This is a genomic window from Thiomonas sp. X19 (assembly GCF_900089495.1).
GTDB lineage: Bacteria > Pseudomonadota > Gammaproteobacteria > Burkholderiales > Burkholderiaceae_C > Thiomonas_A.
The window spans coordinates 4,546,611-4,600,192 of record NZ_LT605203.1 but is presented as its reverse complement, the minus strand read 5'-3'; the positions used below and the strand labels follow the sequence as shown (position 1 = coordinate 4,600,192).

The following is a 53,582-nucleotide window of genomic DNA, read 5'->3' as shown; positions in this document are numbered from 1 at the left end:
CTTTGACCTCCCGCTCGAACTCGGCCTCTAATGGTCCAGCTTTCAGCTTCTTGACGTGTGGCAGCAACGACCTTATTTCGGAGCGCAGCATCGCCACTAATGCAACAGTCGCAATTGGCCACGCCGTGAACTCGATCAACTTCGCGACGAATGTCAGTATGTCCATATATTGATGCCTAACATTCAAGGTCACCTGCGCTGCGCGGCCTTGTCGCGCAGGCCCTGTGGGTCGCAGGCTTATATCTCGCGGCTATAGCCATGGTGGGTGATGAAACTCCGCAGATTCTGGATCACTAAGACGATTTAAATAGATTAGCGCTTGCTTATGAGCTGCCTCATGGATAGCGGAACCATTTCTGAGCAGATCGTTGAAGGCTGTAACATCTGAGATTTCATCTTTCGCGCCGAATACAAAGTACATGGGAACGCGGGCCGAGTTGCGCTGCGCATTTGTCATTAGCAGGTACTACAAGGGCTTCCCCTCGAGCGCCCAGTTAGGCACTGGTGGCCACATGATTAACTTCCTTGTTGACTGTGTTTTTCAGCCAGCTTCCTCGCCAGTTCTTCGATGCGCTTTGAGTTTCCCATAATAATTTCTGAAAGAACGTACTCGAGCACCTCGAATGTGTCAAGTAGATCGGTCTTTGAAATTCCTCCCCGGTGGCTGGCGGTATTACCAATCCACTTTATGGCCATTAGCTGCGCGCCCAACTTTGGCTCTGTCTTTGCGTATGATTCTATCCGGGTGTGAAGGTTATATTTGATTTGCTTGCCAGATTCATCAGTTTTTTCCCGCGGCACCCCCACGTGCGTAAGTAGGTGCTCAACCGCCACCCTTATTCGTCCTGCGCATGCCTCTGTACTTGCCCAATAAAGCTTAAATGCTTCGCTTAGTGCGTCTTTCACATCGGTGGGTGACTTTTTTGGTACATTGATGATTGGCAGAGTTGGATGAATAGATGTTGGTTCAAAGCAATCGAAGTAGTCCCAGTCATCCTCTGCTGTGTACCGTGGCTCCACGCCACCACTGCCTGAAATAGCATATTGCTGACCACATTTCTCGTTGTCGCATTTCGCCCAAGCTGTAAAAGAGTACTCAATCCAGCTTGCGTCGAATGCTTCATCCCCGCGAGATTGCTTAGATTCACGTGTCTCTTCGTACTTGAAAAGGTCTGATTGAAGCCTAAGGATTCCAGGGGCGCAAGCAATGCAATTCCATGCGGGGCATGATTTATCACTGAGCGAGGATTTCCAGAAGTGGCGTTTCATAAGAATTAGTTTAACGTAATTTTTCTCGCAGATCATGCCGGATAATCTGGACGGCTCGGAATATTCTTGCCACGCGAGTCTTCAGAAACCGCAAGTGCATCATAGGTTTGCCAGCTTGTCCCTCGTCTGCATGCAAAGATAAAAAACCAGGAAACCCGGTGGCACTTTTTGTCACGCCATAAACCCCGGCATCAAGAGTAAGTGGGGGCGCAACCCGTACCCGCACCATCGCTTTCAGATTGAAGGTGCCGTGTCGATCGATGCCTAGATTGTGAACCAGAATGCCTGTGTTTGGTGTGATCGGTTCGGAGGCTGAGGTCGAAAGTCTGCACCCCGTCGAAGGCGCAGGTTCGATGGTGCCGAAGGCGGGAGGTCACGAGTCCGATGCTCCCGGCGACCGCTGACCACACCGTTGCCGTCGCATCCACAGGCACCGCCCGGTGCCCGCTTTGGCCGAGTACCGGCCGCTGCGTGTCACATCCAGGTGAGTTTTGCATAGGGCTGCCGACACGTTGTGCCAGTGGCGGCTTTGGATCAAAACGACTGGTGGGTTTGTACTGGAATACGCCGGCATCACGCTGCGCGCTCGACGCGGAACCCGCCGATGTCCGACCAGCCGCGCACCGCCACAACCTCTTCGACGCGGCGTCCGTCGGCGGTGCGCTTGATGGACACGACCACATTCACCGCTTCGGCGATGAGTTCGGGGTTGGGTGGGACGCCTGCCTCCTGGATGAGCTGCCCGATGCGGATCAGCGCGGCGCTGGCGTCATTCGCATGCACCGTGCCGACGCCGCCAGGGTGACCGGTGTTCCAGGCTTTGAGCAAGGCCAGGGCGCTGCCGTCGCGCACTTCGCCGACGACGATCCTGTCTGGCCGCAGGCGCATGGTGGCGCGCAGCAACCGCGTCATGTCGGTGTTGTCGCTGGTGCGCAGGAAGACGACGTTTTCGGCATTGACCTGCAGTTCGCGGGTGTCTTCGATCACCACGATGCGGTGTTCGCCATCGAGCCGGGCCACGGCGTCGAGGATGGCGTTGGCTAGCGTCGTCTTGCCCGTGCCGGTGCCGCCGCACACCAGCACATTGTGTCGGTTCGCCACCGCCTGTTCGACGGCCTGCTTCTGCGCCGGGGTCATGATGCCTTTTTCTACATAGTCATCCAGGGTGAAGACCAGGGTCGCCTTCTTGCGCAGGGCGAAGCTGGCACGTTCGACCAGCGGCGGGATGAGCGCTTCGAAGCGGCTGCCGTCCAGCGGCAGTTCGCATTCGAGGATGGGCTGCTGCGGCGTCACCACGGTATCGAGCATGGCCGCCACGGTGTTGACGATGGTCAGCGCCCGCACGGCGTCGATGTGGCCGGTCTGGTGCATGCCCTCGCCCAGTCGATCCACCCAGAGTGTGCCGTCGGGGTTGAGCATGATTTCGACGACCTGGGGGTCTTCGAGCGGGGTGAGGATTTCCGCGCCCATGGCCCGGCGCAGGGCTTCGGACTGGCGGGCGTGGGTGAGCTGCTGCGCGCTCACTCCTGCTCCTCGGCACCGGGCTGATCTTCGGGCTCAGCAGCCGTCACGTCGATGGGGCGCACGCCGTTGCCGGCCAGTTCCAGGATGTCGTCCTGGCTGGCCGGGCGAGTGTGTTCAAGGGCGGAGTCGGTGAGGGATCGGATCAGACCTTTGGCCGCGCCGCGCTGGGTGAATGCGCGCACGAGATAGTCCTTTCCGCCAAAGCCGACGACGTAGAGTTTTCCGGGGATTGCCATGACTGCTCCAGGGTTGCGGCGCCAAACGTTGGCGCCCTGCCCTGACTCTGCGGGGTGGGGACGGAAGGGGTGAACCAGCGCGCGTGTTGCGAGTCCCTGCAAGGTCGCCTCCCAGCCAGGGTGGAGCAGCTCAGGAAGACTTTTCCCGCAGGCACGCCAGTGGGACCTCCATCAAACCCGGCGACTGTTCACTCGCGGTGTAGATGCTGCCCCAGAAAGTCTATGAATACGCGCAGCCTCGGAACCATGTGCCGATTCGTCGCCCAGAGAATCTGAAACATGCCTTGACGGGTGCTCGCACTCTCGAGCACAGGGAGCAACTTCCCCTCGGCCAGCGGTTCACGCGCGACGAAGTCTGGAACGTAGGCAATACCAAGTCCTTGCAGCGCGGCCGACAGCACGGCTTCAGTATTGTTAAAGACGAGCTGCTGCGATCGAACAGAGGCGCTCCGGCCTTGCAATACCGACACGCCATTGAGTAGCCACTCCTGGAGCTTGCCGCTCGACGGATACTTGAATCGCAAACACACGTGATTCGCTAGGTCACGGGCATCGCCAAGCGCCCCATATTGAACAAAGTAGGCGGGCGATGCGCACACGATGAACCGATAGGGGCAGAGAGGTTTCGCCGTAAGGGTGGAGTCGGACAAAGGGCCACTGCGGATCACAGCGTCGAAGCCCTCGTTGATCACATCGACCAAGCGGTCGCTGAAATCGAATTCCAGGTCAATTTCGGGGTATGCATGGCGAAATTGTGGGATGACGGGTAAGAGAAGGCGGTAACCAATGGTGGGCAAACTGATCTTCAGCCTGCCGCGCGGTGTCCCATTTGCCTTCGAAAGCTCTGCCTCGGCGTCCTCGATCTCTTGCAGTGCACTGCGGCAACGCACGAAAAACGTCATGCCCTCGTCGGTCAGGCTGATCTGACGTGTGGTGCGATGGAAAAGCCTGACACCCAAATGCTTTTCGAGGCGGGCGATGCTCTTGCCGACAGCTGAAGCGGAAAGCCCGAGATCGCGGCCTGCGGCAACGAAGCTCAGCGTTTCGGCAGCCCGCACGAAAGCGGCCAGCCCACTCAAATTGTCCATAGTGCAAATCGCGTAACGCGTCTTACCGGCATTGCGGAATTTTCATCCACATTGTTCGGATAGCAAAGCCATTTATCTCAAGACGCCCTCTGCCTAGCATCACCCTCAATGCGAAGTGTGGTACGCCTATTCGGGACCATGCCCTTCACCAGCATTTGACTAGAGGATTTCTGTATGAGCATGGACGAATGTGGAACTTACAACGGAACGCAGAAGCTGTTGGTCCTGGGTGCCATTTGCCTTTCCGGACTCTCGATGCCCGTCAGCTTCACTGGCCCGGCAGTTGCATTGCCTGCTATCGCGCAAGGTTTGGGCGGAACCCCCATCGAACTTAGCTGGGTGACGAACGCGTTCATGCTAGCGTTCGGTAGCAGTCTCATGATTGGCGGCTCTCTCGCCGATCGCTATGGACGCAAGCGGCTGTTCATGCTCGGAACGATGGGATTCGCAATCTTGTCACTGATCGCGATGCACGCCACTAGCATGCTCTGGCTGGATACTTTACGGGCGCTGCAAGGAGTCGCCAGCGCCGCGGCGCTGTCGTCGGGCGCCGCGGCATTGGCCCAGGAGTTCGAAGGCAACGCGCGCACCCGTGCGTTCAGTCTGCTGGGGACCACGTTTGGCGTCGGCCTGGCCTGCGGCCCGGTCGTCGCCGGATTTTTGATTGAGCATTTCGGCTGGCGTTCTGTCTTCCTGAGTGTGACGGCGATCACGCTGCTCGCCTTCGCGTTAGGTGGATGGTGCATCCGCGAAACGCGCGACCCAGGTGCGACAGGATTCGATTGGCTGGGCGCGGCAACATTCACCGGTGCTTTGACGTTTTTCACCGTTGCGGTCCTCCTCGTGCCGGAAAACGGATGGTTGAGCGCACCCGTGCTGGCCCTGCTCGCAACATCCAGTCTGATCATGGCCACCTTCGTGATTGTCGAGCGGCGATCCAAACGGCCGATGCTCGACTTGTCCCTGTTTCGCTACCCGCGTTTCATCGGCGTCCAGTTCCTGGCGGCAGCGCCTGCGTATGCCTACGTCGTCCTGCTGGTGCTTCTGCCTCAGCGCTTTATCGGGATTGAGGGGCTGGACGCGATGACAGCGGGGCAAATAATGTTCGCGCTGTCGGCACCGATGCTTGTCATTCCCTTCGTTGCCGGGATGCTGACTCGGTGGCTTTCGCCTGGTCTCATCTCCGGCGTCGGGCTTCTGCTGTGCGCCTGCGGCAATGTGTGGCTGGCCCAGTGTCCTCCTGGGCAACTGCCGGATCAGACCATCTTGGCCATGATCCTCATTGGCACCGGCGTGAGCCTGCCGTGGGGCTTGATGGATGGTCTTGCAGTCAGCGTCGTTCCCAAGGAGCGGGCGGGCATGGCGACCGGCATCTTCAACACAACGCGCGTTGCCGGAGAGGGCATTGCGCTCGCCATCGTGACGGCGCTGCTCGGCGGGATGGTCCAAGCGAGCTTGGCAAGCAGCGAACCTGCCAGCGTGAGCAGTGCCACATTGAGCGCCGCGGCCAATCGCCTAGCTATGGGCGACATGTCCCGCGCGCTGCAGTTGCTGCCAAACGCGACGCATATCGGGCTCATGCACAGTTACGCAGACGCATTTCATCTCCTGCTCTACGTGCTGGCCGCCATCAGCTTGCTTTCTGCTGCGATGGTCTTCGGATTCCTGAGCCACTCCAAACCCACATATGTCGAACTCAGTGAACTCCGTGGCGAGAGTGCCGGGTTGTAGGGATAGCCGTCATTTGGTAACTGCGGACTGACGGTTGCGCCGCAATCTGCGACCATCGCTGTAGAACGGTACCAATCACAACAGATGGTGCCTTTGCGCGTCATGAGCTTGGCTTGCGGAAGCGGCAAGGCAGTCAGCGGTTCACTTTGGGCGGGGCTCCTCTCGCATGAAGAAAAAGGTGAGGACGGCGCCAGCCAGAAAGACGGCGGCGATCATCGTCAACGCCAGACCGGCTTTCAGGGTGGCACCCTGCAGCAATGCTCCGAGGACGGCGATGCCCATGGCGCCCCCGCTCTGACGTGCGGCGTTCAATACTCCGGAGCCCACGCCGACTCGCTCGGGAGGCAGGCTCGAGAGGGCCGCCGCGACGATCAGGGGTAGCGTGCCGCCGCCCATGCCGATGAGCAATCCACCGACGCTCATGCTCGAGAACGTAAAGCCGAAGACTGCCAAAATCGCCGCGCCGAGCACGCCGGCCAGCATCCCTAACGCCGCCAGCGAGCGAGCACCGATGGCGTTGACGATCCAGCCCGAAGCCGTGGCGAACACGGCGGTGGATAGAGTCATCGGGATCAGCAGGACGCCCACCGATAGCGGCGAGTAGCCCTGCGCCTGCAGCGCCACGGGCAGGACGAACAGCGCGCCGTAATACGAGAGGTTGTAGAGAAACGCCGCGCCTACCGACGCGGAAAAGGTGCCCGACCGGAACAGGCTGAGTGGCAGCATCGGCTCCCGCCGACGATGTTCGACCGCAAGAAACAGCAAGCTTGCGGCCACACCGATGGCCAGCGCACCGACGATGGCGGGCGACGTCCAGCCGTATTGACGGACCTCGATGGCCGAGAAGGTGATGGTGAACAGAGCCATGACCGCAAGGACCTGACCAACAGGGTCGAAGGCGCGCCGATGGGTCGCTGGCTGACCGGCGGAGATGGCGGCGATGGAGAGGACCACCAGGCAGACCGGAACGTTCACGAAGAAGATGGACCGCCAGCCGAGGGTCTGGACCAGCAACCCGCCGATCAGTGGCCCCGCCACCAACGCGGTCGCCGAGATCCCGCTCCAGACGGCCACCGCCCGCGCCCGCTGACTGGCCTGCGGAAAGGCGTTGGTCAATAGAGCCATGGAGCTGGGCAGGATCGCCGCTGCGCCAAGGCCTTGCACGGCTCGGGCCGCGATCAGCTCGGTCACGCTATGGGCCAGGCCGCAGGCTGCCGACGCCAGGGTGAAGAACGTCAGGGCGCCCAGGAACACCGGGCGCGCGCCCCACCGGTCGCTGGAAGCGCCGGCACTGAGGAGCAGGCTGGCGAAGACCAGCGTGTAGGCACTGGCAACCCACTGCAGCGCGGATAGGGGAAGGCCAAACATGTCCCCGATGCTCGGCAAAGCCACGTTGACCGCCGTCACATCCAGCGTCACCATGAACGAACTGATGCCGACGGCAGTAAGAACGAATGCTGGCGACTGCATCCCACCGATGCGCTTCGGTGCAGCGAGGGTGGATTTGACTTCGATGGACATGACCAGCACCAAGTGGGGGGGCGATGAGTCCATTTTGCTCAGCGATTTAGCAGAAGTAAAATTAAACTTGTAGATCCATTGCATCAGTTGAGCTACTGAATATGATGAACCTCATGCACTGGCGACTGCTCATCGCGATCGCCGAGTCGGGCGGCATTTCCAAGGCGGCGGCGAATTTCGGTGTGACCCAATCGGGAGCGAGCCAGGCGATTGCGCGGCTGGAAGAGCTGCTCGGGGTTTCGCTGCTGGTTCGAGATCGCAGGCACACGGTGCCGACAGCCGTAGGCGAGCAGGTCATCGCGCGGGCACGCAAGATGCTGGCCGAGCTCGATGCGATCCAGGCCCTGGCCGACGAAGCGAAGGGCTTGCAGCGGGGGCGAATCACGCTGGCGAGTTTCCCGTCCGTGTTTGTCGCCCTGCTGCCGCCGTTGCTGCGGACTTTCCGCCGACTGCACCCAGGCATCAAGGTGGTTGCCTTGGAAGCCAGCGACGACGAGGTCGAAGCCTGGCTCACCAACAACACAATCGACCTGGGTGTCGTCATGAACCCCTTACCCGAGCGCAACGCCGTGCCGCTGGGGCATGATGAATGGGTGGCGGTTGTCCCTGTGCGGCATCCTCTGGCTTTGCGTAGTCCTGATAGCACTGTGAATCTCGGCGAGCTCGTTGAAGAACCTTTTGTGCTTGCGACGGGAGGATGCGTGATTCATGGGAAAAGCTTGGCGGAGTCCGCAGGCCTGTCGCTGGCCGACCAGCGCGTCACGGTTCAGGATTGGGCGAGTGCGTTTGCCTTGGTCCGTGAAGGGGTCGGCGTCACGCTCGTGCCGAGTCTGACCCTGCCTGAGAACCAAAAGGGATTGCGCGTGCTTTCATTGCAGTCACCGATTTATCGTCACTTCGGTTTGGTTTGTTCCGATGTCGGAAAAGCGTCGCATGCCGTCAGCGCTTTTCTGAATGTTGTTCAAGCGACTGGTCAGCCCAGTCGTTGAAGGAAATGCAACATGGACGCTGCATCCAGTCCTGCACGGGGTGATGTTTCAGGCAGTCCAAGATTGATTGCTGGGAACGCGCCTCAGTGCTGGCGAATCGATGAGAAGTACCTCGCAAGCACCCCCTAGCGCTATTGGAAAACACTCAACACCACGCGGCACAACGATGAACTCGCCCTCCTCTACGACCTCATCACGGTCACGGAGCTTCATGAGAAGGCACCCCTTGTGCACGAAGAATAGTTCGTCCTCGTGCTGGCGGAATGACCAAGCCGACTCGCCTTTCAAACGTACCAGCTTGATCTGCATGTTATTTGTCTTCCGCGCGATTTTTAGCTCTCCCGGCTCGGATAGTCCGCTGAATGCCCTAGTGAGGTTTTCCTTGTGGATGGGCGATAGGTGCTTGTTAAGCACCGCCACGTCGCGGATGATGGCCGCGAGCTGACTGGGTAGGTCATGGGCCTTAGCTGGGTACCTGCCGTCCAGTGCGGCGGTCCCGATCGTGAAGCCGACTGCGCCGGCATCTTTCACCACATTGATGCGCTCTGGCGCGTCGATGGAACCGGCCACTAGAACCGGCTTGGACACGGCCGCGCAGACGGCCTTCATCAATGCGGGAACGTCTTCCTTCGACCGGTAGGCCAGCAGGTCCAGGCCATGAACGCCCTCGCGTGCGGTGATGACCTTCGCACTCTGAACGATCTCCTCAATCGAGCCCTCCAGAACGCTGGGGTGACCGGAAATCTGCCCCGGGAAGGGGAAGTATTGAATGCCCGAACCTTGGAGGATGGGCAACACATCGTCGACGCGCGTGCCACCGAGAAGAACGTCGACGCCGATGTTGACCGCCGCCCTGGCCGAGACAATCTCACTGTCATGGTCGAGCGACACCACTTCGAGGTACGACATGACGCCGTGGGCCTGGATGGCCTTGTTCAGGGCCTTCAACTGGTCGATCGGCAGCCCGATGTCCTTGAACCCGATGTGGCGAACGCCCAGGCTGAGGGCGGTCTGCAGATGCTGTGCGGCATCGGTGACGGTTCGGTCGTTGCGCGTGAGCATAAAGATGAAGCGAAGTCCCATCACAGTGTCCTTTCAATGGCGTTTGCCTCTAGGGTCGCCACCAGCCGCCGCGCATACGCGAGTGCCGTTTGCAGGCTGGCAGGGTCGGCAATGCCCTGACCAGCGATGTCGAACGCCGTGCCGTGATCCGGGCTGGTTCTCACGAACGGAAGTCCGAGCGTGATGTTCACGCCCTTTTCCAGGCCGAGATACTTCACTGGGATCAGGCCCTGATCGTGGTACTGGGCCACGACGACATCGAAGCGTCCCTGGCGGGCCTGCATGAAGACCGTGTCGCCCGGGTAAGGGCCGCTCGCGGCGATGCCCTCGGCGCGAGCGGCTTCGATGGCGGGCGCGATGATCCGGATCTCTTCGTCGCCGAAGAGCCCGCCTTCGCCCGCATGCGGATTGAGCCCGGCCACCGCCACCCGCGGTGCCGCGAAACCCAAGGCCTTGCCGCCCTGATGCGCGAGGCGGATGGCACTCATCTGGGCCTCGAAGTCCGCCTGTTCGATGGCCTTGCGCAGCGAGGTGTGGATGGTGACGAGCACGGTTCGGATGTCGTCGTTGGCGAGCATCATCGCCACGCGCACGGCACCCCCGTGGTCGGCCAGGATCTCGGTGTGGCCGGGATAGCGTATCCCGGCACTGGCCATGGCTTCCTTGTTGATGGGCGCGGTCACGATCCCGGCAACCTTGCCGGACCGGGCCGCGTCAATCGCCGCCACGACGGCGTCGAACGACGCCTGACCGGAAACGGCACTGATTCGACCGAGTGGCGGCAACTCGACGATCCGTGTGACCTCGACGACTTCGATCACGCCCGGTCGGTGCCGAGCCTCTTCGGGGCCCGCAATGCGCCGGACGTCGACACCGAGTCCCAACCGGCTCACGATGTCTGCCATCACCAGGTGGCTACCGAACACGATCCCCGTTTCATTGCCACTGGTCAAGGCCTTGGCCACGATCTCCGGTCCGATGCCCGAGGCGTCGCCCATCGTGATGGCCATTGGAAGGGTTGCAGTCATACAGAAGCCTTTTCTAGTGGTTTGGTGGATCGACGCAACTTCGCGACGGCGCGACGCAAGGCATCGTCGTCGCCGAAGCCGCCGGCCTTCATGGCGAGCAGGAGTGCGCGACCGTTGTCCCATGTCGCTCGCCCGAGCGGAAAGCCCGGTTCCAATTCCTGCAAGACCTCGAACTCTCGAACATCCAGTCGATCAAGGATGGCCTCCATCGTGTCGCCGCCGCTGGCGAGCAGAACGTCGAAGCTTCCCCGGTGGAGCATCTGCACCGCCTCGGTGGCGATGCGGCGCAACACCGCGGCCGGGTGGTCCTCGCGCTCACTCGGGCCACGCAGCAGTGTGAGACCACGCATTTCGCCACCTATCTGAGCGATGCGCTCGGCCTGCCGGAGGCTGCGCGGGTTGGCACTGCCGACCACAACGAGAATGTCGCCGTCCATGGTGGGGGGCGATGCAACCGGCGTTGCCGCGGGTACCAAACGGCGGGCCAATGCCGACGCCATCCCCGGCGAACCCGCCCACAGGATCGACGCCGGATCGGGCAACGCGGCGATCTGCGAGTCCAGTTCCTCCTGCGACGCAGCGTCAAGCAGGACGGCGTTTTTGACGCAGGCCGGGACGAGATCGGCGAGGGCCGAGTGGCGGGCAGGGTGGACAGGGTCCAGGCCATACTCGCTCTCGGCGACCGGGACGCCGCCCACGAGCTGGGTGCCTCCGATGGTCGTGCGTCCGGCTGCGGGAAAGGCGGGCGCGAACACGAGCGTCTGGCGCCCACTGGCTTTGAAGCACGCCTCCAGTTCGGCCATGACGTGCCCGCGCAAGGTGGAGTCCACCGTCTTGCAGATCACATCGCGGTCGGCCAGCTGGGTGGTTAGGTCGGCCACACGAGCGGCGGCCTCCCTTGCTGTGGTCGATCGGGAGGCGCAATCAACGGCGACGACGGCGCCCGTCTGGTGCGGTGGCCGGCCTCTGCCGACGATGGCTGTTCGTCCCCTCGCGACGAAGGGGGCTGCTGCGTCTGCCGCACTGGTGAGGTCGTCTGCAAGGATGGCCACACGGTGGCTGGAATCTGTGTGCATGCATCAATTGTCCAGAGGAGGCACCAAAATGAAAAGCGATTGTTTTTGCACAAAATAAGTGAGAAAATATCACCAATGAATCGCAACGACATTCCCTCCTTGGATGACTTGCGGGCTTTCGAAGCGGCGGCGCGCTTGGGCTCGGTCCGCATGGCGGCTGACAGCCTGGCTCTGACCCATGGAGCGGTAAGCCGTCGCATCAACAAACTGTCAGATGACTTGGGATTCAGACTGTTTGAGAAGAGCGGTCGTGGCATACGCCTGACCGCAGCCGGTCAGACTCTCAACCTAACGCTTGGCAGATTCTTCGGCGAGTTAGAAACTACAGTGTCAAGCCTGCGCAATGCAAATTCACGACAGAGCACTTTGGTTCTCTCGTGCGAACCTTCAGTTGCAATGCGCTGGTTGATCCCAAGATTGGCAGGGTTTCAGAGCGCCCATCCCAACATTGCCCTTCATCTGTCCGTAGGTGGCGGAACTGTCGAGTTTGATCGAGACCGCATCAATCTGGCTATACGCCGACTTGACTTTGCCCTCCCCAGTTCGTGGCATGTCCAGCCCCTTTTCCCCGAGAAAGTCGGTCCGGTCATGAGGCCACAATTGGTCTCGGCGTTTAGCCATGGCAACTTCGTCGCGCTAGGCTCTAAGACACGTCCAGCAGCATGGTCTCAGTGGTTAAAAACCCATCCACAAGCCCCGCGCCCGTTAGAGATTCGTTACTACGATCACCATTTCTTGATTGTCGAAGCAGCTTCCGCCGGACTCGGCGTTGCAATGAGCCCGCTGGTTCTCGCCACTGACGATCTAGACAGAAAGCGCTTGGCCGCCCCCCTAGGCTTCGATGCTGATGGCAGCCACTATGGACTCATATCGAGCGATAAAGCTGAGCTTTTTGACGCAGAGATGGAACTGACTAAGTGGCTCCAGACGGAATGCTCAACGTTACTGGGTTAGCTTTGGAATCGCTGCCCATCTGGATTTCATGCTATTGACGAGGATCGCGGCTGGGTTGACACGCTCAGCGCAGCCGTTCCTTCACCAGTCCTTCAACCACCCGCATGAACCCGGCGTAGAGCCCGCCCAGCGCCTTGCGGCTGTGCGCGTTTGCCGCGGCCACGTCCCCACCCGAGTGCCCGATGCGTTCCATGCTGTGCATCCAGTCCTGCACAGCGCGGGTGCGCGCTGCGTCGGTCTGGGCCTGTTGCCATGCCGTCAGCGCCGCATCGACTGCCCGCATTTCGGGCAACGCAGTGGCGTCCTGCGGTTTCAAGGACTTGGCCGCATCGGGAGCCGACTTCTCCACAGCCGTTGGGGACAACTGGGGCGCGCGCTGCCTGCGCTGTTGCTCATCCTGCACCACGGCCTGCAAGTCGGCGTCCATGACCTCGATGCCCAGCCGCACCGCCTGCCGCACAGCCCGTTCCCTGAACTCACTGCTGCCGGTGATGTCCACCTTGCCGCCGTACTTCTGCGCCGCCATGCGCAGGGCCGCTTCCAGACTGTCATCGCTCTTGTCGTGCATCACGATGCGCGGGCCGGTGTCGGTGAACTTGTCCCGCCCCTGTGCATCACGGTACAGCACGAGTTGGCGCCTGCGGTCAATCTGCGCATCCAGTCCGGCCAGGGTGAGCTTGCGCAGCGGGTCGAGTTCTTCACCCTCGATGCCGTCCACCTGCTTGCTCTTGTTGCGCTGCTCGCGGTAGCGGATACCGCGCAGCGCGGCCTGCGCCGCCTCGTCGCCTTGCTCCGCTTCACGCTCCAGCCATTTGCGCCAGACTTCGGCCTTGGGCTGCTTGGCTGAGAGCGCCTTGCGTTCTGCCGCCTGGCGCTTTTGCAGGGCTTCGCGCGATTGCGCTGCCTTGAGCGCCCACAAGGATTGCACCACGGCCAGCGGCTGGCCCTGTTGCCGGGCTTGGGCGGTCAGGGTCTTGCGCTCCTGGCGGGTTTGCACGGCCAGTTCCTGCCGTTCGCGCTGGTGTTGGCCGCGCAGGTCGGCGCGCTGTTGGGGCCGCTGCGCACGCCCAGCAGCCTGTTCGGCTTCGAAGCGGGCGGCAAGGGCCGCACGGGCGTCGGCGCGGGCTTGCCTGCGCAGGGCGCGGAGGTCGGGGTCGCGGGCCAAAACGTTTTGGGGCGCACGTTCCGGTTTGTCGCTTTGGCGGCGGCTGGTCTTGACGTACTCCGCGTAAGCGAGTGATTGGGCGGCTTCAGATGGCGGGGCGACGACGAAGGGGCCGAGGCGCTTTTCCAGTTCGGCCTTGCTCGCCCAGCGACCCAGTTGGGAGGCTTTGGCGGCGAGGATGCGGCCGTCGTCAAGCTGGGTGGTGACGACCAGCCCGGAGCCCTTGGCTTGAAGGGTGACGCCGTGCTGCGCCAGGGCTTGATGGGCATCGGCCCAGGTGGCGCCAGGGGTCTGCACGGCGGAGCGCAGGTCTTGGGCGGGTTGGCCGGCGACCCAGGACTGGAAGGAGTCGGCGCCCATATTGATCTCGGCGCGGCGTGCACGGTCGGTTGGCCTCGCCCCCTCCTCTTTCAGCAGCCCTCGTTCCCGACGTTCCGCCCGGCTCATGCGCACGATGGTCGGCCCCTGGTCGGTGTCCAGGGTGATGTAGGGGCCATTGGCGCGGGCATAGCCGAATTCGAGTTCGAGTTCGCGCATGCAGCGGTCGAGAATGAAATAGTCTTTCTTGAACGGCGGCTGCACAGCGATGAGTTTTTCCGGGTGCACGCGGTTGATGACCAGGTGCACATGATCGTTGTCGGTGTCGCGGTGGGTGGCCCAGGCGGCCTGATGCTCACCAAATCCCAGCGCATCCATGACGTGCTTGCAGGCGTGCTCGGCCTGCTGCGCTGTGGGATGTTCGCCCTCCTGCCAGGTGATAGCGACGTGGTAGACGGGGTTGCCTTTGAACCGGCCCTTGCGTTCGCAGTCCCGGGCGGTGCCGTCGCAGACGCCGGCAAGGTCTTCGGCGTAAGCCAGACGGTGTTCGTCGAGCGTCCAGTAGAGCTGGTCGTCGTCGATGTTGAAGTGGCCGCCGTCCAGGGTCTGTCCGGGCGGCAGTTCTTCATTGCCGCGCATGACATAGCGCATGACGTGAGCGAATCCCTTACTGGGCGCGCCCGGTTTGAGTGTGATGACTTTGGCAAGCATCAGGGTGTCCTTCTCAGAATGGCGGCGGTGTGCTGAAGTTCTTCGACCAGTTGCCACCAGCGGCGGCGGTCGTCTCCCGTGGCCCAGCCTTTGTCTTTGGGGTAGAGGTGTTTGAGCAGGCGTCCGAGTTGGTCGATGCGCTGCGCGGCGGTGTCGTCGGCGCGGCTGATCACGGGTTGAAGGGTGGCGCGCAGCCGGATGAGTTCCGACACGCTTTTGTGGGCGGCCTGTGCCTGGTAGCGCAGGTCGGCGAGTTGGGCGGCGGTGAGGCGCACACGGACGGTGTGCGGCTTGCGATCTTGAGAGTCCATGCCGTGACTCTGCGCGGTGGGGACGGCACGGTCTGTCCGAGGCGTGTCGCGTCTCTGGTCAGTCGTGAGGCGGTTTGAGCCGGGCGTGTGCCGGAGTTGTCCAAACCTTCGATGCGTAAAAACCGTACAAGGTAATGTTTCGTGGGACATTTGACACACCGCGTGCGCGGCGTGTCACGCCTGGCGGCGCCATGTCACACGAAACGCTTGGTCAGGGCTGCGCCCCGACACCCTCTGGACACGATCCGCCGCAGTGCGGACGCCGGCGTCGGTTCTCCGCGGTTCCCTTGTCGCACACGTTGATCGGCTTGGATGTCGGCGGCATCACAGCCGACGCGGGCGGATTCAATCTGACTTCAGGGCGCACACCTACTGTCCCCACCCTGCAGAGTCAGGGCAGGGCGCTGTGAAAGGCGCGCACATGAGGAATCACGATGACGCAAGATGAGGACAAACCGGACACGCCAGACGACGCGGGTGCATTCGACCGTGATGCGGCGCGTTCGCAGCTGCTTCAGACCGAAACAGCATTGCGCGAGGTCGTGCGGCGCAAGCGTCAGGCTGCACAGGCGCGAGCACGCGCCGAGCGGTCCATCGATCCGCGCGAATTCGCGCTCAACAGCCTGCTGGCGATCGAGGATGAGCTGTTCACCTTGTTCGACAGTGGCGAGACACTTGCCGAGATGCTGGCGTATCTGAAAGAGAACATGCCTGGCGTGCCTTTGGCGGACCTGCGACGGGCTTTGAAGACGATACGACAACGCCGGGTGCGCTCCGGCACCAACACGCCAGCGTCAACTCCGGGCGACACAGGCAACGCACAAATCGGCCGTGAGAAGGCCGTCCAAGCGCACAAGGCAGCAGTCGCCACGCCAGCCGCCGCAACCGCTCCGCCGGCTGCCCACGGACTGGAAGGTCTGGAGTTGCCGGATTGGGCGGACGGCTCTGACCGCCTGCCGGAGGAATCCGCGGCGGACTACATCCTGCGCAAGAACCTGGAGGGGCCGCCCGAGGCGCGGCGCAAGTTCATCGGCGAGCACAACGCCTGATTCCCCGACTGCCGTCGGGCGCCACCGGGGCGCTGCCCGGTCTTTTTTTGATCCTTACTGAAAGGTTTTCCATCATGCTCAAGACGTTCATCATCGATGGCGACAAAGGCGGCGTCGGCAAGAGCCTGGCCGCCCGTGCGCTGGTTCATCATTTCTTGTCCCAAGAGGAGGAGCGGCGCCCCCGGCTGGTGGTCTATGACGCCGATCTCTCCAACCCGGACGTGTGCGGCGAAGGCGGGCTGCGGCCTGGCGGCGGCATCGCCAGCACGGCGCTGCTCGATCTTTCCACAGAGAGCGGGTGGATCGATCTGGGCACGAAGCTGGCCATGCTCGGCGCTGCCGCCCAGACGGCGGAGTACCGCATCATCATCAATATGCCGGCGCAGATCGGCACCCGTGCATTCGACGGGTCGATCCACATCGTGAGCGAGGTGCTGCGCGAGGCCAATGCGGTGCCGGTGTGGCTGCTCAGCCGCACTCAGGAGAGCATCCGGGCGCTGGATTACCGCCTGCGCACTATGCCCGCGCGCTATGAGGCGGGCATCGTGGTGAAGAACATGTTCTTCGGTTCGGCGGACAAGTTCGTGCTCTGGCAGATCGACCCGCTGCGGCAGCGCCTGGTGGAGGAAGGCGCCTGGGCCGAGACCCAATTGCCGGAGATGAACGATCAGCTCGCGGTGATGATCGGGCGGCGTCCGTTCCATGAGGTGCTGGCGTCGGGCATCGACGGTCGGCCGCTGCCGTATGGCTACCGGCTGGCCCTGCAGTCCTGGCTCAAGCGGGCCGGGGCGGCGCTGGAGCCGATCGAGTCCGTCGATGTGGAGGGGGTGTGATGGCCTACAGCAATTCGGAACAGGTGTTCATGGATGTGCTCGGGCGGCTGCCGACCGAGGACGAGTGGAAGGATGTCCGTTCGCTGCTGGGCATCCTGCAGCGCACCGGCTTCGAGGTGGACGACCCGAGCAACGCACCGCACGTCACCCTGTTTGCTTGGGGCTGGGCGCGCAGTACGCCGAGGGCGGATGTGCTGGCTGCAGTGAAGGCGGCGGTACTGGAGTCGGGCAAGGCGGAGGCATCGCCTGTGGATTTGACGCCGGTGATCGCCGGCTTGCGCGGCTTGCAGGAGGTGGCGGCGCGGCCGGTGAGCGCGAAGGTGGATGAGGGGGTGGTCAGGACGGCGGTGAGAGAGGCGGTGACCAGCGCCTTGCGGGAGCCGATTTCTCTGGCCTCGATGGCGCTCCTGGGCGTGGTCATCGCCGTCGCGCTGTTTGTCGGTTCGTGGTGGGGTAAGCGCCAGTTGGAGCCGACGGTGCAGATGCAGCAGCAGATGATTCAGAAGCTGACGGCCCCTGACCATGCGCCGCGTGCTGGCAAGTGAATGGCCGATCCCCGTCGCGGCGGTTGCCGGCAGCGCCTGGCTGTGGGGTGGTTCCGGCCTCCTTGGGCCGCTGGCGTCGCTGTGTCTTCCCTTGCTGGTGGCGGGAAGCGGCACGGTGCGGCGGCGGTTCGGGGTGGCGCTGGCCTATTACGCGGTGGGCTGCTGGCCTATCGTTTCGGCGGTGTTGGGCTATTGGGGGGAACATCACGCCTTGATGGCCTGGGCTGCGTGGGCAGGGGCGGCCGTGGCGTTGTCTTTGCCGTGGGCTCTGCCGCCTCGGCGCGGCGGTTTGTTGGCCGCGCTGTTGCTGACCGCCCTGCCCCCGTTGGGCGTGATCGGCTGGCTCTCGCCGATGAATGCAGCGGGCGTGCTGTTCCCGGGGATGGGATGGATCGGCGTGCTATGTCTGCTGGCTCTCGCGGTCATCCTTCCGCTGGCTTTGCGCGACTGGGATGGTTCACGCCGGGTTCTCGTTCCGCTGCTGGTGTGCGCGGTCTTGGCGAATGCCGCCGCAGCAGTCAGGCTTGGGGTGGGGCTCACTCCGGCTTCGCCAAAAGGCTGGGTCGGCATACAAACGCAGATCAGGCCGGACAACGGCAATGTCTTCGCCGACATTGCCAACAATCAAGCCGTGATCGCCTCCGGGCTCGATCAGGGCGCTGGTGCGCGCGTGCTGGTGTTTCCTGAAGCCATCCTGCCGAACTGGTACGACGGCACCAAGGCGCAGTTCGCTGCGGCGGTGCCGCCGGGGCAAATCTGGCTGCTCGGGGCGCAGATGGGTGCGCGCGATGCCCTGGTGCGGGTCGAACATGGATACGCTGATCCGGTTCCCATCGCACAGGCTGCAGGCCTGCTGCTGGGCGGCGACTGGCAGCCGTGGAATCCGCGCACCTTGCGCCCGGCCTGGTGGCAGCGGGTGTTCGATCTTGACGGAGAGCGTGTGTGGACCGCGATTTGCGTGGAGCAAGTACAGCCGTGGACGTGGCTTGAGGCGCTGTGGCAGCGGCCAACGGTGATTCTGGCGCAGTCCAATGCGTGGTGGGCTGCACCTGGGAGCGCAGCGCCGGGGATTCAGGACGCGAGCACGCGGGCTTGGGCGCGGTTGATGGGGGTAAGTGTGGTGAGGGCCGTGAATTGATAATAGCGATGGCGTTCGATGCCGCGCCGCCCCCATACTCGCTCAGCGCCAGGCGAGCGCTACCACTCTGCATAAATGAGCATCCTGAACTACGTCCAATTGTGGGGCTCAAACTTGAACTGGACCTCAAGCTACAAACCGTTTGGTTTCAACCCTTCGGCCGCGTCACCCACCAAGCGGAAACCACGATGAGCAATCCGCCCGCCCAGCCGATTAGCGTTAAGCGCTCACCCAACCAGATCACGGCAATCAAAGCTCCCCAAAGGGGCTCACTCCCCATGAGCAACGCCACTCGAGATGGACTAGTGCGCGAGGCCGCGTAGTTCTGGACAAAGAACGCCAGAAGGGTGCACGCGATCACCAAAAACGCCGTCGCACCCCAAAATGATCCACTAGAAGGAAATGGAGCCCAGTCGGGACCGGGTACCAAGAGCATCAGGAGTGCCGACCCAAGGGTCATCACGCCCATCTGTATTGCAGTCATGGTCAGCGCCGGGAGGCGGTAGCGCCGACCATGGCGGCGGGTCAGAGTCACCATGACCCCGCGCAGAAAGGCAGCTGCCACCATCAGCGCGTCGCCAATGGCAAGCGGTGAAACGTGTCCGCCGTGCTGCTGGTAAGCAAGCAAGACCGCGCCCAACAGTGAGACCCCTGAAGCGGCGAAGACAGATCCGTCCGGCCGGTCGCCCAGCAGCCACCATTCGCACAGCGGCGTAAACACGACGCACAAGCTGATGAGGAACGCGGCGTTGGAAGCCGTTGTGAGTGACACCCCGAAGGTTTCACAAACGAACACGGCCAGGAGGTTGGCGCCAAGCAGCGAGGCCCCCGCAAGTGCTCCTGGCCATGACGCGACGGCAAGCCCGCGCAGAGCCGGCAAGAGCAACAAGAACGTGAGACCAAACCGCAACACGAGGAATTGCAGCACCGGCACTTGCTCGGTCGCGACCTTGGTCGCGCTGTAGCTGCCCCCCCACACGATCGCGACCAGGAGCAAGAGCAACTCGATCGTTCCGAAAGGCGAGCGAGAGCCGAAGCGTGTGCCGACCGCCTTCGCACTGGCATTGGGTGTTGACGCTGTCATGGTGCAACCTTTGAAAAGGCGACCACCAGCACGTCCCGCCATGCCTCGACGCCCGTCTCAGCCGGTAACACCGGCGTAACCGAATGCTTGGTTTGCGCATCCTGGCCGATCATGATGTCAAGCGGCCGTTGCAGCGTGCGCTGCCACAACACCTGTCCCTGGTTGTCGGTGACGGTGGTCTCCCCGCCCTTGACGTTGTTGCGCTGCACCAGCATGCTGACGATGTAGTCCACACCGTCACGGTGCAACCCTTCCGGCGTGGGATTTCCCGCCTGCGCTGAGTTCGCAACGATTCGGTAGGGGTGCAGTCGGATATTCCAGTGCCGGGGCACCCCCTCACATTGGTCGTAGAGGAACGTCAACCAGTCCAGCAAACGATTGAGGAGCGGGTCGGAGACGAAGCTGCTCTCCAGCGGATCGAACAGCCGAGCGACACCCCCATTGAGGCCGTTGACGTACTTCGGTTGTTCGTAGGGACCGTGAGGCAACCGGCGACGGCGAATCCCCTGCGGCGAGTCGAACGCGCCGTAGCGACGGTATCGATACGTGCCACCATCCCCCATGTGTCGATCCAGCGTGAGACTCGACCAGTGCTTGGAAAAGGCCGCAATGTCATCAGGCGTGACCGCGAGGATGCCGCTTAGAGCATCACCACCAAGGAACAGGAAATGCTGCTCGTGGAGATGACGACCAAGGCCCTCGACAAGGACAGACTCCAGCGGGCGGTTCGTCAATGCCGCCATGTTCATGCCAGCGCCTCCTCGTGCCGACGGTTGGTCGGGTTCGGTGGCTGAAACACATCATCGACCAACGACTTTTCCCAACCGTCTCGGTCGGTCAGATAGAGCGGATGCGGTGCCTTGATGGCGCAGATGTCCATCGCACCTTGGCGGAGCTGATACGTGACGGTTCCAGTGACCTTTTCCGACGCGTGTCGGATGAACGCGTCGACGCACAAGCGCAATGGTCCGAACCAGCGTCCCTCGACTGCTTCCCGCGTCCACAACATCTCCAAAGAGACCTTCTCTCGAAGTAGCTCGGCGTCCAGGACAGCTGTCTCCAGTTGCCGGTAGGCATCCATCAACACGGTTGCCGCTGGCGCCTCTCGAATCTCCAGCACCTTCTCGCCACCGGCTAAGTGCTCGAGTCCGCTGTAGCGACCGATCTGGAAGGCGCCCACAGCGTCGTTGAGGTGTGCAATCAGGGGGACGAGTTCCATCTGCCTGCCGTTCACCGCCGACGGGCGCCCCTTGCGAAACTCGATTTGCAGTTCGCAACTGGGAACATCGCCTTCCCTGCGACGGGTCCATTCAAACAAGGATGGCGGGGCCCAGAATCCTTCAGGGTTGTCGAGTGATCCAGATTCGAATTCTCGGCACCAAAGGTTTGCATCGCCGCTGATGCCACGCGCCTGAAAGCGCGTCAGGCCCAGTACCCGCAGCGCCTCGATCTTTTCATCGCGAGTCAGAACAGAACGCTCGTAAGGCGTCCCATAGCATCCGTCGAAATCCAGCTGCTCGATGGCACCGTTCAGTCTGCGTAGGCTGTTCTGAGACTGATTGGCCGCATGAATGATTGCGTCACAACCCAATTCTCGTGCCACATTGACCGCAATCTTGGCCAGAATCGGTCGAGACAGCGAAGAGCTGACCGGGTAGGTTCCAAGGTACCGTGCCTGGGCGCAGATGGCCGGCGCCACCGCCTCGGCGGCAAATTCTTCCTTGGCGTCAACCACCTTCAGATCGACGCCAAAAAACGCGGTGATCTCTTGGAGATCCTGCAGCTGGCAACCTTCACCCACGTCCACCGACAGGGCCGTGACACGCAGTTTGCGCTGCACCAGCTCTTTCAGGACGTAGCTGCTATCCAGTCCCCCGCTAAAAAGGGTGAGCACGTGGCCGACCCGACCTTGCATCGCATCAAGGTCTGCAAAGCTTCGAATAATGCGCGTCGGCATGCCATCCCTCCGTCGTTTTGTTGGCAAGAAGGATTGTTCGTCGAGGGCTCTCCATTGACTAGACTGGATCGCAGAAAAGGAGTTGTGCCTGGTGAGAACAGATAATTTCTTGGAGGTGATGCAGGAGATGGTCGCTTTCGTCCGCGTCGCGGAAGCAGGCAGCTTCTCGGCCGCTGCAAGGCTGCTCGGAGTGACGCCTTCTGCTGTAAGCCGACAAGTTGCACGTCTCGAGAAGGCCATGGGCGTGGCCCTCTTGCAGAGGACAACACGCCAGCTACGTCTGACCGACGCCGGGCTCGCCGTTCTGGAACACGGCCGTGCCATGGTTGCTGCGGCTCAGGCAACACTTCAGGTCGCCGAGGGTCATATCGGGGCGCCAAAGGGGCTGGTTCGCATCAGTGCGCCCAAGGCATTCTCACGCCACGTGCTGCAGCCGTTGCTGCTGGACTTCCTCACGAAGCACCCGGCTGTAGACGTGCATTTGTTGGTAGTCGACCGCGTGGTCGATCCTTTGCGCGAGGGGATGGACCTAGTGCTCCGACTGACGGACGACCCTCCGCAGGGCATGATCGCGCGCGCATTGATGCCAGTGAAGCAATTGTTGCTGGCTAGCCCTGCCTACATCTCTGCCCATTCGCCAGTGCGAACGCCTGAAGACCTCATGGGTCACAGCTGCCTGGCAATTGGGGAGCAAGAACGAGACAGTCGGTGGCGTTTTGTGCGTGCCGAGGACAGCGTAGAAGTCGTCGTCGCTGGGCGGTACACGTTGAATCACAGCGAAATGCGTCTCGCAGCAGTTGAGGCCGGACTCGGAATTGGCTGCGTGCCCGATTTCGTCGCACACGCGGCCTTGGCAGCAGGAAGGGTCGTCCGCTTGTTGCCGGATTGGTCCTTTGATACCAACTACCAGGGTATGGCTTACCTCTTGTTTACCAAGTCGCGATATACCGCGCCGAAAACTCGCGTGCTCATCGACTATCTCGTGGCCGCTCTGCGCCCGGACAAAGAGCCGACCTCCGTTCACGTCGGAGCAACATTGTGACACTGAGGGTGTTGCCCTCAATGGCGTTGGAGTTGTACGTCCACTCCAGCGCTTGTTTGTCATGCAGACTGGCGACCGTTGCGGGCGGTAGCGGGCGCAGGGCGTCGAGCTGCGCCTTGCGCGTGTCGATAAGTTTTAGCAGATCGACAAAGGATTGGGACATGGGTCGATTCTAGGTTCTACGACCAAGCTCAAGCCTGCCCTCCCACTTCCCCCCAAGCTTGCCTTCATCCTTGCGGTCCGGCCACCAGGCGCCTTTGCACGCGCCGCACCGGTAGTACGCCTTGCCGGTCTTGGTTTCGTTCTTGAACGTGGGCTTCTTGCAGCTCGGGCATTTCGGGCCGGCAGCGCCAGCGCTCGATATCTTCTGCCCGCCGTCGCCCGCCGGCCTGTCCTCGAACCGTTTCCCCGGCTTGCCACCATCATCCCCGAATGCCGCCTCGCAGTCCAGGCAACGGTGGTACATACTCCCAGCTTTGCTGGTGCGCTGCACGCAGCGTGCGCCGCCACAGGCCGGGCAGGCATGCAGGACCAGCTCCGCTTCCGTCAGCTTACCCTCCAGCAGCGTCCGCGAAAACTCCCGCGTTGCATCCACCTGGACCTGCATGAACGCGGCCAGCGCGGCACGCCCTGCCGCGATGTCCGCCAATGCATCCTCCTGCAATGCGGTGGTTCCTGGATCGGCCAGATCAGGCGCCACCTTGCGCAGCATGTCGATCAGCTGCACGGTATGCGTCCGCCGAACCCATCTTTTCAATGAGTCTGTGCTAAGTGAAGCTTGAGTTTTTTCGGAGGCTCCATGCGATCAGACAAACTCAGTGAAGAGCGGATTGATGAGATTCTGGCGATTCTTGATGAACTCAAAGCCAGCGGGATGAAGGCTGAAGCGTTTGCGCAGAGCAAGGGGCTGGGCTACGGGCAACTGCGCGGCTGGCTGTCGAGCGCACCGCGTTGGCGCGCGCAACGCGCGGGGCTGGCCCTGCCGCCACGGCGCAGCGCCTTCGTGCGCGCCCACTGCAACCCGTCCCCCGCTGCGGCTGCGGATGGAAGCCCCCATCCCGGACACGCCCGCATCACCTGCGAGGTGGCCCAGCGCCGCGCCCAGATCGACTGGCCCGTGGCCCACGCAGCCGAGTGCGCGCAGTGGCTGCAGGCCTGGCTGGGATAAGCCATGCTGCGCATTGAGGCCATCTGGCTGGCCGTGGGCGCCAGTGATCTGCGCGGCGGGATGGATAGCCTGCTGGGGCAGGTTGTGGCCCGGTTTGGCTCAGCGCAACGCGACCATGCCTATGTGTTTGCCAACCGCCGCGCCACCCGGCTGAAAGTGCTCGTGTTTGATGGAGCGGGACTCTGGCTGTGCACGCGCCGATTGCAAGAAGGCCGGTTTGTCTGGCCGCAGGACGACCGTGAGGCGCTGCACCTGAGCGAGCAGCAATGGCGCTGGTTGGTGGCCGGGCTGCCGTGGCAGCGCATGAGCGCGCACGCCACCGCCAGCGCCATTGCCGTGGTGTAACCCCCAAGCCCAAGCGTTTGTCGATCCGGGCAATTCCCCCTTCTCGCGCGCGCACGCGAGAGAATCTGCCCATGCTTGACGCTCTGGATACCGACCGACTCCAAGCCCTGGGCGACGATCCGGCGGCGCAGTACGCGCGTACGGTCATTGCCCGCATGCAGGCGGATTTGAAGTTCCAGCAGACGAAGATTGCGGCCCTGAGCTTCGGAAGAACGAGAACTTTCCATGCACGTCCTTCGCCCTACATCGACAGATGAGGCTGCAGTGCCACACCTCGTCCCATTCATCCACTCGGCAATTGGAGCCGGGTTTCCAGCTTGACTTCGCGCAACGCCACCGCTGTCTTCAACTGGCGCACGCCCTTGATCTTGAGCATGAAGCGCGAGACGAAACGATCGAATGCCTGCGCATCTGGCACGTAGATCTTTAACAGGTAGTCCGCGTCGCCGGTGATGACCCAGCACTCCTGGATTTCCGGTGCTGCGCGCACGGCCCGCTCGAAATCGGCGACGACAGCCTCAGAGTGCTTCTCCAGACTCACCTGCGTAAACATGCACGAGTCCAGGCCCAACTTCGTGCGGTCAAGGAGTGCGGCATAACGGACGATCAGGCCGCTTTCCTCCATATCCCGCAACCTCCGCCAGCACGGGGGCGCCGACAGTCCGATCGAGTCGGCGAGCGCCTGCACCGTGATGCGCCCGTCGCTCTGCACGATGTCGATCATGCGGCGTACGTAGGAATCCTGCAGGAGATCGGATGTTTCTTTCGACATGACGGCACTATTGGAAAAATACTTGCTGCATAACCCCATAGTTGCAACCATTTGATTTTAATCTTAGCGCATACTGGTAATAGTATCGATTCGTCAGATGGCAGCTACGCCTGACCGCAGTAGCGACAACGCGCGACATTGACTCGTCGTACCAGTTGAGCCAGAACCGAGTCAGTCGCACCTTGCCTGCATTTCCCGAGAAGGAGTCTCACCATGTTGACCTTGCAACGTTGTGCGATAGCCGCCATGCTCGCGGCCTGTTCCGCAGCACCCGTCCTTGCGGCACCCAGCGTGGTCACCCTCGGCTATGCCGGGCCGATGACCGGCCCGGCCTCTGCCTACGGCAAGGATGCGGCCAACGGTGTCTCGATGGCGATTCAGCACCTGAACGCCGAGCACGCCAGCATCGACGGCAAGCCGGTGACCTGGAAGGTGGATGTGGAGGACGACCAGGGCGACCCCAAGCAGGCCACGGTCGTGGCGCAAAAGTTCGCCGATGAAAAAGTGAACGGCGTCGTCGGCCACCTCGAATCTGGCTGCACCTACCCAGCCTCGCGCATCTATGACCGCGCGGGCATTCCTGAAATCACCCCGGCTTCCACAGATCCCAAAATTGCCCAGCAGGGCTTCAAGACGTTCTTCCGCATGCTGGCGAACGACGACGCCATCGGCGCCGGCCTGGCGCAATACGCGGCACACCACCTGCACGACAAGACCGCCGCGGTGGTGGACGACGGCACCGCCTATGGCCAGGGCATCGCTTCCGTGTTCATTGCCGACGCGAAGAAGGACGGCATGCGCATCGTCGATCACCAATACACCAATGACCACGCGACCGATTTCACCGCCATCCTCACCCAGATCAAGGCGGCGCATCCGGCGGTGATTTTCTACGGCGGGGCCTATGCCCAGGCCGGGCCGATGCTGCGCCAGATGGCGCAGCTTGGCGTCAAGGCGCAGTTCATGGGCGGCGACGGCATCTGCACCAGCGAACTAGCGACACTGGCCGGCCCTGCGGTAAACGGCACGATTTGCGCCGAAGGCGGCACGCCGCTGCAGGACATGCCCGGTGGGCCCACATGGAAGGCCCGCTACGTGAAGGCATTCGGCGCCTCCGCCCTGCAGCCGTTTTCGTCTTATGCCTATGACGCCACGATGGTGCTGGCCCACGCAATGATGAAAGCCAAGTCGGTCGATCCCAAGGTCTACCTGCCCTTCATCCGCCACGTCGACTACGAGGGCGTGACCAAGAAAGACATTCGCTTCACCTCCACCGGCGAATTGGTGCATCCGGTCATCACCCTGTCGCAGTTCAAAGAGGGAAAGAAAACTCCGCTGGCGGTGGAGAGCGTGCAATGAAACGGGCACGGCCGCAATGGGATGCGGTTGTTGATCGCGGTTTTCAGCCTTTTGTCAATTTTGGAGATCATTGCCATGTATGCCGACACCGATGCCGAATTCAGTGGTGAGCGCTCGACCAACTATCAGGATGCCCTGCGTCTGTATCCCGACGCGTGGCTACACGATTTGAAATTAATGCACGACTTGCTTCAACCAAGACCAGGGGAATCCATTGTGGAGGTTGGTGCCGGAACAGGGTACTTCAGCCGCGAAATTGCCAGAACGCTTGGTGCGAACGGCCGCCTGGACATCGTCGATCCCGCGTCAGAGCAAACGCAAGGGCTTGCCGAAATTCTGCCGCGCAATATCCGTATCCACCACCAGGCAGCAGAGGATATGGAACTGGCGTTCAAGGGTTTCGACGCGGTCTGGAGCCGCGGCGCCATCCATCATGTCCGCGACAAAATGCGGGCGTTTGAGCGATTCGCCGCGCACACCAAACTTGGCGGTCGGTTGGTGATCACCGACATCTTTGCGGGCACGACATTGGCGCGCTATTTCGATAGCTTCATCGCTCGCTCCTGCGTGACCGGCCATGAGGTGTCATTTTTGTCCCAAGATTTCGCCACCACAATTTGTGGTTTGACGGGCTGGAGCTGCCCCGCGTTCTACGACAACACCGCGCGATGGCGATTTGCCGATTCTCAGCATCTGGGCAAGTTTTTACGTCTGCTGTTTTCTGCCAAGCCGGAGTATTCGGACGAGGATTGTCTTGAGGGAGTTCAGGACTTCCTGACAGTGCAAGATGGGGGCGGTAGTTGCACCTTGCTTTGGCCGATGACCACCTTGGTTGCGCAGCGTGCGGCGACGCATTGACTGACCCGTATGTCACCACCAGAACCTCTTGCAGAGACTTCAACGCAAATCACGGGCGGTGCAGTTCCGTCTCCGCTCGGTCTGCTGCTCGCCGTTTCTCTCGGCCTGTCCATGGTGCAACTCGACATCACCGTGGTCAACGTCGCGCTGCCGCAGATTCATCGCGAACTGCACACCACGCTGTCCGGCCTGCAATGGGTGAGCGACGCCTACGCGCTGAGCTTCAGCAGCCTGATGCTGGGCGCGGGCGAACTGGCCGACCTGTACGGCCGCAAGCGCGTCTACACCCTCGGCCTGGTGGTCTTCGTGCTGGCTTCGCTGCTGTGCGCCTTGTCTCCCTCTCTGGCCTGGCTGAACGCGGCGCGCGTGGTGCAGGGCGTGGGCGCCGCGGCTTTGTTGCCCAACTCCCTGGCCATACTGCGACAGGCCTTCGTCGATGCGCGCCTGCGGGCGCGGGCCATCGGCCTGTGGGCGGGTATTTCAGGAGTGGCGCTGGTGGCCGGGCCGACCTTGGGCGGGGTGCTGGTCGATGCGCTGGGCTGGCGGGCGATCTTCTGGATCAATCTGCCGGTCGGGCTGGTGGCTTTGCTGCTGACCGCCCGCTCCGTGCGCGAATCTCACGGGGACACTCAGCGGAAGCTGGACGCGGTCGGGCAGGTGCTGGCCACGGTGAGCTTGGCCGCCTTGCTGTTCGCCCTGATCGAAGGCCATGCGCTGGGCTGGGCCGCACCGCCCATCCTGCTGGCTGGCGGCGTCACCGTGTTGGGCGGCGGGCTCTTTGTCTGGTGGGAGGGCCGCGTGATTCAGCCGCTGATTCCGCTGACCTTCTTCCGCCTTCCTGCGTTTACCGGCGCCAATGTGGCGGCGGGCTTGATGAACTTCGGCGTCATGGGCATGCTGTTCGCCATGAGTTTGTTCTTCCAGCACGTGCAAGGCTTGTCGGCGGCGCAGGCCGGGGTGCGGCTGAGCGTGATGTTTCTGCCCTTCGTGGTGCTGGTGTCGTTCGGCGGGCGGCTGGTGGGGCGGTTCGGCGCGCGCTGGACATCTGTCGCCGGGTTGGCGCTGATGGGGGTCGCCTATCTCGGCTTGGTGCGTGTTGAGGCGCAGACCCCATTTCTTGCGATGGCGCCCTGGCTGCTGCTGGCCGGGCTGGGCCTGGTGCCGGCCATGCCGGCCGTGGTGCATGCCGCCATCGGCGCCGTGCCGCACGAACGCGCCGGCATGGCCTCGGCGGTGAACAACACCGCACGGCAAGCGGCGGGCGCGCTGGGCATCGCCTTGCTTGGCGGTTTCCTGCATCTGCACGCGGGAGGCATGGCGGGCACAGGTGCGGCGCTGCTAGGGGCGGCGCTGGCTTTGCTGGCCGGGGCCCTCATCGCGGCCTGGACGCTGCGCTGATGTGTGCTTCAAGAAATTCAATACCCAGGATCTGCGCCTGAAATGTGACGAATGGACCGGTCCACAATGTGCTTGATTAACCAACCCCAGGGGGACGTCAAATGACTGCCGTGGCGAAAAGCGAGAAGGCGCAGATCATCACTCAACTGAGGGAATTATTCGGTGAGCGATGTGCACTGGGTCAAACCATTCGCGATCAGCACGGAAAAGATGTCTCCTTTCATCCGACATGCCCACCTGATGCCGTCGTCTTTGCGAAGTCCACGCAGGATGTCGCAGCAGTTGTCGATATCTGCCACGCATCTTCAGTTCCTGTCATTCCATTCGGTACGGGAACATCCTGTGAGGGAGGAATCGGGGCGATCTCAGGCGGCATATGCATTGATCTGTCGCAGATGAATGCCATCCTCGAAGTCAACACCGCAGACTTCGATTGCCGAGTACAGGCCGGAGTGACGCGAAAACAGTTGAACGCTGAATTGCATGGCACCGGGCTTCACTTTCCAATCGATCCGGGCGCGGATGCCTCTCTTGGCGGCATGGCGTCGACGCGCGCGTCAGGAACGAATGCGGTGCGCTATGGCACGATGCGTGACAACGTGATGTCACTTCAGGTCGTGATGTCCAGTGGAGAGATTATCGAAACGGGTGGGCGCGCCAGGAAATCTGCAGCAGGCTATGACTTGACCCGCCTGTTTACAGGTGCTGAAGGGACTTTGGGGATCATCACCGAGTTGACGCTCAGACTGCATCCACTGCCAGAAGGCGTGAGTGCGGCACGATGTGGCTTCCCCAGTCTGCAGACAGCCATCGACACAGTCATCCAGGTGATCCAGACAGGTATCCCCATTGGCCGCATCGAATTTCTGGATGAACTGCAAGTTGCAGCCTGCAATCGCTATTCGAAGCTTAATCTGCCTGAGGTGCCAACGTTGTTTTTCGAGTTTCAAGGTTCCCCCGCGAGCCTCGCAGAACAAGTCGAGATGGTTGAGGCCATCGCGCGCGACAACGGAGGCTCTGGCTACGCTTGGGCGACGACGCCCGAGGCTCGCTCCCAACTCTGGCAAGCGCGGCACGATGTGTGGTGGGCAGCGCTAGCGCTGCGTCCAGGATGTCATGGCATACCAACCGATGCGTGCGTACCGATCTCCATGCTCGGTGATGCCGCAGTTGCTGCTCGGCAAGACGTTCTGGAGTTGGGGTTGACTGCGCCGATGTGCGGACATGTTGGTGATGGCAATTTCCACCTGTGCATCGTTGTCAACCCCGACGATGCCGATGAAATGACGCGCGCAGCGGAACTCAACGCCCGCTTGATGCGGCGCGCCATCAGACTCGGTGGGACATGCACGGGGGAGCATGGCATTGGATACGGAAAGCTCGATTTTCTTGAACTCGAACGTGGCCCTTCAATGCACGCCATGGTTGCGATCAAGAAGGCCCTGGACCCCCGCAACATCATGAATCCGGGCAAGGTCCTGCGTGTGACAGACCGATATGACACGTTCCAATGATGAAGTTTTTCAGCCTTGGCGGCCATGTGCTGACGTGCACCCTCCAGGTGGCGGGCACGTTCATTCATGTCGTTGATTTTACTTCCGCTCCTCCCACTTCCCCATGGCATTTCTGCCGGAATGATGGTTAACGCTCGACACCTGTCCGCCCTGGTCGTTTCACGCGCCGCTGGGTCTGCTCTGGTTCTCGTCCTGGCTGCCTGCCTTCAATGACTTCAAGATAGCTGTCTAGGGAACGTATCGTCTCTTGAGCCACTAGGCGCGTGATGTCGCCATAGTCTCTGGTCACGCAGGCGCGATCAAGCGCGTCGTAGTAGGCGGGCCGGTTCTCTGCGCGAATCACCGCTGGGGGATACCCATCCTGCATGAGCACGGCATTCATCAGCAGTCTTCCGGTGCGGCCATTGCCGTCAACGAACGGGTGGATTTCGACGAAGCGGGTATGAAATTCCGCAGCGCGTGCCACGGGATGCAGGCCACCCGATGGCGTGCTGTTGAGCCACCGCATCAGTTCGGTCATGCGCTCGGGCACTTGCACTGCGGCGGGCGGCGTATGACTCGCCCCTACGATGGCGACGTTTTCTGTGCGGTAGCGCCCGGCATACTCCGGGGCTATGCCTTTGAGTACGATCTGGTGGATGCCGCGCACGTCCCATTCGGTCATCTGCTTGCCCGACTGGATGAGCGATTCCACCGCCCCGATGGCTTCCTGATGGTTGATCGCTTCGAGGTGCTCCCTCAGCGATTTGCCGCCCACGGTAATGCCTTCGAGCACGACCTGCGTCTCACGCAGCGTCAGGGTGTTCCCCTCGATGGCGTTGGAGTTGTAGGTCCACTCCAGCGCCAGTTTGTCATGCAGACTAGCGAGCGTTGCTGGCGGCAGCGGGCGACGGGCGTCGAGCAGCGCCTTGCGGGTGTCAATGAGCTTTAGCAGCGCGGCTAGTGATTGGGACATAGGTCGATTCTAGGTTTTACGCTCGGGCTCCCGCCTTGTCTTCCCACTTCGCCCCAAGCTTGCCTTCATCCTTGCGATCCGGCCACCAAGCCCCCTTGCACCCGCCGCAGCGGTAGTAAGCCTTGCCGGTCTTGGTTTCATTCCTGAAGGTGGACTTCTTGCAGGTCGGGCACTTCGGGCCGGATGCGGGCGCTTTGCTTGCTGCGCCATCGCCCTGCGGCTTGTCCTCGAATCGCTTGCCGGGTTTGCCGCCGTCGTCGCCGAATGCGGCGTCGCAATCCAGGCAGCGGTGATAGGTCGCCGCGGCCTTGCTGGTGCGTTTGGCGCATCGGCTGCCGCCGCAGGCGGGGCAGGCGTGGAGAATGGCGGGCGCTGCGCCGAGCTGGCCGACCAGCAGCTTTTGGGTAGACTCGCGCACGCTGTCGATCTGTTCCGTCATGAAGGCGTTGAACGTCGCCCGGGCGCTGGCCACTGCTGCCAGGGCATCTTCCTGTAGGGCGGTCGTGCCGGGATCGGCCAGCTCAGGGGCGACCTTGCGCAGCATGTCGATCAACTGCACGCCGCGGTCGGTCGGGTGAATCTCCTTCTTTTTGCGCTCAGCGTATTCGCGGGCGATCAGCACTTCGATCATCGACGCGCGCGTCGCCTCCGTGCCTAGGCCGGAGGTCTCTTTGAGACGGGCTTTGAGCTTCGGGTCGGTGACCAGCTTGTGCACGCCGGTCATGGCGGCGATGAGCGTGCCGTCGGTGTAGGGTTTTGGCGGACTGGTGCGCTTGGCCTGCACTTGCGCGGACTCGCAGGCCAGTTGCTGGCCCTCGGTCAGGATGAGCAGCCTGGCGGGCAGTTCGTGCTCGCCGCCTTCCGCGCTGTTGTCAGCTTGGCCGAGCTGCGTCCATCCAGGTTCCTGCACGATGCGGGCGCTGGCCTTGAAGCGCTCTGCACCGGGAAAGGTGAACAGGGCTTCGCGGGTCTCGAAGGTTTCCGGCGGCATGAACAGGCGCAGGTAAGACTCGCGCAGCAGGCTGTACACCCTTTTCGCGTTCTCGGACAGGCCCGAGACCTCGGCGAGGCTGCGGCCTGTAGGAATGATGCCATGATGTGCTTCCACCTTGGCGGTATTCCAGGCGGGATGGCGGCGTTCAGGGTCGATGCCCGCGATGTCCGCTGCGCCCAGGGCGCGAATGATCTGCGCGGCAGCGGCGTGCATTTCGATGGGGAGCCAGGGACAGTCGGAGCGCGGGTAGGTGGCGAGCTTGGCTTCGTAGAGTTCCTGGGCCGCGGCCAGCGTGTCCTTGGCGGAGAGTCCCAGTCGGCTGCTGGCGGTTTTCTGCAGGGTGCTGAGGGCATAGGGCATCGGTGCCTGACGCTCGCCCGCCTTGCGGGTGAAAGCGGCGATGGTCGCACGCTGGCCCTGCACCGTCTTAGCGCAGGCTTCGGCGGCGGACTTGTCCAGCAGCAGGCCGTCGTCGGTCTGCAGGTCTTCGGGGATCTGCCAGAGGGCGCGGATGTCGCCATCAAGGGCTGCCTGCACCTGGTAGTGATCGCGCGGCTTGAAGTGCTCGATCTCGCGCTGGCGGTCAACGAGCAGCGCCAGGGTGGGGGTCTGCACGCGGCCCACGCTCCAGGCCCCCTGCACCCCGCGGGCTTGCAGATTGCGGCTCAGGGCGATGGAGGCGTTCATGCCCATGAGCCAGTCGGCACGCTGGCGGGCCAGAGCGGATTCGTAGAGGGGGCGCAAGGTGTCGTTGTTCTTGAGGGTCGCCAGCGCGCGCCGCACGCTCTCGTCATCCAGGCTGGACAGCCACAGGCGCAGGGTCTTGCCCTTCCAGTTGAGGAACAGCAAGACTTCATCGACCAGCAACTGCCCTTCACGGTCGGCGTCGCCCGCGTTGACGACTTCGGTCGTGTCTTTGAGCAAGTCCCGAATCACCTTGATCTGCTTGCCCGCGCCGCCATCGCGAGGTGAGAGCTTCCATGCGCTGGGGATGACCGGCAGGTGGGATGCCGTCACTCTGCCGCCGTCCACATAGTCCTCGGGCTTGGCCTGCTCCAGCAGATGGCCGAAGCACCAGGTCACGCGAGTTTTGAGGCTTGGGCAATCGATGTAGCCGTCCGCTTTTCTGGCTCCGCCCAGCACGCTGGCGATGGCTTGGGCGACAGAGGGTTTTTCGGCAATGATGAGGCGCATGCTGTGTCTCCAGGAAGGGGTGGTTCTCTGGGGACTCTGCGCGGTGGGGTCATGGGGCAGTTGTCCCACGCTCGCAGAGTCAGGGTCAGACGCCAACGTCTGGCGTCGCTCAAGCAGCACGGTGCACAGTTTGAGGCGATTGCGCTGCGCAATGCGGTTCGCGCACATGTGGAGCACCGGCTATTGCCCGTGGGCTCCCACGTCGTGCGTTTTGAATGCTCAGAAACAGGGGGCTTGGCATGAAGTCGCGGGTATCCGTCGCGGTCCGATACTGGGCCACCCTCGCCCTCTGCGCGGTGGCCTTGTCCGGCTGCGGCGGCGGGGAAGCTCGCACGCCGGGTTCGCCTTCGGCCCCCGATCAGCGAGCGACCACCCCTGCGCCGCAATCTGTCGTTTCTTCACCTTCCACCCAATGAGCGCTATCGCCTTGATGGAGCAATGCGCACCACAGGTCGCGCCGGTGACCCTGGCCGCCATCGTGCAGCAGGAAAGCGGCGGCAATCCGCTGGCCCTGCACGACAACACCAGCGGCAAGAGCTATGCGCCGGCAACAGTGGCCGAGGTCGCACGGCTGGCGAGGGAGTTGATCGCCCAGGGGCACTCGGTGGACATCGGCCTAGCGCAGATCAACAGCAGGAATCTGCCCAGTCTGGGGCTGGGCGTCGATCAGATTCTCGATCCCTGCATGAATCTGAGCGCTGCGCAGACGGTTCTGTTGGAAGGTTGGTCGCGCTCTGGCGATCTGCGCTCCACTTTGTCGGCGTACAACACCGGCAAGCTCAGCAGCCCAGTGGGAATGGCTTATGGGGAAAAGGTTTTCGGAAAAGCAGGCGTCGTCGTGCCAGCCATTCCGGGCGGGCAGATCGCGTCATGGGCCACTGTCGGCGCCGCGCTGCCGCCGGTGCGGCCTGTCGTCACCTGGACGCCGCAGGCGAGCCCGCTGGCGCCCAAGGGTGATGGGCTGGCCGCGAAGTGGTGATTCACCGCTCGTTGCCGTGATCTTTCCGGCCGCGCGGCGGCTGGCTTGATCCGGGGCGTTCTGGGGTGATGGCTTCACCGTGCTGACGCACCACTGCTGCGATGATGTCACGAAACAGACCCGTGACCAGAGCCGGGTCGAGGCCATTTGCCCGCGCGAGTTGCTCATAGCGCAACTGCTGGGCAGATTCGCGCTCGGTGTCCACCGCGGGCAGCGCATGATGCGCCTTGAGTTGTCCGACCTGCCGGGTGACCGTGAAGCGTCTGGCGAGAAACTCAATGAGCTGCTCGTCGATGGCGTCGATCTCTGAGCGCAAGGTCTGCAACATCCTCTGCATCACTTCTGGCCTTGTCGGGTGGCGCCAGATGCGCCTTGATCGCGATCCGCTGCCAACAAAGCCATGCCGCGGGCGATGCCCTCGGTCTTCTGCCTGTCGGCTTCCTCATGGGACAGCCTGAACACTCCCTTGGGAAGAAGGATGCGTGTGCGGCCGAGGCTGTGAACGGCGTCGTTGAAACGCCCGAACTCCTCCAGCGCTCCGGCTCTGGCGTGCAGGGTGATGGGGTGGGGGTTCCGGTGGCCGACGGTTTTCATGATCCGCATTATCCTGCGCCGCCCGCGCGGTCAGCGTGCGATGTCGCGCTTGCGCCTGGATGCGATACGAGGCTTTGGCACACACCGTTGATCGGCTTCGCGCTCCAGGCGTAGCGCGCCCGACATGCTTGCGACCTCGAACTCCCGAAAACCTGCCTCGAAATAGTCCCGCATGACATCGAGTGTGGGCTTGCTGCGGCCTGCGAGCTGCAAATAGCCTTCATCGGAAGCCTCCGGTCGCCCTGATGTCATCCGCGATTTTGCGATGTCGTATTTCGAAGGCTGGCCAGACTCGACAAAGGCGTTGTGCAGATCGGCGATGGTGTAGCCTTCCTCGGTCATCAGGGTGTGCAGGTCGTACCAGTCCCGCGTCTTCGATCGATCTGCGCAGACCAGCGCTTTGGTCTTGAAAATCTCATCGAGGGTGGCAACCCGCAGGGGCGACGCTGCATCCCCACCGATCAGCGTCCTGGCGGATTGATCCAGACTGACCAATGTCAACTTGACGCTGCATTGCGCGACGAAGTTCTGCTGGTAATCGGCAAGGTCAAGGCCGGATTCGAAAAATTCTTCTTCAGCAGCAAGATCGTGCTGGCGCACGCAGTCGATGCCGTGGCGGGCGAGTGCATCCATCAGCCTTGGGATGCGCACCACCGGAAGTTTCCCTTCGGAGTAGGCCAGATCAAGGTCTTCGCTGACTCTGTGGCCGATGCGCAGCGTCAGGGCAGAGCCGCCGACCAAGACAAACCCTCGCAGCAACGGCGCCACCTCAGGGTGTTGCAGCGCCTGCCAAAGCGCTGCCGTGTCAGGTCTCAGCGCGGAGGTGAGCATGGGCGTCTCGGGCATTTTGGAGCAGGTCATTAGTGATCTTGCGCGCACGCAGCGCGCCCGGGTCTTGCGCGGCCAGCAGGATGGCCCATTGCCTTTCCAACGGATCGAGTCCGAACGCGATCAGGGCGTCCAAAAACAGGTCGAATCCAGGATGAATCAGCACCTGGCGCATCCACACCTCGTCCGGCGCCTGCGGGTTGGACCATACGAGCGCCGGGTATTTTCTGCGGAACGCGGCAGGGCTTTCGGTGGGTTTCTGTCGAGTCTGTGCCATACCCTTGCAATGCCTCCGGCCCCATTATCCTGCGGCGCGTGAGTCTTGTTCCAAGCCGCTGCGGTTCTGACGCACCACCTTGCGCAGCCGCCACCTGTTCTTGCCGCACCGCCGGGCGACTTCGCTGAGGGGTCGGTCGCAGTGAGTGACCAGCGCGACTGTGGTCGGCAGGCCGTGCAGGGATTTGCGGCTGGCGAGTTCGAGGTCATCCCGGATCTGCTCTTCGGCCTGGCGCTGCGCGCGGGCGATGAGCGCGGTCTCCACCCCCGGTGCCTGCATCGCATCGGGCAGCCTCTGGCGGATGGGTGGGTCGTGGTCATCGGTCAGGATGTCATCGAGCGAGGACATCGGCCGCCAGCGCTCGACCAAGCCCCACATGCGGCCCATGATGTAGTTCTTGGGGGTGCCCAGCAGGGGATTGAAGGCATCCAGGCCTGCGGCGTGCTCCAGACAGAAGAGGTACAGGCTCTGGCGCACATCGTCCATGCTCAGGGTGCTGACTCCTGTAAACAGATGGACCTGTTCATCGAGCAGGCTCGTGAACAGCGCCTGGGCGGCCTGTGTTGTCGTCATCTGCGATTCATTCATGGCCTGCTCCCTGCCGATGGGTGAGATAGACATCGACCGCTTCCTGCAGGATGTCGTCCAGATCGCGATTCTCGTCGGCCATGATGCGCTGCAGGGCTTGCTTTTGATCCTGCCGCAGGGTGAGCGTGATGGCATTGTCCGACGGCGGGTTTTCTTCTTGCCAATCGATGTCCTGTTCGGCGGATGCGCAGGCTTGCGCGGAAGCCGCCGCGCAGGCTTGTGCCGCTTCACACTCCGTGTGCGCTGCTGAGGGTGAAGCTTCTGATGCGGCGGGCGCCAGTTGCCGTTGTCGGCGCGCCTCCTTCTGCCGCGACGCCTGACGGACTTCGTCGCAGCGGGCCACGGTGATGGTGTCGCTGGAGTCCAGCACGGTGCCCTGCTCGGTCGGGTCGAGCGCGGCGAAGGACTCCCAGGCGGAGACCGACTGCAAGCGCCCCAAGCTGGCCAGTTCGCGCGCCAGGGGGTTGCGGGCGAAGGACAGCATGCCGCTCACCCAGGCCTCGCGCCGGGCGAGTGCCTTGGCGATACTCGGCGGCGTCATGCCGGCGGAGACCAGACGCAGCACCGTGTCGGCGGCATCTTCCAGACTGAACTCCTGCCGGTGCATGTTCTCGGTGGCGCGCAGCACCACGGGCGCGGCGCCGATGGGCGAGAACACCCGCGCCAGCAGGGTGCGCCAGCCCAGCAGGCGGGCGGCGCGCACACGTCGTTCACCGTAGATCAGCGACCAGTTCTTCCCTGCGGCGCGCACGCCGATGGGTTGAAGCTGGCCGACGATTTCCAGGCTTTTCGCCAAATCGTCGAGGGTGTCGGCATCGAGGCGACGCACGGGGAAATCGCTCTCGGTCTGCACGGCGTCCAGAGGAACGGCGCGCAGTTGCTGCGGGTCGGCGCCGGGGGTGCCGAAGTCCAGGGGAAGGGCTGTGGTGGAGGTCATGGCGGTCGCTTGCATCATGGGGAAGGGTTGAGAGGATCAGGCGCTGGCGGCGCGGCGGGTGAATTTGTCTTGCAGGGCGGCGAGCTGGGCTCGGATGGTTTCCGGGGCGGGTGGGGACTCCTTGGGCGGGGTGGCGGTTTGCGGAGGCTGGTGGTTGCGGGCGCGCACGGCGTCGAGCTGGGCGGCGCGTTTGCTGGCGGCCATCCAGTCGGCTCTCACCTTGCTGGCGTCGGCCAGCAGGGTGCCGAGGTCGTGTCCCTTGCGGACGTACCAGTCGTGGTTGCTCTGGAGGTAGTGAGCAGCGACGGCCGGGGCTTGCTGACCCAGGCTGCGGGTGAGGCTGGCGAGCTGGTAGTTCACCTTTCCGTCGCGCAGCGGCGGGGCGTCGTAGCGGGACTGGAAGGCCTCGCTGTAGTGCTGCCAGAGTTGCTCGGCGAGGTGTTTTTCTGCAAGGGTGAGCAGCGGGTGTTTGCCTTTGGCCTTGCCGTCCATCGGCGCCGGGTTGGGGGTCGTGTCTTGTGTCTGAGAGATGGGGGGCGGCGAAGGCGCGTCAGCGACTGCAGCCGCAGGCATGGATTGAAGGATGGGCAGGTGACGCTGGGGCTGTGACGCGGTGATGGGCGTCACTGGCTGCGTCACGGTCGGCATCACAGGTGACGCGTTACGTGCGTCACTCCCTTTCTCTTTCTCTTCTTCTTTAGGGGGTGGGGTGTTGGGAGGGGGCGTCACAGGTGACGCGTCACTTCCGTCACTGGTGACGTCACGCGGCGTCACTTCGGGCGTCACATGTGACGCTGCTGAGTCGGCGTCACGCTCGGCTTTCTGCCGGGCGCGCAGGCGGCGCATGCGCTCGGCGCTGCTGCTGATGCGCCGGGCTGGGGCGCTGTCGTCGAGCCGGTCTCGCACTTTGTCAAAGGCGTCCAGTGCGAACTCGGCGATGACGGGGTGATACAGACGGCCGTCGCTGCACAACATCCATCCGCGCAGCGCCTGCTCTTTGATCTTGCGCCAGCGCTGCGGGGTGACGTGGGCCAGCCAGGCCAAGGATTTGTCGTCCGAGGGCAGACTGGCCGCGGGCACCTGCTGCCAGCTCGTCATCATCAGCGTCATGCCGACCTTGAAGGCGGGGCAGTCGGTCTGGGCGATGAAGTCGGAGTTGAGCACTCGCGTCACGTCCAGCGGCATGTGAGGCATGGCGCGCAGGTCGCAGGTGGGTGGGGTGAGAGGGGCGGGGCTGATGTCACGGCTGGGAGAGACCTGCGTCATGCCGCCCTCCCCTGCTCCGCCATCGTTTGTGCCCCCGGATCCACCACCTGCACCAGATCGGCGACCCGCCAGCGGGTGAGGCCGCCGATGCGCACGGGCTGCGGCAAGACCCCTGCGCTGACGTTACGCCAGAAGGTCGATCGGCCCATCGAAAGCATGCGGGCCGCTTCCTCCGCAGTCACGAGTAGTCTCAGGGGTTCATTCACGGCTGTCCTCTCGCGGTGGCCCGGCGCCGGGCGTGGATTCGGTCACGGCCGGCGCACCCGGTGCGCGCACCAGTTCCGGCCAGATCAGATGCCAGTCGTTGGGTCGGAGATCCCAACGGCGAACCGCCAGCGCGGACTCGATTGCATAGCATCGCCGCGGGGGTACCGGACGCAGCCCCTTGATCCATTGATGCAGGGTGGGGGGCCTCACGCCGATCATGCGTGCACAAGCGGACAGACCGCCATGGGCTGAGGTCGCTTCGGACAGGCGGGTGTTGGTTCTCATCAGGTCAGTATAAGGTATTGCATTATTTTATGAAAGTGCATTGCCTTATTTTTCGCTTTGCGTTCAAATAAGGCAATGCTTACAGGCAAAGAACTAGGTGCTGCGATTGAGGCGGCGCGACTGAAAAAGGGCGTGTCGAAGGTCACCCTGGCGCGCGCCATGGAGATCAAGCCGCCGTCTGTACAGGACTGGATCCACCATGGTCGCGTGGCCAAGTCTCGCCTCGGCGCCCTGTTTCAATATTTCTCAGACGTCGTCGGGCCGGAACACTGGGGGGTGCGCGAAGAGTGGGGATACAACCCCTCCCTGCGCATCGTCGATGGGATGGTCACCCTGCCTCAGTACGACCTGAAGGCGGCCGCGGGACCGGGGCGCTACCTGGAAGCCCAGTTGCGCGTCGGCGCTGTGCAGGTCTGTCAAGACATCGTGGCCCGCATCCTGCGCAACTCAGGCGTGGCGCTGGCTTCGCTTGCGCTGGTCACGGTCGCAGGCGACTCGATGGAGCCCACGATCAATGACGGCGACATCGTCGTCATTGATCGATCGGTGGAAACCATCGATCGTGACGGCGTCTACCTCTTCACCTTCGGCGACGAAACCTTTATCAAACGCATCCAGCGCATGCCGAAGTCCCTGTCCGTCAACTCGGACAATGGTCTCTACAAGGGCTGGGAGATCTCTCCTGAAGAAACGTCCAGCTTGCACGTTCACGGCCGCGTGATCTGGGCATGGCTCGGCAAGCCAATCTGAGCGTCGGCGGCCCAGTGAGCGCCCTGGTTCAATCTGTAAAACAATAGGGAATACCTATTTACTGGATGTTAGGCATTACGTACTATTCGTTCCATCCCCTCGATGGAGTGAAGCATGGCCTCTCTCAACAAGGTGCAACTGATCGGTCACCTCGGCCGCGACCCCGAGGTGCGTTATACCGCAGACGGCGTGGCCGTCGCCACGCTCGCGCTTGCGACCTCACGCACCTGGAAAGACAAGGGCGGCGAGCGACGTGAAGACACCGAATGGTCGCGCGTCGTGCTATTCGGGCGACTGGCCGAGATTGCGGCGGACTTTTTGTCCAAAGGCACACAGGCTTATGTCGAGGGCCAGTTGCGCACGCGCAAATGGGCCGACAAAGATGGGACGGAACGGCATACAACCGAGGTCGTTGCCGATGAGTTGCTGTTGCTGACCCGACGGGAGAAGGACAAGCCTGCCGAAGCAGCCGCTGCTGCTGCGACTGCGACAGGCGGGCTGGAATGGCCTGTGCTGGACGATCCGTCGGGGCGCGCGTCATGATGTTCAAACGCTACCCCGTGAACGATGCCTTTGTCGGTGACCGCGATGGGTTCGCCGGGCTCGACCCGAATCCGGCGCTCTGGCGGCGCGAAGCCTACCGACGCGGTTACGCGCAGGGCCTGCTCACTCGTGCGGAGCGGATTGCTCAGGGCGCTATGCCGTTGCCAGTGGCGGGGCGTTCGACCGCGGAGGTACGGCAGTGACACGCTACCGCGATGTGTCCTCATCCACCGGCCCTTCAACTGCCGCGGGACCCAGCGCTGCCAGGAGCCACGATGAGGCCTGGTTGCTTGCCCATCCGAAGCAGAACGGTGCAGAAAATGCTTGGTGCAAGGCCAGCCAGGGCGATTTCTGATGAAGGAGTATTCGACATGCAATACGTCGGCATGACGTTCATCGTCGCCTTCTTGGCCCTCGTGTGGTTCGCGGACCTGTTCATGCGCGCACCGCTCGGAATCAAGCTGCTTTTTCTGTCTCCTCTGCTGTGGGCGACGGCCAAGCTCTTGTGGGCCGTTTACAAGCGGCTGGCCTGGGAAATCAAGCGTCGTCGCAGGGCCGCGCGCAACCAGCGCGTCGCAGATTGAACAGGAGGCCACACCATGCTCAAGGAATGGCTTGTATGCCCGCAACAGCTCATTGCGTTCGCGCGCATCGGCCTGCACCCTAGTCCTGCTGACATCGAGGCGGCGATCCGCTGCCTCGACAAGGCGCAGGATGCCATGCGCAACAACGGCCAAAGCGCGGTCGCGCTGCACCCAGCCCGTGCGGCGCTGGTCTCTTTGCGCTGGGGCCATCTGCCGCATCGGGATGCCTGCATTTCGGCGGTCGCGAACCTGGGCGCGGTGATGGCGCTCGGTGAGGAGGTGGAGTAGGCGTGGGGCAGAGGGACATCGGACTCATGGTCGTCAGCTCAAGGGGACAAGGTTTGATCTACGACGTGTAGCCTGCCGTGCTGATGGAAATCCCAAAGTCTCGCGCGACCTCTTGGAGGAGCCCCATGACGACGAACTCTGTCGTCCCGATGCCGAATGCGCCGGCCGCGAGGGCCCAGATGGCAATCGGCATTCTGTTCTTGCTCGATGATTCTTTGCTCACGACCTCTCCTGAAGTTGGATCAAATCGAATCGGACGTTCGTGGGGGGGCTCAGCCCTCGACCAGCGCGAGGTCTCCTTCGTTGTAGCGAGCACCGCTGATCGCCTGCAGATCCAGTGCGGACTCGACCGCGCGGATCTCGGAGGCGGACAGTTGCAGAGCGGCGGCTCCCGCGTTGTCTTCTATGTGCTCGAGCGTTCTGGCGCCCGGTATCGGCACGATGAAGTCGCCTTGAGCCAAGAGCCACGCCAACGCGAGTTGTGCGGGAGTGCACCCCTTAGCCCTGGCCACCTCGCCGAACAGTTCGAAGACACGCAGATTCCGAGCGAGCGCCTCCGCCTGGAACCGCGGGAGAGACTTGCGGAAATCCGACGCGGCCAACTGATCAGCGGACGTCAGCTTGCCCGTGAGGAAACCTCGTCCGAGCGGGCTGTACGGGACGAAGCCGATTCCGAGCTGCCGGCAGACCCCAAGGACACCGCGCTCGGGCTCCCGGCTCCAGAGGGAGTACTCGCTCTGAACGGCCGAGATCGGATGAACAGCATGGGCGGCGCGGAGGGTGGCAGTCGATACCTCGCACAGTCCGAGATGACGTACCTTGCCCGCGGCTACAAGGTCTGCCATGGCTCCAACGACGTCTTCGATAGGGATCGCAGGATCTACCCGGTGCTGATAGAGCAAATCGATGGCATCGATGTCCAGGCGCTTGAGGGACTGCTCGACCACTTCGCGGACGTGGCTCGGCCGGCTGTCGACCCCGACCATGCGCTCCAACCCGTTACCATGCGGCAAGATCTTGAATCCGAACTTGGTCGCGATCTGGATGCGATCGCGAGGAAGTCCTTTAATGGCCTTGCCGAGCAGCTCTTCGTTCGTGAATGGACCGTAGACCTCTGCCGTGTCGAAGAAGGTGACGCCGAGCTCGAAAGCCCGGTGAACTGCGCGGATCGAGTCATCATCCAGCGCGCCGCCGTATGCGAAGCTCATGCCCATGCAGCCCAGGCCCAGCGCCGAGACTGTGAGCCCACTGTTTCCCAGCTGACGTTGATTCATGACGACCTCCGTTTGTTGTCGATGAGCGCAATTTAGGCAGTTTTGTGCACTGCGACAATGTGCATACACTGGACGACTCAGTGAGGGTGATTCATCAATCCATGCACGCCGACTTCAACGAACTTGCCTGCTTCGCCGCCATCGCCCGACTTCGTAGCTTTCGAAAGGCGGCGGACGAACGCAACGTGACCGCATCCAGCCTGAGCCACACGATGCGCAGCTTGGAGGAGCGCTTAGGGGTCCGATTGCTGAACCGCACAACGAGAAGCGTGGTGCTCACTGACGCGGGCTCCCAGCTGCTGTCTCGCATCGAGCCCATGCTCGCGGGAATCTCTGAAGCCCTCGATCAGGCCCATTCCTTCGGCTCCTCGCTCAAGGGCACCTTGAGGCTTAACGTCCCCCGGCCAGCCGGAAGGGTGCTCCTGGCGCCGATCATGGACGGCTTCCTACGAGACCATCCCGAGACCGTAATCGAACTCATAACAGACGACGGCATCATCGACATCGTCCAAACGGGCTTCGATGCCGGTGTTCGGTTCGGTGAGAGTGTCGCTCTCGACATGGTGGCAGTACCTATTGGCCCCGCTCAGCGCCTGGTCCTGGTGGCGTCTCCCGCTTATGTCAGCAAAACAGGACCCATTAGGCACCCAGAAGATCTGAAACAGCGCGCATGCATTGGGCGCCGTTTCCCGAGCGGCTTGCACTACGCCTGGGAGTTCGAAAAGGACGGAGAGAAGATCGCAGTTCGCGTGGTAGGGCCGCTCGTGCTCGACGACGACGACATGATGGTGAAGGCGGCGGCCGGAGGCATCGGCTACGCCTATGTCCATGAATCAACGGCCAAATCGCTTCTAGATAGCGGACAACTGGTCCGCTCCCTGGACGATTGGTGCCCCTTCATCCCGAGCTTTCACTTGTACTACCCGAGCAGAAGGCATGTCTCGACGGTGCTCCGAGCCTTCATTGACTGGTGCAATGCGTACTACGCCGGCTCGGGAGCGACGCGCTAGTGTCATGTCCCGTTATTAACTGGCATTAGTCTTGCATACCAGTGCGGTATCTTGGAACTGGAGATACCGCGATGAGAACAGGCAGACCGAAGGTTGAATTGCTGCTGTCGGACGAGGAACGTTCGCAGCTTCAGTCCTATGCGCGCAGCCGCTCGCTGCCCGCGGCTCTGAGCAGGCGGGCCCGCATGGTTCTGAGCAGTGCGGACGGTGAACCGAACAACGCCATTGCCGAGCGCTTGAAGCTGACCAAGGCCACAGTGGGCAAATGGCGCAAGCGGTTCATCGAGCGACGCATCGCCGGGCTGTACGACGACGTGCGGCCGGGCAAGCCGCGCTCAATCGACGATGAACGCGTAGCGCACCTGATCAAGACCACGCTGCACACCAAGCCGGCCAACGGCTCGACGCATTGGAGCGTGCGCTCGGTGGCCGCCGAGACCGGCATCTCCAAGAGCAGCGTCGCGCGCTACTTCCAACTCTTCGGTCTGCAGCCCCATCGCACCGAGAGCTTCAAGCTGTCCAACGACCCCTTCTTCATCGAGAAGCTGCGCGACGTGGTCGGCCTGTACCTGAGCCCGCCGGACAACGCGCTGGTGATCTGCGTGGACGAGAAGAGCCAGTGTCAGGCGCTGGAGCGCACCCAGCCGATGCTGCCCATGGGGTTCGGCTATGTCGAGGGTGTCACCCACGACTACAAGCGCCACGGTACGACCACGTTGTTCGCGGCGCTGAACGTGATCAACGGCGCGGTGCTGGCGGCGTGCAAACCGCGCCACCGGCACCAGGAATTCCTGTCCTTCCTGCGCGAGATTGACGAGGCCGTGCCCGCCGAACTGGACATCCACTGCATCTGCGACAACTACGCCACCCACAGCCATCCCAAGATCAAAGCCTGGTTGGCAGCACGACCGCGTTGGCACATGCACTTCATCCCCACCTACAGCTCCTGGCTCAATCAGGTCGAGCGCTTCTTCGCGCTGATCACCGACAAGGCCATTCGCCGCGGCTCGTTCACCAGCGTCAAACAACTCGTGCAACGCATCGACCACTTCGTCGCCGCCCACAACATGAACTGCCAGCCGTTCAAGTGGACCGCTACTGCCGACTCCATCCTCGAAAAACTGCATCGACTTTGCTCACGTATCAGCGGGACTGGACACTAGGGATGGTCTGCACAACCCCAACTGCGCCGTGATCTGACCTTTGGTTGCGTCTGCTGCGCGATTGCGACGGGGTGCTGGCGAATCTCAGCCCGTTCCGCGGTGTGGAACCGGATCGCGGATCTGTGTTTGAGGCGGCTTTCGCCTTGGCCATCGGCAAGCCCGTGGCCGCCTGGATCGGTGACCACTGGAACACCCGAGAACGATCCGCCGTGCTGCGCAGAGTCTGGCGTGATGCCGATGGCCGGGTACGCGACAAGACCGATGGGGGTCTCGTCGAGGACTTCGGCCTGCCCGTCAATCTGATGTTGGCTTGCAGTTTGCTGTGATGCCTACGCCATGGCATGCGATCGAGCGGCTGGCGGAGTTATTGGGGGTTGAACTGAGGGCGAATGGAGTGCCTGAATCTCACGACTGAACGACGGCTTGCGAACGGCATCGTTGAATGTCCGGCCGGTCAGGGCGGAAGGCCTTCGAGGGCTTTCCGGTTGTCGCTGACCACGGCGGCAACCATGTCCGCGATGACGCGCACCCGCGGCGCGTCGCGCAGGCCTTGCTGGATCACCAGCCAGATGTCCTGCGACACGCATTGCCCCGGTGAAAGGCAGCGCGTGAGCTGCGGATGGGTATCCGCGATGTAGCACGGGAGCACGGCCAGCCCCAGGCCCTGTTCCGCTGCGTGCAGCTGGGTGAACAGGCTGTTCGCCGTCAGCGCGATGCGCGCTTCGGGAAACTGCTCGCGCTGCCAGCGCGCCTGCACCAGGTGCTGGATGGAGGCATCCCAGCCGATCCAGGGCAGTTTGCCGAGCCCCGCCTTGCCGGGCTTGCGGGTCTGCGGCGCCAGCCCCTTGGCGGCGTACACCGCATACGCCTGCACCCCCAGCTTGCGCACGGTGAGACCGCCGGCCTCGGGCCGAACCAGCCTCAGCGCCAGATCGGCGTCGCGCCGATACAGATCCTGGATCGCAGCCCCGGTCACCAGTTCCAACACGAGATCCGGATAACGGGGCGCAAGCGCCGCCCAGCGCGGCAGGATCAGCAGATTCGCCAGCGCCTCGTTGGTCGCCAGGCGCACATGCCCTCGGGGAGTGCTGCCTGCATCCGCCGCCCGGCCTTGCAGTTGCACCATGGCATCTTCGACGCGCCGGGCATCCTGCAGCAGTGAGGCGCCGTCCTCCGTCAGTCTGTAGCCGCTGGCGTGGCGCATGAACAGCGTCACGCCCAGCGCACGTTCCAGCAGCGCGATGCGCCGCCCCACCGTGGAGGGACTCACTCCGAGCTGCACCGCCGCCGCCGACAGGCTGCGCGTGCGCGCCACCAGCAGCAACAGGCGCACATCATCCCAGTTCAGGTTTTCCATCAATGCAAAACCACCTTGCGTCGTTTTGTCTTCACGAGCATAGCGCGCAGCGCCACAATGGCCGTCATCTCACAACGGAGTGCACGGCATGTCTGAATTCTCTGAACGCTACGAGCGTGGCTGGAATGTGCTCAAGACCATCGACGGCGAAGCCGGCGAGCGCGTCATCGCCTCCCTGCAGGATGTCGCACCCGATCTGGCGCGCTACATCATCGAGTTCGGCTTCGGTGATGTGTATGCAAGGGGCGTTCTCAGCTTGAAGGAGCGCGAGATCGCCACCGTCGCCGCGCTCACCGCGCTCGGCACCGCGCAGCCGCAACTCAAGGTGCATCTGCATGGGGCGCTCAACGTCGGCTGCAGCCGCGAGGAGGTGGTCGAGGTGCTGATTCAGATGGCCGTCTATGCCGGATTTCCCGCCGCGCTCAACGGCATCATGGCGTTGAAGGAGGTTCTGGCCGAGCGCGTTCAGATTGGACTGGCCCCCTGAGCAGCGCCTTCTGGCTGATCACAGATCGGGGCGCTATTTCTCTTTCTTACCGTCACTTGAGGATGTCGTGATCACAGCGCACTCAGCTCCAGCCCCGGACACCCATCGTGGGCTGTCAAAGCACTTCGCCCTGTTCATGGCCCTGGCCTGCGCGGTCACGGTCGCCAATCTTTACTACGCGCAGCCCTTGTTGCAGCAGTTCGCGGCGACGTTTCATGCAAGCATCGCGGAGGTCGGCGTGGTGCCGTCGGCGGTGCAGATCGGATACGCCGGTGGTTTGCTGTTCCTGGGTCCCTTGGGCGACCGGCATGCCCGGCATCGTCTCATTTTGGGTCTGGGCGCGCTGCTGCCTTTGGCCTTGCTGGCCGCCGCTGCCGCACCTTCCGTGCTCTGGCTGGCCTTCGCGATGTTGGCCGTCGGGCTGTTGTCCTCGATCATTCAGCAGATCATTCCGTTGGTGGCGCATGTCACGCCGACTCCTTCGCGCGGCAAAGCGATTGGCATTGTGATGAGCGGACTGATGATCGGCATTCTCGGTGGACGGGTGATTGCAGGCGGTATTGCACAGTGGGCGAACTGGCGGTGGGCGTTCGCCTTCGGTGCCGCCTCAAGCGCCGCGACGTGGATGATGCTGTGGCGCGTGCTGCCACGGCTGCCCGCGCAGGTGGAAGAAACGCAGGGATATGTCGCGCTGATGACCTCGACGCTGGGTCAGTTCGTCCGGCATCGCGAACTGCGTTTCGCGGCGTTGACGGGCGCGCTGTTCTTCGGCAGTTTCAGCGTGTTCTGGGTCGGGCTGACCCCTGTATTGCAAGGCCCGGCCTATGGCTATGGCCCGGCGGTAGTCGGCGCGTTCGGTTTGCTGGGCATCGCCGGGGCATCCTCCGCCGCATTCGCGGGGCGCTGGTCCGATCGCCCGGGCGGTGCGCGCCGGGTGCGGCTGGCGGCACTGGTGACGATGCTGCTTTCATGGGGGGCGGCAGCGTTCGCCATGCAGGGTGTCTGGGGGCTGATCATCGGCTGCCTCGCCATCGATGCAGGCTGCCAAGGCGCGCACATTGCCAATCTCGCCACGATTCACGCCTTACCTGGTGAAGCCCGCAGCCGCATCAATGCGGTGTACATGAGCGCGTACTTTGGTGGTGGCGCCATCGGTTCGTTGATCGCCAGTCTGGCCTGGGACGTGGGCGGCTGGCTGGCCGTGGTGCTGTGCGGTGCCCTGTTTGCGGGGCTAGGTTTGGTGGTGGAGTACGCCCGGTCGTTTGATTCCATCACTTCGTTCTGATCGACTCCCAGCCCTCCACCACCACCTTGCCGATGCTGCGGCCCGTCTCCACCAGCGCGTGCGCGCGCTTGAGCGTGGCGGCGTCGATCGGGCCGAGGCGGGTGTTGAGCGTGGTTTTGAGCTGGCCTGCATCCACGAGCCGTGCCACCTCGCCGAGCAGGCGACCCTGCTCGGCCAAGTCCGCGGTGGCGAACATCGAGCGGGTGAACATGAACTCCCAAGTACACGGAAGACACGCGCTGGCGCAATCGCGCTGAATTTCCGGCCGATCGTGCGGAAGTGCAGCGTTTTCTCGAACGCAAGTGGGCGCGTGGGAACCGTTAACGGCGCGGGTGCATGGGCTGTCGGAGGTGGCGAAGCTCCATGCCCGATTAGCCTCATTTTCAGCTCAATTGCTTCTCTGTATCTGTGCCAAACCTTAGCCAGCACATGGCGCTTCCCGCCAACAGCAGTATGACTGCCATGCCGAGCGACCAATGCATACCCTGCATAAAAGCCCGCTGTCCGGTATTGCGTACCAGATAGCCAAAAACAGCAACACCGAGGAGTCCGCCCACTTGGCGTGCGGAATTGAGGACACCCGATGCGATACCCGCTCGCGAATCATCCACCGAAGATAGCGTGACGTTGGTCATAGTCGGGACCATCAAGGCAATGCCGCTGGACGCTATGAGCATCGGCACCACCAGCCAACCATAGGCTCCATCGACGCGAACAGGTAGAAGCAACAGGTATCCCGATGCAGCAATGAGCAAGCCCAGAACCATTAGCCGCTTCGCGCCCATCCGGCTAATGAGGCGTCCGGCAAGTACGTTGACCCCCATCAGCACAATCGTCATGGGCAGAAATGCCATTCCAGTCTGCTGCGGTGAAAGCTGTTGCTCGATCTGGAAGAACAGGCTGAAAATGAAGATCAGCCCGTAGTAGGAAAAATTAACGATGACACCCGAGATCGTCGCGATTGTGAAGGCGGACACACGAAATAGCCCAAGCGGCAGCATCGGCGAACGGCTACGCGATTCAATCCAGATGAATCCCGCGGCAGCAACTACCGCGAGCAACAAACCGCCCTGTACCCAGACACTACCCCAACCCAGCTGTCCCGCTTCCGTGAGCGCAGCCGTGAATGCAGCTAATGAAAGGATAGCAACGAGCTGTCCAGGCCAATCCAGGCCATCGTCATGGTGGCGCGGGTGGCGCGAGCCGTCGGCAGCGACGTACTGAAGCGTGAGATAGCCACCCACAAGTCCGATCGGAAGATTGATGAGAAAGATGCTGCGCCAACCCCAATGCGTGACCAGCAAGCCACCCAGCACCGGCCCGGCTGCCAGGGATATGCCGCCGATAGCACCCCACCAGCCCACGGCGCGGCTGCGCTGCAGCTTGTCCGGAAAGGCGCGCTTGAGTATGGCTAGCGAATTGGGAACCAGCAGCGACGCTCCAAGACCTTCGACCAGCCGGGCAACGACCAGCATCGGCAAGTTGATGGCGACGCTACAGGCAGCCGATGCCAGCGTGAACAGTGTGAAGCCGCACAGGAAGACCCTCCGCGACCCCAAACGATCTCCAAGCGAGCCACTGGTCAACAACAGTGCGGCAAATACCAACGTGTAAGCATTCACCACCCATTGCAGCCCCGCCACGGCGGTAGCGAAATCACGGTGCAATGCACCAAGCGCCACATTCACTGCGCTGACATCCAACAACACCACGACGAAGCCAAGCGCAGCCGCAATCAGCGTGCCACGTGGGGAAGACGAAGAAGACATTTTTAGCCATCCGAAGCCTTGAACAAGAGGCATGCTAGGCCTCGACAATCTGTGCGTAAATTCTCTAAAATTGCAACTCAAACTTGAGAAAACGCACATATGTTCGATTGGGAGAATCTGCGCCATTTCCTTGCCGTGGGCAACGCTGGAACACTGTCTGGCGCGGCGCGGTCACTTCGGGTGGACCACGCCACTGTCAGCCGGCGGCTGGTGGCACTGGAGGACGAATTGCAAGTCGTCTTGGTCGAGCGTCTGCCGCGTGCCTGTCGCCTGACGCCGGTCGGCATTCAGGTTTTTGAGCAGGCCAAGGCCATGGAAAGCACTGCCTTCGCCATCGAACGGCATACCCGTGCGACTCAAGCACCCTTGAGTGGCAAGGTCACGCTCAGCGCGCCGCCCGTGTTGGCTACGCATTTTCTGGCAACCCGCATGGCGGATTTCCAGACGACTTATCCAGGCATCCAACTTTCCGTCACTGCTGAAGCGCGCCAAGTGTCACTGAGCCGCCGGGAAGCAGATGTGGCATTGCGGCTGATACGCCCGAAGGAATCCAGTAATGTCGTCCGCCGTATCGGCCGCATGCGGTTCGCGCTGTATGCCAGCCACCATTACCCGGCCTTGCACGATCCCAGCCACTGGACCTTCATCGCCTACGACGAGCAATTTGCTGACATGCCCCAGCAGAAATGGCTGCTAAACATCGCCGGGCAACGTCCCGTGAGTTGCGAGCTGAGCGACATCAGTGGCCATTTCATCGCAGCTCGCGCAGGCGCTGGTGTCGCAGGCTTGCCTTGCTTTCTTGGTGATGCCGACAAGCAATTGGTCAGACTCGATGAATCGGGCGCTCCTTTCTCGCGCGACATCTGGCTGGTCACTCACCGGGATCTCAGGCGTTCGGAGACCGTGCGGGCAGTCATGGGTTACCTGGGTGAAGCTTTTCAGAGCAGCCCCGAGCTTGAGCCGGGCCAACGTTGATCGAGGCGGGCCACACATCGACTTCGGCATGACGACCATGGGCGGTCTTCGACTCGCGACATCTGATCGCGCTGTGCGTCCAACGCGTTCGCCTTGCGTTGCGGCAACTCTTCACCCAGGCCCCGTCACGCTGTTGCGATCACTCCCAGCCCTCCACCACCACCTTGCCGATGCTGCTGCCCGTCTCCACCAGCGCGTGCGCGCGCTTGAGGATGGCGGCGTCGATCGGGCCGAGGCGGGTGTTGAGCGTGGTCTTGAGCTGACCTGCATCCACGAGCCGCGCCACCTCGTCGAGCAGGCGGCCCTGCTCGGCCAAGTCCGCGGTGGCGAACATCGAGCGGGTGAACATGAACTCCCAGTGGATGGACACGCTCTTGCGCTTGAACGCCAAGATGTCGAGTTGCTTGGGGTCGTCGATCAGCGCGAAGCGTCCTTGCGGTGCGATCAGTTCGGCGATGTCGGCCAGGTGCCGCGCGGTTTGCGTGGTGCTGAACACGAAGGCGGGTGCGCCCAGACCGAGGGCCTGCAGCTGCGGTGCCAGCGGCTGGCTGTGATCGAGGATGTGATGGGCGCCCATGCGCTGCACCCAGTCGCGCGTTTCGGGACGCGAGGCGGTGGCGATGACGGTGAGTCCGGTCAGTTGCCGCGCAAGTTGCGTGGCGATGGAGCCCACCCCGCCCGCGCCGCCGATGATGAGCAGCGCGGACGCGGCGCCGGGCACGGGGCGACGCACGTCCAGCCGGTCGAACAGCGCCTCCCACGCGGTGATCGCGGTCAGCGGCAGCGCCGCGGCTTGGGCGAAGTCGAGGCTGGCGGGCATGTGGCCGACGAGGCGTTCGTCCACGCAGTGCAGCGCGGAGTAACTGCCCGGCCGGGTGATGTCGCCCGCGTAGTACACCCGGTCGCCCGGACGGAAGCGCGTCGCTTCGGGGCCGGTGGCCAGCACGGTGCCCGCGGCGTCCCAGCCCAGCACCTTCCACTCGCCCGCGGGTGGTGCGCTGCTGGCGCGCACTTTCACGTCGACGGGGTTCACTGAAATGGCTTCGACGGCCACCAGCACATCGTGGCCGCTCGGCTGGAGGCCGTGCAGTTCGATGTCGACGAGCGACGTGGCAGCGTCGATGGGCAGCGGGGTTTGATAGCCGATGGCACGCATGGGTTTCTCCTGGTTTGAATGCGGCGAATTGCGCAGGAGAACCGTAGTGCTTACCATGCTGTTGAACAAGTACGCACATATTGTGCACATAGTGTTGAAAAGGATACTGTATGCCGCGCATGCGCCATCGCCGCCTGGATTGCAGCCCTGGCTGCGTGGTGGAAGCCACGCTTAGCCTGATCGACGGCAAGTGGAAGGGCGTGGTGCTGCACCACTTGCTGGACGGCACGCTGCGCTTCAATGAGCTGCGCCGCCGTCTGCCCAACGTCACCCAGCGCATGCTGACCAACCAGTTGCGCGAGCTGGAGACCGACGGCCTGATCGCGCGCAAGGTGTATGCGCAGGTGCCGCCCAAGGTCGAATACAGCCTCACCGCGCGCGGCCGCAGCCTGCAACCGGTGATGGCGGCGCTGAAGGCGTGGGGGGATGCGCACATCGCGCTCGCAGGCAATCCGCCGGCCGTTGTGCCTGAGCGGCCCGATGCGCCAAGCAGCGCGCTCGATGCGGCGCGTGCGGTCGCTGTCTGATTCAGGGCGGCACTGGCCGCATGCGGGCCAGTGTCTCTATCCCGCGCGTACCGACACGGCCAGCAGCGCGCCCGCGAACACCACCACCGCGCCGAGCGTCATCGCCACGGCGAAGCCTGTCGTCATCGTCGCGCCCATCGCGAACACGCTGCCCAGCGCGCCCACGCCCAGCGTGGCGCCGACCATGCGTGCGGTGTTGATCATGGCCGAGGCGGTGCCGGCGCGGGCGGGCTCCACCGCCGCCACGGCGCTGGCCAGCACCGGGCCGGTGTTCAGCGCCATGCCCACGCCGGTGAGCAACAGGCCGGCTTCGGCCAGCCACAGGTTTTGTCCCGCATGTGAACACGCCAGTACGGCGATGCCCGCGCCGATCAGCGCCATGCCGCCCGCGATCAGTCGGTGCGTGCCGTAGCGCTTGCTCCACGGCCCGGAGCGGTGCGACAGCGCGACGAAGGCCAGCGACATCGGCAGCAGCGCCAGGCCGGCGCCGGTGGCGTCGAGCACGCCCCCGCGCAGCCAGTTCAGCGGCAGCAGGAACAGCACGCCGTACATGCCGAAGGTCATCGCCGCGGCCACGCCGTTCACCGCGGCCAGCCGTGTGTTGCGCAGCAGCGGCAGCGGAATCATCGCGCCCGCTCCCGCACGCCGTTCAGCACGCACGAACAGCAGCGCGGCCAGCAGTGACACCGCCACGGCGGGCAGCAGCAGACGGTGCACGATGGCGGCCACCGCCAGCGCAGCCAGCAGCACGCCGCCGAACCACTGCCCCGGCAGATCGACGCGCCGCCCCTGCGCATCGCGCGACTCGGGGATGGCGCGCGGCGCCCACAGCAGCACCGCCAGGCCGATGGGCACGATCAGCAGAAACACGCTGCGCCAGCCCACCGTCTGGATCAGCCAGCCGCCCAGCGTCGGGCCGATGGCCAGCGCCGCGCCATTGGTCCCGGCCCACACGCCGATGGCATGGGCGCGCTCGTGCGGGTCGGCCCAGATCACGCGGATCAGCGCCAGGCTGGCGGGCAGCAGCATGGCTGCGCCGATGCCCGCCAGCACGCGCCCGGCAATCAGCGCGGTGATATTCGGCGCCAGCCCAGCGAGCAAGGAACCCAGCACGAACACCGCCGCGCCCGCCATCAGCACGCGCCGCCGCCCGAGCAGATCGGCCAGGGTGCCGCCGGTCATCAACAGCGCGGCATAGCTCAGGTTGTAGCCGTCCACCACCCATTGCAGCGCGGGCAGCGGCGCGTGCAGGCCGACGCCGATGG

General features: G+C 62.9%; 60 protein-coding genes and 3 pseudogenes (2 of these 63 cut by a window edge). 29 read left to right on the top strand and 34 right to left on the bottom strand.

Features of this window, described 5'->3' with window-relative positions; translation table 11 throughout:
• The 5 genes from THIX_RS22610 to THIX_RS22590 form a co-directional block, all read right to left on the bottom strand.
• On the bottom strand, positions 1 to 166 hold the start of the coding sequence (locus tag THIX_RS22610; protein ID WP_112487991.1) for a hypothetical protein. It extends 395 nt beyond the left edge of the window; the window shows 166 of its 561 coding nt (coding positions 1-166); it begins with the start codon at positions 164 to 166; the stop codon falls past the left edge of the window.
• Positions 167 to 516: 350 nt separating this feature from the next.
• Positions 517 to 1,269 (bottom strand): DUF4145 domain-containing protein, encoded by a 753-nt coding sequence (locus tag THIX_RS22605; protein WP_158540988.1) that lies wholly within the window; start codon positions 1,267 to 1,269, stop codon positions 517 to 519.
• A gap of 573 nt (positions 1,270 to 1,842) precedes the next feature.
• Positions 1,843 to 2,793, bottom strand: a complete 951-nt coding sequence (trbB, locus tag THIX_RS22600) for a P-type conjugative transfer ATPase TrbB (RefSeq protein WP_112487989.1) — start codon at positions 2,791 to 2,793, stop codon at positions 1,843 to 1,845.
• Positions 2,790 to 3,029 (bottom strand): hypothetical protein, encoded by a 240-nt coding sequence (locus THIX_RS22595; protein ID WP_112487988.1) that lies wholly within the window; start codon positions 3,027 to 3,029, stop codon positions 2,790 to 2,792. Before THIX_RS22595 ends, trbB begins: the two co-directional genes overlap by 4 nt.
• Before the next feature lie 188 nt (positions 3,030 to 3,217).
• Complete coding sequence (locus THIX_RS22590) at positions 3,218 to 4,117, bottom strand: LysR family transcriptional regulator (RefSeq protein ID WP_112487987.1); 900 nt, start codon at positions 4,115 to 4,117, stop codon at positions 3,218 to 3,220.
• A 174-nt stretch (positions 4,118 to 4,291) separates the two neighbouring features.
• On the opposite strand from THIX_RS22590, the gene THIX_RS22585 reads away from it, so the two are divergent.
• Positions 4,292 to 5,848 (top strand): MFS transporter, encoded by a 1,557-nt coding sequence (locus THIX_RS22585; protein ID WP_112487986.1) that lies wholly within the window; start codon positions 4,292 to 4,294, stop codon positions 5,846 to 5,848.
• A 141-nt stretch (positions 5,849 to 5,989) separates the two neighbouring features.
• On the opposite strand, the gene THIX_RS22580 is transcribed toward THIX_RS22585, so the two are convergent.
• Positions 5,990 to 7,369, bottom strand: coding sequence for an MFS transporter (locus tag THIX_RS22580; RefSeq protein WP_158540987.1), 1,380 nt, complete (start codon positions 7,367 to 7,369; stop codon positions 5,990 to 5,992).
• A 101-nt stretch (positions 7,370 to 7,470) separates the two neighbouring features.
• Between THIX_RS22580 and THIX_RS22575 the strand changes: the two genes are divergently transcribed.
• Entirely contained in the window at positions 7,471 to 8,358 is an 888-nt protein-coding gene (locus THIX_RS22575; RefSeq protein ID WP_112487984.1) for a LysR family transcriptional regulator, read from the top strand.
• Positions 8,359 to 8,406: 48 nt separating this feature from the next.
• Here THIX_RS22575 and THIX_RS22570 read toward each other — a convergent pair whose 3' ends face one another.
• The 3 genes from THIX_RS22570 to THIX_RS22560 are packed head-to-tail and all read right to left on the bottom strand — an operon-like array spanning position 8,407 to position 11,524.
• Positions 8,407 to 9,441 (bottom strand): cupin, encoded by a 1,035-nt coding sequence (locus THIX_RS22570; RefSeq protein ID WP_112487983.1) that lies wholly within the window; start codon positions 9,439 to 9,441, stop codon positions 8,407 to 8,409.
• On the bottom strand, positions 9,441 to 10,448 hold the full coding sequence (pdxA, locus tag THIX_RS22565) for a 4-hydroxythreonine-4-phosphate dehydrogenase PdxA (protein WP_112487982.1): 1,008 nt from the start codon (positions 10,446 to 10,448) through the stop codon (positions 9,441 to 9,443). Before pdxA ends, THIX_RS22570 begins: the two co-directional genes overlap by 1 nt.
• Positions 10,445 to 11,524, bottom strand: coding sequence for a four-carbon acid sugar kinase family protein (locus tag THIX_RS22560; protein WP_112487981.1), 1,080 nt, complete (start codon positions 11,522 to 11,524; stop codon positions 10,445 to 10,447). Before THIX_RS22560 ends, pdxA begins: the two co-directional genes overlap by 4 nt.
• 75 nt (positions 11,525 to 11,599) lie before the next feature.
• On the opposite strand from THIX_RS22560, the gene THIX_RS22555 reads away from it, so the two are divergent.
• On the top strand, positions 11,600 to 12,478 hold the full coding sequence (locus tag THIX_RS22555) for a LysR family transcriptional regulator (protein ID WP_112487980.1): 879 nt from the start codon (positions 11,600 to 11,602) through the stop codon (positions 12,476 to 12,478).
• A gap of 64 nt (positions 12,479 to 12,542) precedes the next feature.
• On the opposite strand, the gene traI is transcribed toward THIX_RS22555, so the two are convergent.
• A complete protein-coding gene (gene traI, locus THIX_RS22550; RefSeq protein ID WP_112487979.1) occupies positions 12,543 to 14,672 on the bottom strand; it encodes a TraI/MobA(P) family conjugative relaxase in 2,130 nt (709 codons plus the stop codon).
• The gene (locus tag THIX_RS22545) at positions 14,672 to 14,983 is read right to left on the bottom strand and encodes a Mobilization protein mobB (protein ID WP_112487978.1); all 312 of its coding nucleotides are present in this window, start codon (positions 14,981 to 14,983) and stop codon (positions 14,672 to 14,674) included. Before THIX_RS22545 ends, traI begins: the two co-directional genes overlap by 1 nt.
• Before the next feature lie 434 nt (positions 14,984 to 15,417).
• Here THIX_RS22545 and THIX_RS22540 point away from each other — a divergent pair, with 434 nt between their 5' ends.
• From THIX_RS22540 to THIX_RS22525, 4 genes are all read left to right on the top strand, one after another.
• Positions 15,418 to 16,032: a hypothetical protein gene (locus THIX_RS22540; protein ID WP_112487977.1), complete on the top strand. Its 615-nt coding sequence runs from the start codon at positions 15,418 to 15,420 to the stop codon at positions 16,030 to 16,032.
• A gap of 74 nt (positions 16,033 to 16,106) precedes the next feature.
• Complete coding sequence (locus tag THIX_RS22535; protein WP_112487976.1) at positions 16,107 to 16,865, top strand: hypothetical protein; 759 nt, start codon at positions 16,107 to 16,109, stop codon at positions 16,863 to 16,865.
• Positions 16,862 to 17,410 carry a hypothetical protein gene (locus THIX_RS22530; RefSeq protein ID WP_146748664.1) on the top strand — a complete coding sequence of 183 codons (549 nt, stop codon included), beginning with the start codon at positions 16,862 to 16,864 and terminating at the stop codon, positions 17,408 to 17,410. The genes THIX_RS22535 and THIX_RS22530 overlap by 4 nt, the downstream gene beginning before the upstream one ends.
• Positions 17,388 to 18,548: a conjugal transfer protein TraB gene (locus THIX_RS22525; protein ID WP_112487974.1), complete on the top strand. Its 1,161-nt coding sequence runs from the start codon at positions 17,388 to 17,390 to the stop codon at positions 18,546 to 18,548. The genes THIX_RS22530 and THIX_RS22525 overlap by 23 nt, the downstream gene beginning before the upstream one ends.
• Positions 18,549 to 18,696: 148 nt before the next feature.
• On the opposite strand, the gene THIX_RS22520 is transcribed toward THIX_RS22525, so the two are convergent.
• The 3 genes from THIX_RS22520 to THIX_RS22510 are packed head-to-tail and all read right to left on the bottom strand — an operon-like array spanning position 18,697 to position 21,589.
• Entirely contained in the window at positions 18,697 to 19,632 is a 936-nt protein-coding gene (locus tag THIX_RS22520) for a DMT family transporter (RefSeq protein WP_112487973.1), read from the bottom strand.
• On the bottom strand, positions 19,629 to 20,381 hold the full coding sequence (locus tag THIX_RS22515) for a 2OG-Fe dioxygenase family protein (protein ID WP_112487972.1): 753 nt from the start codon (positions 20,379 to 20,381) through the stop codon (positions 19,629 to 19,631). The genes THIX_RS22520 and THIX_RS22515 overlap by 4 nt, the downstream gene beginning before the upstream one ends.
• Complete coding sequence (locus tag THIX_RS22510) at positions 20,378 to 21,589, bottom strand: argininosuccinate synthase-related protein (protein WP_112487971.1); 1,212 nt, start codon at positions 21,587 to 21,589, stop codon at positions 20,378 to 20,380. The genes THIX_RS22515 and THIX_RS22510 overlap by 4 nt, the downstream gene beginning before the upstream one ends.
• A gap of 91 nt (positions 21,590 to 21,680) precedes the next feature.
• Here THIX_RS22510 and THIX_RS22505 point away from each other — a divergent pair, with 91 nt between their 5' ends.
• On the top strand, positions 21,681 to 22,631 hold the full coding sequence (locus tag THIX_RS22505; RefSeq protein WP_172979024.1) for a LysR family transcriptional regulator: 951 nt from the start codon (positions 21,681 to 21,683) through the stop codon (positions 22,629 to 22,631).
• Positions 22,632 to 22,803: 172 nt separating this feature from the next.
• On the opposite strand, the gene THIX_RS22495 is transcribed toward THIX_RS22505, so the two are convergent.
• Positions 22,804 to 23,358: a hypothetical protein gene (locus tag THIX_RS22495; protein ID WP_233224686.1), complete on the bottom strand. Its 555-nt coding sequence runs from the start codon at positions 23,356 to 23,358 to the stop codon at positions 22,804 to 22,806.
• Between the two features lie 72 nt (positions 23,359 to 23,430).
• On the opposite strand from THIX_RS22495, the gene THIX_RS22490 reads away from it, so the two are divergent.
• From THIX_RS22490 to THIX_RS22480, 3 genes are all read left to right on the top strand, one after another.
• Positions 23,431 to 23,799, top strand: a complete 369-nt coding sequence (locus tag THIX_RS22490) for a hypothetical protein (RefSeq protein WP_112488565.1) — start codon at positions 23,431 to 23,433, stop codon at positions 23,797 to 23,799.
• Positions 23,800 to 23,802: 3 nt separating this feature from the next.
• A complete protein-coding gene (gene tnpB / locus THIX_RS22485; RefSeq protein WP_112487969.1) occupies positions 23,803 to 24,144 on the top strand; it encodes an IS66 family insertion sequence element accessory protein TnpB in 342 nt (113 codons plus the stop codon).
• A 71-nt stretch (positions 24,145 to 24,215) separates the two neighbouring features.
• The gene (locus THIX_RS22480) at positions 24,216 to 24,401 is read left to right on the top strand and encodes a hypothetical protein (protein ID WP_112487968.1); all 186 of its coding nucleotides are present in this window, start codon (positions 24,216 to 24,218) and stop codon (positions 24,399 to 24,401) included.
• A gap of 26 nt (positions 24,402 to 24,427) precedes the next feature.
• On the opposite strand, the gene THIX_RS22475 is transcribed toward THIX_RS22480, so the two are convergent.
• Complete coding sequence (locus THIX_RS22475; protein ID WP_232054276.1) at positions 24,428 to 24,916, bottom strand: Lrp/AsnC family transcriptional regulator; 489 nt, start codon at positions 24,914 to 24,916, stop codon at positions 24,428 to 24,430.
• Between the two features lie 213 nt (positions 24,917 to 25,129).
• Here THIX_RS22475 and THIX_RS22470 point away from each other — a divergent pair, with 213 nt between their 5' ends.
• The 4 genes from THIX_RS22470 (at position 25,130) to THIX_RS22455 (ending at position 30,045) form a co-directional block, all read left to right on the top strand.
• Positions 25,130 to 26,275, top strand: coding sequence for a branched-chain amino acid ABC transporter substrate-binding protein (locus tag THIX_RS22470; RefSeq protein WP_371412980.1), 1,146 nt, complete (start codon positions 25,130 to 25,132; stop codon positions 26,273 to 26,275).
• A gap of 75 nt (positions 26,276 to 26,350) precedes the next feature.
• Positions 26,351 to 27,133 carry a class I SAM-dependent methyltransferase gene (locus tag THIX_RS22465; RefSeq protein WP_112488564.1) on the top strand — a complete coding sequence of 261 codons (783 nt, stop codon included), beginning with the start codon at positions 26,351 to 26,353 and terminating at the stop codon, positions 27,131 to 27,133.
• 9 nt (positions 27,134 to 27,142) lie between these two features.
• Complete coding sequence (locus tag THIX_RS22460) at positions 27,143 to 28,531, top strand: MFS transporter (protein ID WP_112487966.1); 1,389 nt, start codon at positions 27,143 to 27,145, stop codon at positions 28,529 to 28,531.
• 101 nt (positions 28,532 to 28,632) lie between these two features.
• Complete coding sequence (locus THIX_RS22455) at positions 28,633 to 30,045, top strand: FAD-binding oxidoreductase (protein WP_112487965.1); 1,413 nt, start codon at positions 28,633 to 28,635, stop codon at positions 30,043 to 30,045.
• 127 nt (positions 30,046 to 30,172) lie between these two features.
• Here THIX_RS22455 and THIX_RS22450 read toward each other — a convergent pair whose 3' ends face one another.
• A complete protein-coding gene (locus THIX_RS22450) occupies positions 30,173 to 31,000 on the bottom strand; it encodes a Fic family protein (protein ID WP_112487964.1) in 828 nt (275 codons plus the stop codon).
• Positions 31,001 to 31,016: 16 nt separating this feature from the next.
• The gene (locus THIX_RS22445) at positions 31,017 to 33,188 is read right to left on the bottom strand and encodes a DNA topoisomerase 3 (RefSeq protein ID WP_112487963.1); all 2,172 of its coding nucleotides are present in this window, start codon (positions 33,186 to 33,188) and stop codon (positions 31,017 to 31,019) included.
• 412 nt (positions 33,189 to 33,600) lie between these two features.
• Here THIX_RS22445 and THIX_RS22440 point away from each other — a divergent pair, with 412 nt between their 5' ends.
• Entirely contained in the window at positions 33,601 to 34,167 is a 567-nt protein-coding gene (locus THIX_RS22440; protein WP_112487962.1) for a lytic transglycosylase domain-containing protein, read from the top strand.
• Between the two features lies 1 nt (position 34,168).
• On the opposite strand, the gene THIX_RS22435 is transcribed toward THIX_RS22440, so the two are convergent.
• The 9 genes from THIX_RS22435 to THIX_RS22395 are packed head-to-tail and all read right to left on the bottom strand — an operon-like array spanning position 34,169 to position 39,149.
• A complete protein-coding gene (locus tag THIX_RS22435) occupies positions 34,169 to 34,495 on the bottom strand; it encodes a chorismate mutase (RefSeq protein WP_232054275.1) in 327 nt (108 codons plus the stop codon).
• 8 nt (positions 34,496 to 34,503) lie between these two features.
• Positions 34,504 to 34,761, bottom strand: a complete 258-nt coding sequence (locus tag THIX_RS22430) for a hypothetical protein (protein ID WP_146748663.1) — start codon at positions 34,759 to 34,761, stop codon at positions 34,504 to 34,506.
• A gap of 30 nt (positions 34,762 to 34,791) precedes the next feature.
• Positions 34,792 to 35,592, bottom strand: coding sequence for a nucleotidyl transferase AbiEii/AbiGii toxin family protein (locus tag THIX_RS22425; RefSeq protein WP_158540986.1), 801 nt, complete (start codon positions 35,590 to 35,592; stop codon positions 34,792 to 34,794).
• Positions 35,567 to 35,866 carry a hypothetical protein gene (locus tag THIX_RS22420; RefSeq protein ID WP_112487958.1) on the bottom strand — a complete coding sequence of 100 codons (300 nt, stop codon included), beginning with the start codon at positions 35,864 to 35,866 and terminating at the stop codon, positions 35,567 to 35,569. The genes THIX_RS22425 and THIX_RS22420 overlap by 26 nt, the downstream gene beginning before the upstream one ends.
• Positions 35,867 to 35,890: 24 nt before the next feature.
• Positions 35,891 to 36,454: a hypothetical protein gene (locus tag THIX_RS22415; protein ID WP_146748662.1), complete on the bottom strand. Its 564-nt coding sequence runs from the start codon at positions 36,452 to 36,454 to the stop codon at positions 35,891 to 35,893.
• Entirely contained in the window at positions 36,447 to 37,409 is a 963-nt protein-coding gene (locus THIX_RS22410) for a ParB N-terminal domain-containing protein (RefSeq protein ID WP_112487956.1), read from the bottom strand. The genes THIX_RS22415 and THIX_RS22410 overlap by 8 nt, the downstream gene beginning before the upstream one ends.
• 18 nt (positions 37,410 to 37,427) lie before the next feature.
• The gene (locus THIX_RS22405; protein WP_112487955.1) at positions 37,428 to 38,657 is read right to left on the bottom strand and encodes a DUF1376 domain-containing protein; all 1,230 of its coding nucleotides are present in this window, start codon (positions 38,655 to 38,657) and stop codon (positions 37,428 to 37,430) included.
• A complete protein-coding gene (locus THIX_RS22400; RefSeq protein ID WP_112487954.1) occupies positions 38,654 to 38,863 on the bottom strand; it encodes an AlpA family transcriptional regulator in 210 nt (69 codons plus the stop codon). Before THIX_RS22400 ends, THIX_RS22405 begins: the two co-directional genes overlap by 4 nt.
• Positions 38,856 to 39,149 carry a YdaS family helix-turn-helix protein gene (locus THIX_RS22395; protein ID WP_112487953.1) on the bottom strand — a complete coding sequence of 98 codons (294 nt, stop codon included), beginning with the start codon at positions 39,147 to 39,149 and terminating at the stop codon, positions 38,856 to 38,858. Before THIX_RS22395 ends, THIX_RS22400 begins: the two co-directional genes overlap by 8 nt.
• A 132-nt stretch (positions 39,150 to 39,281) precedes the next feature.
• On the opposite strand from THIX_RS22395, the gene THIX_RS22390 reads away from it, so the two are divergent.
• From THIX_RS22390 to THIX_RS22370, 5 genes are all read left to right on the top strand, one after another.
• Positions 39,282 to 39,899, top strand: a complete 618-nt coding sequence (locus THIX_RS22390) for a helix-turn-helix transcriptional regulator (RefSeq protein ID WP_172979025.1) — start codon at positions 39,282 to 39,284, stop codon at positions 39,897 to 39,899.
• A 114-nt stretch (positions 39,900 to 40,013) separates the two neighbouring features.
• Positions 40,014 to 40,442 carry a single-stranded DNA-binding protein gene (locus THIX_RS22385; RefSeq protein WP_112487951.1) on the top strand — a complete coding sequence of 143 codons (429 nt, stop codon included), beginning with the start codon at positions 40,014 to 40,016 and terminating at the stop codon, positions 40,440 to 40,442.
• Positions 40,439 to 40,645: a hypothetical protein gene (locus tag THIX_RS22380; RefSeq protein WP_112487950.1), complete on the top strand. Its 207-nt coding sequence runs from the start codon at positions 40,439 to 40,441 to the stop codon at positions 40,643 to 40,645. The genes THIX_RS22385 and THIX_RS22380 overlap by 4 nt, the downstream gene beginning before the upstream one ends.
• A 168-nt stretch (positions 40,646 to 40,813) precedes the next feature.
• Complete coding sequence (locus THIX_RS22375) at positions 40,814 to 41,026, top strand: hypothetical protein (RefSeq protein WP_112487949.1); 213 nt, start codon at positions 40,814 to 40,816, stop codon at positions 41,024 to 41,026.
• Positions 41,027 to 41,041: 15 nt separating this feature from the next.
• Positions 41,042 to 41,314: a hypothetical protein gene (locus THIX_RS22370; RefSeq protein ID WP_112487948.1), complete on the top strand. Its 273-nt coding sequence runs from the start codon at positions 41,042 to 41,044 to the stop codon at positions 41,312 to 41,314.
• Positions 41,315 to 41,384: 70 nt separating this feature from the next.
• Here THIX_RS22370 and THIX_RS22365 read toward each other — a convergent pair.
• Both THIX_RS22365 and THIX_RS22360 read right to left on the bottom strand, forming a co-directional pair.
• Positions 41,385 to 41,507: pseudogene (locus THIX_RS22365) on the bottom strand (MFS transporter); the annotation flags it as partial.
• 79 nt (positions 41,508 to 41,586) lie between these two features.
• Positions 41,587 to 42,588 (bottom strand): aldo/keto reductase, encoded by a 1,002-nt coding sequence (locus THIX_RS22360; RefSeq protein WP_112487947.1) that lies wholly within the window; start codon positions 42,586 to 42,588, stop codon positions 41,587 to 41,589.
• A gap of 101 nt (positions 42,589 to 42,689) precedes the next feature.
• Here THIX_RS22360 and THIX_RS22355 point away from each other — a divergent pair, with 101 nt between their 5' ends.
• The 3 genes from THIX_RS22355 to THIX_RS22345 all read left to right on the top strand — a co-directional run bounded on the left by THIX_RS22355 (position 42,690) and on the right by THIX_RS22345 (position 45,087).
• On the top strand, positions 42,690 to 43,598 hold the full coding sequence (locus THIX_RS22355; protein ID WP_112487946.1) for a LysR family transcriptional regulator: 909 nt from the start codon (positions 42,690 to 42,692) through the stop codon (positions 43,596 to 43,598).
• Positions 43,599 to 43,669: 71 nt separating this feature from the next.
• Positions 43,670 to 44,761, top strand: coding sequence for an IS630 family transposase (locus THIX_RS22350; protein WP_112487945.1), 1,092 nt, complete (start codon positions 43,670 to 43,672; stop codon positions 44,759 to 44,761).
• 44 nt (positions 44,762 to 44,805) lie between these two features.
• On the top strand, positions 44,806 to 45,087 hold the full coding sequence (locus tag THIX_RS22345) for a nucleoside 2-deoxyribosyltransferase (RefSeq protein WP_112487944.1): 282 nt from the start codon (positions 44,806 to 44,808) through the stop codon (positions 45,085 to 45,087).
• A 128-nt stretch (positions 45,088 to 45,215) separates the two neighbouring features.
• Here THIX_RS22345 and THIX_RS22340 read toward each other — a convergent pair whose 3' ends face one another.
• Positions 45,216 to 46,118 (bottom strand): LysR family transcriptional regulator, encoded by a 903-nt coding sequence (locus THIX_RS22340; protein ID WP_112487943.1) that lies wholly within the window; start codon positions 46,116 to 46,118, stop codon positions 45,216 to 45,218.
• An 88-nt stretch (positions 46,119 to 46,206) separates the two neighbouring features.
• On the opposite strand from THIX_RS22340, the gene THIX_RS22335 reads away from it, so the two are divergent.
• Both THIX_RS22335 and THIX_RS22330 read left to right on the top strand, forming a co-directional pair.
• Positions 46,207 to 46,605, top strand: coding sequence for a carboxymuconolactone decarboxylase family protein (locus THIX_RS22335; protein ID WP_112487942.1), 399 nt, complete (start codon positions 46,207 to 46,209; stop codon positions 46,603 to 46,605).
• A 136-nt stretch (positions 46,606 to 46,741) separates the two neighbouring features.
• On the top strand, positions 46,742 to 47,890 hold the full coding sequence (locus tag THIX_RS22330; protein WP_094159770.1) for an MFS transporter: 1,149 nt from the start codon (positions 46,742 to 46,744) through the stop codon (positions 47,888 to 47,890).
• Here the strand turns inward: THIX_RS22330 and THIX_RS22325 are convergent.
• Positions 47,877 to 48,110 (bottom strand): annotated as a pseudogene (locus THIX_RS22325) (zinc-binding dehydrogenase); the annotation flags it as partial. The gene THIX_RS22330 and the pseudogene THIX_RS22325 overlap by 14 nt on opposite strands.
• A gap of 2 nt (positions 48,111 to 48,112) precedes the next feature.
• Between THIX_RS22325 and THIX_RS22320 the strand changes: the two are divergent.
• Positions 48,113 to 48,202 (top strand): annotated as a pseudogene (locus tag THIX_RS22320) (DUF1348 family protein); the annotation flags it as partial.
• Positions 48,203 to 48,273: 71 nt separating this feature from the next.
• Here the strand turns inward: THIX_RS22320 and THIX_RS22315 are convergent.
• Positions 48,274 to 49,692 (bottom strand): MFS transporter, encoded by a 1,419-nt coding sequence (locus THIX_RS22315; RefSeq protein ID WP_013123614.1) that lies wholly within the window; start codon positions 49,690 to 49,692, stop codon positions 48,274 to 48,276.
• A 66-nt stretch (positions 49,693 to 49,758) separates the two neighbouring features.
• Between THIX_RS22315 and THIX_RS22310 the strand changes: the two genes are divergently transcribed.
• Positions 49,759 to 50,634, top strand: a complete 876-nt coding sequence (locus tag THIX_RS22310) for a LysR family transcriptional regulator (RefSeq protein ID WP_013123615.1) — start codon at positions 49,759 to 49,761, stop codon at positions 50,632 to 50,634.
• Positions 50,635 to 50,773: 139 nt separating this feature from the next.
• On the opposite strand, the gene THIX_RS22305 is transcribed toward THIX_RS22310, so the two are convergent.
• Positions 50,774 to 51,790, bottom strand: a complete 1,017-nt coding sequence (locus tag THIX_RS22305; RefSeq protein ID WP_112487941.1) for a zinc-binding alcohol dehydrogenase family protein — start codon at positions 51,788 to 51,790, stop codon at positions 50,774 to 50,776.
• A gap of 119 nt (positions 51,791 to 51,909) precedes the next feature.
• Here THIX_RS22305 and THIX_RS22300 point away from each other — a divergent pair, with 119 nt between their 5' ends.
• Positions 51,910 to 52,317, top strand: coding sequence for a helix-turn-helix domain-containing protein (locus tag THIX_RS22300; protein ID WP_112488563.1), 408 nt, complete (start codon positions 51,910 to 51,912; stop codon positions 52,315 to 52,317).
• Positions 52,318 to 52,353: 36 nt separating this feature from the next.
• On the opposite strand, the gene THIX_RS22295 is transcribed toward THIX_RS22300, so the two are convergent.
• On the bottom strand, positions 52,354 to 53,582 hold the 3' portion of the coding sequence (locus THIX_RS22295; RefSeq protein WP_112488562.1) for an MFS transporter. Its footprint extends 112 nt past the window's final position; only the last 1,229 of its 1,341 coding nucleotides appear in the window; its start codon lies off the right edge, out of view — the gene reads right to left on this strand; the stop codon is at positions 52,354 to 52,356.

Coding starts and splice junctions, on each gene's coding strand:
- THIX_RS22510 (WP_112487971.1), bottom strand. CDS start 21,589: ATGCCGACGCGCATTATTCGAAGCTTTGCAGACCTTGATGCGATGCAA.
- tnpB (WP_112487969.1), top strand. CDS start 23,803: ATGCTGCGCATTGAGGCCATCTGGCTGGCCGTGGGCGCCAGTGATCTG.
- THIX_RS22580 (WP_158540987.1), bottom strand. CDS start 7,369: ATGTCCATCGAAGTCAAATCCACCCTCGCTGCACCGAAGCGCATCGGT.
- THIX_RS22335 (WP_112487942.1), top strand. CDS start 46,207: ATGTCTGAATTCTCTGAACGCTACGAGCGTGGCTGGAATGTGCTCAAG.
- THIX_RS22370 (WP_112487948.1), top strand. CDS start 41,042: ATGCTCAAGGAATGGCTTGTATGCCCGCAACAGCTCATTGCGTTCGCG.
- THIX_RS22570 (WP_112487983.1), bottom strand. CDS start 9,441: ATGGGACTTCGCTTCATCTTTATGCTCACGCGCAACGACCGAACCGTC.
- THIX_RS22330 (WP_094159770.1), top strand. CDS start 46,742: ATGGCCCTGGCCTGCGCGGTCACGGTCGCCAATCTTTACTACGCGCAG.
- THIX_RS22420 (WP_112487958.1), bottom strand. CDS start 35,866: ATGGCACAGACTCGACAGAAACCCACCGAAAGCCCTGCCGCGTTCCGC.
- THIX_RS22375 (WP_112487949.1), top strand. CDS start 40,814: ATGCAATACGTCGGCATGACGTTCATCGTCGCCTTCTTGGCCCTCGTG.
- THIX_RS22430 (WP_146748663.1), bottom strand. CDS start 34,761: ATGAAAACCGTCGGCCACCGGAACCCCCACCCCATCACCCTGCACGCC.
- THIX_RS22445 (WP_112487963.1), bottom strand. CDS start 33,188: ATGCGCCTCATCATTGCCGAAAAACCCTCTGTCGCCCAAGCCATCGCC.
- THIX_RS22585 (WP_112487986.1), top strand. CDS start 4,292: ATGAGCATGGACGAATGTGGAACTTACAACGGAACGCAGAAGCTGTTG.
- THIX_RS22575 (WP_112487984.1), top strand. CDS start 7,471: ATGATGAACCTCATGCACTGGCGACTGCTCATCGCGATCGCCGAGTCG.
- THIX_RS22310 (WP_013123615.1), top strand. CDS start 49,759: ATGTTCGATTGGGAGAATCTGCGCCATTTCCTTGCCGTGGGCAACGCT.
- THIX_RS22465 (WP_112488564.1), top strand. CDS start 26,351: ATGTATGCCGACACCGATGCCGAATTCAGTGGTGAGCGCTCGACCAAC.
- THIX_RS22435 (WP_232054275.1), bottom strand. CDS start 34,495: ATGTTGCAGACCTTGCGCTCAGAGATCGACGCCATCGACGAGCAGCTC.
- THIX_RS22385 (WP_112487951.1), top strand. CDS start 40,014: ATGGCCTCTCTCAACAAGGTGCAACTGATCGGTCACCTCGGCCGCGAC.
- THIX_RS22520 (WP_112487973.1), bottom strand. CDS start 19,632: ATGACAGCGTCAACACCCAATGCCAGTGCGAAGGCGGTCGGCACACGC.
- THIX_RS22545 (WP_112487978.1), bottom strand. CDS start 14,983: ATGGACTCTCAAGATCGCAAGCCGCACACCGTCCGTGTGCGCCTCACC.
- THIX_RS22360 (WP_112487947.1), bottom strand. CDS start 42,588: ATGAATCAACGTCAGCTGGGAAACAGTGGGCTCACAGTCTCGGCGCTG.
- THIX_RS22460 (WP_112487966.1), top strand. CDS start 27,143: ATGTCACCACCAGAACCTCTTGCAGAGACTTCAACGCAAATCACGGGC.
- THIX_RS22475 (WP_232054276.1), bottom strand. CDS start 24,916: ATGTCGAAAGAAACATCCGATCTCCTGCAGGATTCCTACGTACGCCGC.
- THIX_RS22540 (WP_112487977.1), top strand. CDS start 15,418: ATGACGCAAGATGAGGACAAACCGGACACGCCAGACGACGCGGGTGCA.
- THIX_RS22350 (WP_112487945.1), top strand. CDS start 43,670: ATGAGAACAGGCAGACCGAAGGTTGAATTGCTGCTGTCGGACGAGGAA.
- THIX_RS22380 (WP_112487950.1), top strand. CDS start 40,439: ATGATGTTCAAACGCTACCCCGTGAACGATGCCTTTGTCGGTGACCGC.
- THIX_RS22355 (WP_112487946.1), top strand. CDS start 42,690: ATGCACGCCGACTTCAACGAACTTGCCTGCTTCGCCGCCATCGCCCGA.
- THIX_RS22315 (WP_013123614.1), bottom strand. CDS start 49,692: ATGCCTCTTGTTCAAGGCTTCGGATGGCTAAAAATGTCTTCTTCGTCT.
- THIX_RS22535 (WP_112487976.1), top strand. CDS start 16,107: ATGCTCAAGACGTTCATCATCGATGGCGACAAAGGCGGCGTCGGCAAG.
- pdxA (WP_112487982.1), bottom strand. CDS start 10,448: ATGACTGCAACCCTTCCAATGGCCATCACGATGGGCGACGCCTCGGGC.
- THIX_RS22480 (WP_112487968.1), top strand. CDS start 24,216: ATGCTTGACGCTCTGGATACCGACCGACTCCAAGCCCTGGGCGACGAT.
- THIX_RS22450 (WP_112487964.1), bottom strand. CDS start 31,000: ATGTCCCAATCACTAGCCGCGCTGCTAAAGCTCATTGACACCCGCAAG.
- THIX_RS22595 (WP_112487988.1), bottom strand. CDS start 3,029: ATGGCAATCCCCGGAAAACTCTACGTCGTCGGCTTTGGCGGAAAGGAC.
- THIX_RS22555 (WP_112487980.1), top strand. CDS start 11,600: ATGAATCGCAACGACATTCCCTCCTTGGATGACTTGCGGGCTTTCGAA.
- THIX_RS22395 (WP_112487953.1), bottom strand. CDS start 39,149: ATGAGAACCAACACCCGCCTGTCCGAAGCGACCTCAGCCCATGGCGGT.
- THIX_RS22425 (WP_158540986.1), bottom strand. CDS start 35,592: ATGCTCACCTCCGCGCTGAGACCTGACACGGCAGCGCTTTGGCAGGCG.
- THIX_RS22515 (WP_112487972.1), bottom strand. CDS start 20,381: ATGAACATGGCGGCATTGACGAACCGCCCGCTGGAGTCTGTCCTTGTC.
- THIX_RS22415 (WP_146748662.1), bottom strand. CDS start 36,454: ATGAATGAATCGCAGATGACGACAACACAGGCCGCCCAGGCGCTGTTC.
- THIX_RS22410 (WP_112487956.1), bottom strand. CDS start 37,409: ATGATGCAAGCGACCGCCATGACCTCCACCACAGCCCTTCCCCTGGAC.
- THIX_RS22590 (WP_112487987.1), bottom strand. CDS start 4,117: ATGGACAATTTGAGTGGGCTGGCCGCTTTCGTGCGGGCTGCCGAAACG.
- traI (WP_112487979.1), bottom strand. CDS start 14,672: ATGCTTGCCAAAGTCATCACACTCAAACCGGGCGCGCCCAGTAAGGGA.
- THIX_RS22440 (WP_112487962.1), top strand. CDS start 33,601: ATGAGCGCTATCGCCTTGATGGAGCAATGCGCACCACAGGTCGCGCCG.
- THIX_RS22605 (WP_158540988.1), bottom strand. CDS start 1,269: ATGAAACGCCACTTCTGGAAATCCTCGCTCAGTGATAAATCATGCCCC.
- THIX_RS22300 (WP_112488563.1), top strand. CDS start 51,910: ATGCGCCATCGCCGCCTGGATTGCAGCCCTGGCTGCGTGGTGGAAGCC.
- THIX_RS22470 (WP_371412980.1), top strand. CDS start 25,130: ATGTTGACCTTGCAACGTTGTGCGATAGCCGCCATGCTCGCGGCCTGT.
- THIX_RS22340 (WP_112487943.1), bottom strand. CDS start 46,118: ATGGAAAACCTGAACTGGGATGATGTGCGCCTGTTGCTGCTGGTGGCG.
- THIX_RS22525 (WP_112487974.1), top strand. CDS start 17,388: ATGCGCCGCGTGCTGGCAAGTGAATGGCCGATCCCCGTCGCGGCGGTT.
- THIX_RS22490 (WP_112488565.1), top strand. CDS start 23,431: ATGCGATCAGACAAACTCAGTGAAGAGCGGATTGATGAGATTCTGGCG.
- THIX_RS22405 (WP_112487955.1), bottom strand. CDS start 38,657: ATGACGCAGGTCTCTCCCAGCCGTGACATCAGCCCCGCCCCTCTCACC.
- THIX_RS22560 (WP_112487981.1), bottom strand. CDS start 11,524: ATGCACACAGATTCCAGCCACCGTGTGGCCATCCTTGCAGACGACCTC.
- THIX_RS22305 (WP_112487941.1), bottom strand. CDS start 51,790: ATGCGTGCCATCGGCTATCAAACCCCGCTGCCCATCGACGCTGCCACG.
- THIX_RS22455 (WP_112487965.1), top strand. CDS start 28,633: ATGACTGCCGTGGCGAAAAGCGAGAAGGCGCAGATCATCACTCAACTG.